Origin of the sequence: Paraburkholderia fungorum (assembly GCF_046026025.1) — a bacterium.
GTDB classification, from domain to species: Bacteria; Pseudomonadota; Gammaproteobacteria; order Burkholderiales; family Burkholderiaceae; genus Paraburkholderia; species Paraburkholderia fungorum_E.
Genome location: NZ_JAQQFL010000019.1, coordinates 57,672 through 115,342, shown reverse-complemented (window position 1 = coordinate 115,342; position 57,671 = coordinate 57,672). Strand labels below are relative to the sequence as shown.

The window sequence follows — 57,671 nt, the reverse complement described above, 5'->3', positions numbered from 1 at the left end:
CGATCACGCGCGCGCCTTCGCGTGCGAACAGTTCCGCGGTGGCGAGACCAATGCCTTGTCCTGCCGCGGTGATCAGGGCCGTCTTGCCGGCCAGTCTTTGTGTCATCTACGACTCCAGTTGAATGGGCTTCTCTTGTCTTCGTCACGCATCTTAATCACATCAAAGTCGATAAAACGCAGCGGCGTTACCGCCGAAAACCGCCTCACGCTCGGCGTCGCTCAAGGACGCGAGCAGCGTATTCGCCACCGAGTGCCAGATCAGATAATCGCCGTTCAGATCGAGTACCGGCCAGTCACTACCCCACATCAAACGCGCGGGGCCAAATGACTTCAGGAGATGATCGACGTACGGGTGCAGCGTTTCTTCGGTCCAGCCAGGTGACGCTTCCGTGACGAGACCCGAGAGCTTGCAATGCACATGCGGCAGTTGAGCAAGCCGCGTAATCGCGTCGGCCCAGGTTGGCCAACCCGCGCGACCGTAGCGGATCGGCGGCTTCGCGCCGTGATCCACGACGATGCGCAACGCGGGAAACCGTGCGGCGAACGTCTCGAAAGATTCGACATGCCGCGCGTAAATCAAGGCGTCGAACGCGAGGTCGTGCGCGATCAGCGCCTCGATTGCGGGTGCGAGATCCGGGTTGGCAATCCACGTGTCGTCGGGCAGGTCCTGCAGCATCGGACGCACGCCCTTGAACTTCGGCTCATGCGCCAGCGCTTCGATCACAGCCGGCGCGTTGGGCAACAGCAACGGCACCCAACCCACCACGCCCGCGATCGAGGGTTCGTTGCGCGCGACGTCCAGCAAGTAACGGGTTTCATCGATTGTCGGCGCCGCCTGCACCACCACCGTCCGCTCAATGCCCGCTGTTTCGCGCAACGGCTTGAGATCGGCGGGACCGAACGGCCGGTACAGGATTTTCAGCTCCGGCGTGAGCCACTCGTAATCGCCGCGAGCGGGATCCCAGTAGTGCTGGTGCGCGTCGATAGGCATCGTCAAATCAATCCTCTGGCGCGGGCGCGCGGCTGTCGAGCAAGCCCTTGTCACGTAGCGCGGACCACAACTCCGCGGGGATCGGCAGCTCGAACGACGCCACGTTCTCACGCAATTCGTCGGCACTGCGCGCGCCGGTCAACACAGTCGCGACCGCCGGGTGCGCATACGGAAACTGCAAGGCCGCGGCAGCAAGCGGCACGCCATGCACGCGGCACACCGCTTCGAGCCGCGCGACGCGTTCGATGATTTCGCTCGGCGCGTCGCCGTAATTGAATTTCAGATCGCCGCCGACACCACGCGCCAGAATGCCCGAATTGAACGCGCCGCCTAACAGGATGCTGACGCCGCGTTGTTCACATGCTGGGAGCAGATCGCCGAGCGTGGTCTGTTCAAGCAGCGTATAACGGCCAGCGAGCAATGCGCAATCGATATCGAATTCAGCCATCGCGTCGAGTATGACCGCGCCTTCGTTGACGCCGAGCCCGACCGCCTTCACCGCGCCCGAGGAGCGCAAATCGTCGAGCGCGCGAAAGCCGCCGCCTTCGGTCAGTTGCCGCCAGTAATGGGGGTTCTTGTCGCCATGCGTGACAACGCCGATATCGTGCACCAGCAAAATGTCGATATCGATGATGCCGAGGCGCTGCTGGCTGTCTTCGAACGAACGCAGAATGCCGTCATGCGTGTAGTCGTAGATCGCCTGGAACGGCAACGGATCTTGCCAGCCTTCGCTGCCGTCGTAGGGTGTGGTGCGCGGTACGAAGCGGCGTCCTACTTTGGTGGACAACACGTATTCGCTGCGCGGACGGTCACGCAACGCGTCGCCCAGACGGTGCTCGGCTTTCGTGTGACCGTAATGCGGCGCGGTGTCGAAAAAGCGCACACCCGCGTCCCACGCGGCGGCAATGGTCGCGTGCGCCTCTTCCTCGGACAGATCGCGATAGAGCCCGCCCAACGGTGCCGTGCCGAGCCCCAATCCGCTCACTCGTAATGCACGGCGGCCGATGCCGCGCCGCTGTTCGATCTTCGAACCGGTCGTTGCCGTCATGGACCGCGTCTCCTCTTTTGTGATGTTTTAACACGTGCTGACGATGTTTGCCCACCGCACTGACGACCGCTGAATCAATCAGGCTTCACGATTGATAGACCGGACCGATAGTCGGGGTTCGCTCAATGCTGCGCGATCGCAACAACCTGATGCGCCGGCGCCGCGTTCGACGGCAAGCAGGCCGGCCCCACCGGTTCAAAAGTCTTGTACGTCAGGATGAACTCCTGATGACCGAGCGTTTCAGATTTCGACGCCGCACCGAGCGACACCGCGACCGTCTGCTCGAACACTTCCTGTCCGACTTCGTCGAGCGTGCCGCGGCCTTCGAGAATACGGCCTGCATCGACATCCATATCGCCGGCGAGATTGCGGTACGTGGCGGGATTCGCGCATACCTTGATGACCGGCGAAATCGCCGAGCCAACCACCGACCCCCGTCCGGTCGTGAACAGAATCACATGCGCGCCGCATGCGATCAGTTCGCCGATTTCCGCGTTGTCGCTAATGTTCGGAAAGCCGAAGCGCGGCTCGCCGTCGGGTACGACGTCGAGAAGATAAAGGCCGCCGGTCGGCGGAACGTCGCCGGGTTTGATGATGCCGACAATCGGCGACGCACCGCTTTTCGCATACGCGCCTAAAGATTTTTCCTCCTGCGTGGTGAGGCCGCCGTCCGCATTGCCGACCGCAAAACTGCCATGCCCGAGGATCGAGTAGTAGCGCGCCGCCTTTGCCACACACGCAACGATTTCATCCCCGAGGTCCGGTCTTGCGGCGCGCGTTTTCATATGGAATTCGCAGCCCACCAGTTCGCCGGTTTCCTCGAAAATGCAAGTCGCGCCCGCGTCGATCAGATGATCGAACGCGCGGCCCACGGCCGGATTCGCGGTAATGCCGCTGGTGCCGTCCGAGCCGCCGCAGATCGTGCCGATCACCAGTTCGCTCAGCGCCATTGGTACTTTCTGCTGCGCGGCAAGCTGCTTGCGTGCGCCGCGAATCCAGTCGACGCCGTATTGAATCGTGCTGCGCGTGCCGCCTTTTTCCTGAATCGTCAGGACTTCGACAGGACGGCCGCTCGCGCGCACAACGTCGACGAGGTAGTGCTTGTTCATGCTCTCGCACCCGAGCGACACGAACAGCACCGCGCCTACGTTGGGATGCGTGGTGAGACGCTCGAGCATCTTTTCGGCGTAGCCATTCGGATAGCAACCGGGAAAGCCAATCAGATGCACCGGCGGCTCGCGCTCGGCTGAAGGGTCGTCGAATGCATCGAGCGGCTCGCGAAATTGCGTGACGATCTCGCGCGCGACGTGGTGCGCGCACTCGACCAGATACGCCACCGCGACCACATTGCGGATGCCTTTGCGGCCGTCGCCGCGCAGATAGCCTTGCAGTGCGGGCCGTTGCAAGGCGGCGGATGCTACGGAAGTGTCAGTCATGATCATTCCAGCGCGGCGCGAGGCCACTTCATTGTGCTCAAATCAGTGATGGACGAACTCATGGCCCGCGTCGTGTGTATAAGTGGGCAGGTAATCGCTTTCGAGGTTGTGCGTATGCAAGTGCGCACCGCGCGCCACCGCCTCGGTCACGTGCCCGATCACAGCGCCGTAACGCAGCACCTTGTCGTCTTTGGCAAGTTCACAACGCGCAACCTTGTGGCCGAGGTCGATGGTCTTAGTAAGCGTTACGCGCTCGCCTTCGATCTCGACTTGCGTGCCCGCGTCGAGACGCGCTGCCGCGATCAGGCAGTTATCCGCGGGACTGAGCAGGATCAGGCGTGGGTCGGTTTGCGGTGTTTGCGGCGTATGCAGCGGGCGGCTGGTCAAGTGCGTTCTCCGTGATGCGGGTGCATTAGTTCTGGCCTTCGCCGCTGGCGAGCCGTGCCACCATCAGCGAGCCGAGGATGATCGCGCCGTAGATCGCCTGAATCCAGAACGACGGCACCTGGGCGAGCGTCAACAGGTTCTGCACGACGCCCAGCAGCAACACGCCGGTGAGTGCACCGAGCATTGAGCCCTTGCCGCCGTCGAGCGAAATGCCGCCGATCACCGCCGCCGCGAACACCGTAAAAATCATGCCGTTACCCTGGTTCGCGTTGATCGCGCCGACGTACCCGGTCACGATCAGACCGCCCACCGAGGCCAGCATGCTGCCGAGCACGAATACGCCCCACGTAATGCGCTCGACGCGAATCCCCGCCGCGCGCGCCGCCTCCGGATTGCCACCGATCGCGTATAGCGCGCGGCCCAGGCGGTGATAGCGCAGCACGAAGGCAGCGATGGCAAATGCTGCCGCCGCGAGCCACACCGACACCGGCAAACCAAGCACGATGGTGGTGGCGAGCGAGAAGAACGACGGTGGCATATCGAACAGCGTGCCGCCTTTGGTCGCGCCGACCAGCATGCCCCGCAACACGATCAGCATCGCCAGCGTGACGATGAATGCGTTCAGCCGCAGACGCACCACCAGGAAACCGTTGACGAAGCCGATCACCGCGCCGACCACGAGAATGCTCAGCAGGCCCACAGCAGCCGGCCACTGCAACCCGAAGCCCGCGGACGCCGCCGGCATCACCAGCATCGCACCGATAGCCGGCGCGATGCCCACTGTAGATTCCAAAGACAAATCGAACTTGCCGGTCAACACGATCAGCGATTCTGCGAGCACGACCAACGCCAGGGCCGCGGACGCACCCAGCACGCTGATCAGATTCGCCTTCGTCAGAAAGCTCGGGCTGACAAACGCGCCGATTACGAGCAACAGGGCAAGCGCAGGCAGCAACGCCAGATCGCGCAGCCGCGCGAGTTCGATGCGAGCGCGTTTGCCGCGCGTCGCCTGGGCAACGGGCTGCGGCTGCGCTTGACCCTGTGGGGTGGCGAATGCAGGGCTGGGCACACTATTCTTCATGGAGACTGACTCCTTCAACGGATGCGATCAGGTCGTGGTCCTGCCAACCCGCGGGAAATTCGGCCGCGACACGGCCACGGAACATGACCAGCACGCGGTCACAGGTACGCAGATCGTCGAGTTCGCCTGACACGACCAGCACGGCTTTACCGTCTTCGCGCACGCGATCCACGACCGACAGCAAGGCTTCTTTCGATTTCACATCGACGCCTGCGGTAGGGTCGATGAGCACAAGTACATTGGGATCGGTGGCGAGCGCGCGCGCCATCACCACCTTCTGCTGATTGCCGCCCGACAGCCCCGATACGACGTGCTCGGGACCTTGCGCGACGATGCCGAGCGCATCGATCATCTTCTGACCGAAGGCGTTCTTCTTCGCCGGTGGCGCGATGCCGAATTTACCGAGCAGACGCGCGATCGTCATCGAGGCGTTTTCGGCAACCGATTGCGTCAACACCAGCCCTTCGTGATGGCGATCCTTCGGCACGCAGCCGATGCCGTGCGCCAATGCTGCGGGGACATCGCCTGGCGGCAGCGTTGCGCCGTCCACGCTGATGGAACCGCGTTTGGCCGCGCGCAAACCGGCAATCGCTTCGGCCACGCTCGTGCGGCCGCTGCTCGTTGCGCCGGTCAGTCCTACGACTTCGCCACGCTTCACCGTGAACGACACGCCTTCGTAATCGGAACCCGCCAGATCGCTGACTTCCAGCGCGATGGCGGTGTCCGCCGGCAACGCATCGCGCGCTGCCGCATCGGCAACAGCCAAACCGCCGCGCTCGCCGGTCATTGCTTCGATCAACTGCTCGCGCGGTAACGCGGAAACCGGCGCGCTGACGATATGCCGCGCGTCGCGCAGCACCGTCACGGCCTGGCAGATTTCATAGACCTCCTGCAGATGATGCGAGATAAACAGGAACGTCACGCCTTCGCGCTGCAACTCGCTGATACGGCGGAACAGGCGCTTGATCTCATCGCCATCGAGCTGCGCGGTCGGTTCGTCGAGAATGATGAAGCGCGCACCGTACGACAGCGCCCGCGCAATCTCCACGAGTTGCCGTGCTTCCACACTCAGATCGCCGGCGCGCGCATCTTCGCGCACGTCGATCTTCCAGTGATCGAGCAACGCACGCGCGTCGCGGCGCATGGCACGCCAATCGATCACGCCGGCGCGCGACGGCTGCCGGTTGATGAACAGATTCTCCGCGACGCTCAAATCGCGGATGATCGTGGAATGCTGATAAACGCAGGCGACGCGCTCGCGCCACGCGTCGCGATCCGCGATCGACGGCGCGGCCGCGCCGCTGAAGCGCACCTCGCCGGTGTCGGGTTTGCGCAAGCCCGTGAGGATCGACACCAGCGTCGATTTTCCGGCGCCGTTGCGCCCGACCAGCGCATGCGACTCGCCGGGCGTCACGCGGATGCTCACGTCTTGCAGCGCGGCCGTGGAGCCGAAGCGTTTGGTGATCTCAAACGCTTCGACCACCGGCACCGAGGGCGTCAGCTCGCTCATTTAACGGTATTGCCCCACAAGGCTTTGTCGTCGACATTCGACTTCGTGACGAGCGGCGCGGGCAATTGATCTTCGAGAATGCCCGGCGCCAACTGAACGATGGTGCTGCCGTGATCCGTCGGGCCCGGCTTGAAGGTCTGTCCGGCCAACGCCGCCTTGATGTAGAAGAGACCGTATTTCGCGTACGAATCGGCAGGCTGCGAAATGGTCGCGTCGATATCGCCGCGGCGGATTGCGTCGAACTCCTGAGGAATGCCGTCGTTACTGACGATCACGACGTGCTTGGGGTCGCCAGCGGGAAACAGCATCTGCTTGCGGCGCAGGGTTTGCAGTGTCGGCGCCAGATAAACGCCACCCGCCTGCATGTAGATCGCCTTCACGTCAGGATTCGCGGTGAGCAGACTGTCGAGCGCGGTCGCCGCCACATCGCCCTTCCAGGCTGCCGGAATTTCCAGCAGTGACAAACCCGGAAAGCCCTTCAAACACGAGCGGAACGCTTCGGACCGGTCACGCCCGTTCACCGAGGCGAGGTCGCCCATGATCTGCACGACCTTGCCCGACTTCACATGTTCGCCGATGTACTTGCACGCCTTCTCGCCGTACGCGTGGTTGTCGGCGCGCACCACCATCGCCACCTTGCCTTGCGTCGGCGCGACGTCGACGGCGACCACCGGCACGTTCTTCGCCGCCGCTGCATCGAGCGCGCGACTGATCGCCGCCGAATCCAGCGGGCCGACCACGATGCCCTTGGCACCGAGGTTCAGCAGGTTGTTCATGTCGGTGATTTGCTGGGCCGGATCGCCGTTCGAATTGACCGGCGCAAGGATATCGATGCCCATGTCCTTCGCGTATTTGGGCAGATAGGTGTTGTACGACTGCCAGAACGGCGACGTGAGAAGCGGCAAACCAAGGCCGACCTTGCCGGTTTCGGCGGCCTGTGCGGCGCTACTGACGGCAAGTCCGGCGACGCAAGCTGCCGCCGCAACGGCGAATAGAGAACTCTGGAACAAACGGCGAGCCGGGTGCGGCCCTTTCGCGAACGACATGGTTGTCTCCTATGTCGGTCCGGACTTAGCGCCTTAACGCTTATTCCGGCCCCATGCAAGGTAGTGCGTTGTGGGAACTGCGTGAACCCGCCATGCGAATGGTGGGCACTTCGTCCTGCGCTTTCTTATAAAGTATTGGCGTGCGCTCATTCACCAATGAACGTATTATTCATATACGAACGCTTTGAAGTCAAGCAACGTGCACTGCACCATGCGTCAGTGTTTCCCCTGGCGCAGTGCCACCTCGCACGAGATTCCCCACGCACTTACACTCACGCGCCAGATAATGAGAACAACACACGGAACCTTGCCCACCATGGACGCAGAAGACAAAGACGACGCCGAACGTTACCGCGCGCCCGCGCTGGACAAGGGTCTCGACATTCTCGAACTGCTCGCCGAGCAGAAAGAGGGACTGACGCGCGCCGAGATCACCAAACTGCTGGGACGCAACGCGAGCGAGATGTACCGCATGCTCGAGCGCCTGGTCGCGCGGCAATACGTGGTGCGCTCAGCGGGAGGCGACCGTTATTCGTTGAGCCTGAAGCTGTATGCGCTTGCACATCGTCATCCGCCGATGAACCGGCTGATCTCCGAAGCGCTGCCGCTGATGCAGCGCTTTGCCGATGCCGCCGAACAATCGTGTCATCTGGCGGTGTACGACCGCGGCAATCTGCTGGTGATCGCGCAAGTGGACGGACCGGGCACGTGGGGGATGTCGGTACGGCTCGGATCGCGGGTCGGCCTGATCGATACGGGTTCGGGTCGCGTGATGCTGGCGTTTCAAAGCAGTGAACAGCGCGAACAGATGCTCGCCGAACACACCAAGGTGAAGGGCGAAGTCACGATCGATCGCGACGCCCTGGAGCAGTCCTGCGAGCGGATCCGCGCGGCGGGGTTTTCGCAGAAGGACAGTCAGCAGACGTTCGGCGTGACTGACGTCACCTTTCCGATCCAGGGGCCGGCCGGCCAGGCGATCGCGGCACTTACGTGTCCGTACTTGCGGCGCATCGACGAGTACGTTGCGCCGACATTGGAGACGGCGACGGGGTTGCTGCGCGAGACGGTGCAGGCGCTGTCGATGTTCCGGGAAGAGGCGGTCTAGCGCGCCGCTGCAAAATCGTCCGCCTCCGCACATGGTTTAGAATGGCGACCCTTCCAAAAATCACGCCGCATGGGTCCCCTCATGCGCGCTCAACGATCAAGCAATGGCGAAACTTCTGACCGATTCCGAATTCCTGCGTTTTTCCGAACTCCAGCAGAAGCAGTCGAGCTTCACGATCACGCCTGAAGAAGCCGACGAGCTGCGCGACATCGTCGCTCACGCACAGAAGCGCCGCGACGATCGCGCCGCGGCAATGCAAAGCATCGAGACCTTCATTCAGCAATTCGACATCAGCCCGGACGAGCTGTTTTCGGCCGAGCAGATCGGCGACGCCGCGCGCACCTTCGGCCTGATTCCGGCGGCGAAGAAAGAGCGCGTGCTGCCGCCGCAGTTCACGTTCAACGGCAAGCCGTATCAATGGACGGCACGTCCGCTGCCGGATGACATCCGCGTGCCGTTGTTCGACGCCTTCAACGCAGGTGAATCGGTGAAGTCGTTCATCGCAACGCTGAAGGATGCGAACCGTTGCGCGGCGACGATTGCGCGTCTGGAACGCGAGACGGGCACTGTCTACGCTGAAGCGTGGCTGGAAGAGTTGTCGGTGTCCCGTACGCAAGTCGACGAAGCCGCGGCCAAGCTGCCGGCTTAAGCGCGGCGGCGCCTGCCGCCTGCCGCTTTCCGACCACCGCCTCCGCCGTCTGATCGGCGCGGGGCGGCGGTTGTCCCTGTCAGATCAATGTGCGCCACGCGCCACGTCTGCGCTAGACCGCACCGGCTCATCCAGCGCCATCCTGAACCCGACCACGCCCGGATCTTCCGTCGGCGTGATGGTGAAACCGCAGGACCTGGCCAAAGCGATCATTGGCGTATTTTCCCGCAGCGCCTCGCCGATCAGCCAATGGATGCCACGTGCCCGCGCGTACTTGATGATGCGGTCCATCAGCAATTGTCCAAGGCGCCGGCCTTTCTGGTCCGAGCGCACCGCGGCGGCAAACTCCGCTGTCTCGTTGTCCGGATCGGCCACCGCGCGCACCACACCGAGGGTGCGCGTAAAACCTTCCTCGCTCGTCACCGTCGCGATCAGCGCCATTTCGCGGTCGTAGTCGATCTGCGTCATCCGCGCGAGTTGCGAGTGGTCGAAACTGCCGACCGCACCGAAAAACCGCAGGCGTAAATCTTCAGGCGTCATCGCCTCGACGAAATCATGGTGCGCGGCTTCGTCTTCCGGACGGATCGGCCGGACCGTCACACGCAGGCCCTGCCAGTCGAGCGTCTCTTCGAAGCGGCGCGGATAAGGCACGATGGCGAGACGGCTGCGCGTCGACGCGATGCTCAGGGCCGGCTCGACGATCACGACATGGTCGCTGAACACCCGCAGTGTCAGATTGAGACCGACGATCTCCTTGACGTCGCAGACCGCCTGCGAGAGCGCCGTCAATGCGGCCAATGCCGGTTCCGGGTCGATCAGCCGTGCGTAACGCGAGCGCGTGACGATGTCGCGCGCGAGCATCGGGTTGAGCGGTGGCAAGCCGTAGACGCGCAGCGGCTCTGACACGCCATCCCCCGACGGCGCGGTGAAGCGGAAGACGGGGCCGAAGTTGTCGTCGTCGTGAAGTTCGACGGCGATGTCGACAACCGGCTTGCGCGACTGCGCGGCGACCCGTTCCGTGCAATCTGCTTGCGCCGACGCCGCGGCCAATTGCTGCGCGGCTTGTTGGGTCAGCACTTGGGCCGCCCCTTCCGTAGCGCCTTGCACCGATGATCCTTTCTTCAGGTCGCCCCCTTGCGTTTCAACGCCCAGCCCAAAACGCTCAAGAAACTGTGCCGCCGCCGCCCCAGTTAGTTGGTGCTCACCTGCTGCAAGCGCGGCGCGGGCCTGCGCCTGAGCAGCGTCAATTTCTTCGGGAACCTGCGCCGGCAGGCCCTCGGGCGTTTGCATCAGCAACTCGCGGCCCATCCGGTAGTCAACCAGACGTGCGAAGGCACGTGCAAGCCGCTGCGGCGTCGTATGAACCGGGATGCCTTGCGCATGCAGCGCGTCGCGCGTCGCCGCGTCCACGCCGCCGAAAAAGCACGCGAGCAGCCCGCGATACGCGAAGCGCTGATTCGCGATCAATGCCTGCGCGACCTCGCCGACCGGCGCGCCATGCGTCGACGCGTGCACCACGAACGCCGTACCCGTGCTGCGATGCTCGGCGAGCAGCTTGAGCGCGGTGCCGAAATGCTCGGGGCGGGCGTCATCGCCGAGTCTTAGCGGGTTGCCGGCCACCGCGTGCGGCAGCGCCTCGCCTAGCGCCGCATCCGCCTCGGCGGGCCACGGCGCGAGCGTGTCGCCGGCGGCGGCGAAGGCGTCGCAGGCGAGCGTGGCGAGGCCATTGTCACTGGTGATCAGCGTCGCTGTCGCGCCCGCCGCCACTCTGCCCACACCGAGCGTTTCGATTTCATCGAGCAGATCGTCGAGCGAATCGACGCGCACCATGCCCGCGCGGCGGAAAGCAGCGGTGTACAGCGCGTCGGCCGGATCGGCGCGGCCTGAGCGCAACGCCAGCACCGGCTTGTTGCGCGCCGCCGCGCGAGCCGCGGACATAAATTTACGCGCCGCGCGCACCGTATCCAGCTCCAGGAGGATCGCGCGCGTGCCGGGATCGCTCGCCAGATAGTCGAGCACATCGCCGGCATCCACATCGGCTTCACCACCCAGCGCCACCGCGTGCGAAAAGCCAAGGCCTCGCGCATGCGCCCAGCCGAGCACCGCGTTGGTCAGCGCATTCGACTGTGAGACCCACGCGACACCACCCGCCTTCACCGTGCAGGACGGCGCGCCGAAATGCGCGTGCAGCGCCGGCGACACCACACCGAGACTGCCCGGCCCGACAATGCGCAGCAGATGCGGCCGCGCCGCCGAGAGTGCATGCCGGAGCTGCAGGCGGTCCTCATCACTACGCACCTCGCCGACGATGATCGCCGCGCGCGTGCCCAAACCCCCAAGCTTATGGATGATGCCAGGCCAGGTATCAGGCGGGGTGCAGATTAGTGCGACGGTTGGCGCTTCGGAAAGATCGCCGGCATCGCCGATAACCGCGCGGCCGTCGAGCGTGTCGTATTTCGGATTGACCGGCCAGATAGGGCCATTGAAGCCGCCTTCGAGCACACGCGACCACACCATCGCTCCGGTGCTACCCGGCCGCTCGGAAGCGCCGATCACGGCGACGGATTTGGGTCGGAACAAGGCGTCGAGATTGCGAACGGTCACGGGCGCTCCGCAGAGTGGGGAAAGCGCGCCGGCTGCGAGGCGCGCGTCTTCGTCAGGATAGGCGAAGTCGCGGTCTTGCGCGGTGCTTCCGGATGGGCCGCCGGACGCGCCCGAAGTATCACTTGATCCGGCCCAACGCGCATTGGAATTTTTTTAGCGCGCACAGGCAAAATATCGAGCCGAAATGCGACAATCCAGGAAGATGCCAAACGGCACTTTGCTTGAAAAATCGCTGGCTGATTGTGGCCTGCATGGCGCGTCGGAGACAACGCGCGGCCGGCGACGCAACACGACATAAATTCCCGCAGCGCTGCCTGATAGCAGTCGGCCTGCACCGGATGACGAAAGAGACAGAAGGTGATTTATGCGGCGCTTGCCATCGCTGATTGCGTTGCGCTTCTTCGAAGAGACGGCTCGTCATATGAGCTTCAATCGGGCCGCCACCGCGCTGTGCGTGACCCAGGGCGCGGTGAGCCGGCAGATCAAGCTGCTTGAGGACTCGCTAGGCGAGAAACTGTTCGAGCGCGATCACAAGGGTATTCGTTTGACACCCGTCGGCTTGCAACTCCTGCCCTGTCTCTCCGACGCCTTCGACACGATCGAGCGCGGCTTCCGCCAGATCACCGCGGCCAAAGGCCGACGACGTCTCGTGCTCGCTGTGCCGCCCACGTTCGCGACGCAATGGTTCTCGCCGCGGCTCGGTTCGCTGGCTGACGAGATGCCCGACGTCGAATTGTCTGTCCGCACTTCGCCTACCGAAGATTGTCACTGCAACATCCGCTTCGGCCGTGACGCGCTCGCCGGTGCACATTCGGAATTGCTGATGGTCGAGCGCCACGTGCTCGTCGGCGCGCCGCGTTTGCTCGGTGAACCACTCGATCGGTTGCTTGAACATATGCCCGCGCTGCACGTGCTGCATAACGACGCGAGATTGGACCTATGGCCGAACTGGCTCGCGAAGGCGGGCATGCCGGCACGCTACGCGGAGAACGGCATCGAGTTTTCGACGCTGGAGCAGGCGATCCGCGCGGCGCGTAAGGGAGCGGGGCTAGCGGTGGTGGACCGGAACATGATCGTCGAGGAACTGGCGGACGGCAGTCTGGCGCAGTTTTCCGATGTCGAAGTGGCGGGTCCGTTCGGCTATTGGCTCGACGTGGCGCAACGCCACGCGACGCTTGAGCATGTGCAGGCGTTTGCTGGATGGATGCGGGAAGCGGTTTTGAAGATGGAGTGAGGTTGGCGCAGCGAAGGCCTGTTCGCTGCGCACGGGTTAAACCTTGCGTCGACCGGTATAACAGCCCACGTATGGGCTGCTATACCGGCTAGTAGCCCCTATGAGGGTCGTTAAGCGATTTTTCTAACACCGAAACACTCGCCAGACCGCACTGGCTCAGCATCTGAGCGCTTACATCGCTTTCTTGAACGGCGCGCCCGAGTGCTCGCGCAATTCGTTGAACACAATCTTCGGCCACGCCTTCTGCGCGACTTCGATTTCCGACACATGCGACGCCAGATACGTCGGCGCATCCGATGCATCGAGCGCAATCCGCGCCGCGTACGAATCGGTGAAACGGCGCAATTCGGCCGCATCGTCACACGTCACCCAGCGCGACATACGATAGCGAGCCGGCGCCATCCGCACATCGACCTTGTATTCCGTCGACAACCGATGCGACACCACTTCAAACTGCAGTTGCCCGACCGCGCCAAGAATTATCAAGCCGCCCACGTCTGGACGGAACACCTGAATCGCGCCTTCTTCGCCGAGTTGCTTCAGCGCTTCGCCTAGCTGCTTCGCGCGCATCGGGTCCACCACTTCCACCGTCTGGAAAATTTCCGGCGCGAAAAACGGCAAACCGACGAACTGCAACTGTTCGCCTTCGGTCAGCGTATCGCCGAGACTCAAGGTACCGTGGTTCGGGATACCGATGATGTCGCCCGGATACGCCTCGCTGACCGTCTCGCGGCGCTGCGACAGGAACGTCACCACGTTATTCGCGCGGAACGTCTTGTTCGTGCGCGTCACCTTCACGGCCATGCCGCGTTCGAAATGCCCCGAACACACACGAATGAACGCCACGCGGTCGCGGTGCGCCAGGTCCATGTTCGCCTGCACCTTGAAGACGACGCCGGTGAACTTCGGCTCGTCCGGCATCACCGGACGTTGCACGGTCATCCGCATCGAGGGCGGCGGTGCCAGATCGACCAGCGCGTCAAGAATTTCCTTCACGCCGAAGTTATTGATCGCCGAGCCGAACAGCACCGGCGATTGCTCACCCGCGAGGAACAGTTCGCGATCGAAATCGGGCGACGCGCCGGTGATCAGGTCGATCTCTTCCTTCGCCTTGACCCAGCTATGGCCGAAGCGGCGTTCGCCTTCTTCGTCGCTGAGCGCTTGCAGCGTTTCGACCGCACCGCCCGCCTTATCCTGCCCGGCACGGAACAGGCGCACCTGATCGTGCTGGATGTCGTAGACGCCCTGGAATTCCTTGCCCATGCCGATCGGCCACGTGAACGGCACAGCGGCGACGCCCAGATGCTGTTCGATTTCATCGAGCAGTTCGAGCGGCTCGCGCACTTCGCGGTCGAGCTTGTTGATGAAAGTGACGATCGGCGTCTTGCGGCTGCGGCAGACTTCGAGCAGCTTCAGCGTTTGTGCTTCGACACCGTTCGCGCCGTCGATCACCATCACGGCGGCATCGACCGCGGTCAGCACCCGGTAGGTATCTTCAGAGAAGTCTTCGTGGCCCGGGGTGTCGAGCAGGTTGATCACGGCGTCGCCGTACTCGAACTGCATCACCGAGCTCGCCACCGAAATGCCGCGCTGCTTTTCGATCTCCATCCAGTCGGATGTCGCGTAGCGGTTGCTCTTGCGGCCCTTCACGGTGCCGGCGATCTGGATCGCGCCCGAGAACAGCAACAGCTTTTCAGTAAGCGTGGTCTTGCCCGCGTCCGGGTGGGAGATGACCGCGAACGTGCGGCGGCGGTTTAGTTCGGAGACTGACATCGGGTCTGGCGGTCACTGATAGGGGGTTCGGGCGGTCTTCAAAGGCTTGTGGCCTCTGCTCTGCCACGTCTGGCGCGGCGGCGTCGAGCTGCGGGAGTTGGGCCGGGAACCCGCATCACAATGGCAACTCGACCGCGTCGGAACCAGGTCACGAACGAGCGTTCGACAATACGGGAATCGCCAGCGCAGAACAGCGCAGGGAACGAATGATACACGTCATGGGGACGGGAAGCGGGAAATGGGGGCTGGGGGGTCACACCAAGGCGACCGCGAGGAACGCCGCTCACACACCGGAACGCGGCAGACTACCCCCTGGAATTACTGATATGACATAGTAAAAGTCGTGAGCGCCTTGATCGTCCCAGCAGCGACCGTGCCGGTACTTATATAGCGCGCCGTCAGCGGTACTTGCAAAGGACCATTCGGCGACGCGCCTATCAACCACTGATTTGTATTGCCTACAGTGGCAGAATCCGGGCCGAACGATACCGGTACACCGCCGTTCAGAACCTGCACCCCAACACCACGCGCCGTCGAGTCTGCCGTGAGCTGAAGCGTGTTTCCCCGATTCGCTGGATTGACGTTGTCAGTGAGAGTGATAAGTACCTTTGCGCCCGCCGCACAACTGAACGAAAGCGCGAATGCCTGCGAACCTGCGATATCGCCGACGCTGGAAGAAAGTGCGCCGGTACCGACACTAGGAAGCTGAACTGCAACATTCGCTTGGGTGACTGAACAGGTGGCGTGGGTGATATCACCCATCACGCTCCCGGAGGTGAGATTGGTCTGAGGCCAAGACCTGGAAGCGTCCGATGTCACATAGCTAACCTGTACTACGGGTCCCGCCGAGGCTGAAGACACGCCACCTTTGACTGCACCGGTGACAATCGCCGTAACGGTTACGGTGCCAGGGGCGTATGCGTAAGTGGCCATGTTCGGAGCGCTGATAGGGCAAGTAAGGCGCGTACTCGAGCCGGTCAATACGACATTCGCCGCCCCGCATGCCGAGGAATTAAAGGTATAACGAACCCCTAGACCCGGCACATTCGTTTGATAAACATCAGAAAATCCGCTGGCAAGGGCGTAGCCCGACGGCGTGAAGTCAATAAACAACGTGGCGGACAGTTCATCGCTAGTCGTAAACCAACACTGCGGCTTGTACGGCAAAGTCACAGGGGTTCCCACAGAAGTTCCGACAGCCGCGCCATTCGGTATCGAGATGGTCCCCAGATCAATTGAATTGTTGAAGCCGTTAGCAACGGGAGCGTTACACGACAACGCTGCGTGTGCAGATACAGAGACCAATCCGGCCAGTAGAAACAACAGAAGATGCATAAATTGCCGTGTTAGCGACAGATACCTGTGGTGCTTGTGAATCTGTCTAGCCGGCCGTTGAAGACGGAGTCTTTCCAAGCAAGACCCGCTAAATACCAATTTGGATTCAAACATCATATTCACCTTTCCGATTGACCGCGCGCTGCATCGCCGGAAGCGATATCCGCGAGATTCGTTTGATCAACACTCACGCAATGCCCTTCAACGGACAGATACGCAGCATTTGTCTTCCCACCCTGCTTCGGCAACACATAATCGATCCGGCACTGCTCAGACGCCGCCGAGCCCCACTTCACAAACAGCGAGCCCTTGTCATCCAGGCCGCGCGCAAAAATCCGGCTGTCCTGCGCGACCACGCCAACTGTCTTGCCATTTCCATCCACCACATCTACGCCGAACGGCAACGCCTTATCACCCAGTTGCGGCGCACGAATCAGCGCTGCACGCCCGGTCACCGTCTTGTACTTGATCATCACCACCGAGCCGAACCTCGGCACTGCCTGCTCCGAAGTCGATTCGAATTCGACGTCAGTCGACGTGCCCTTCGGGTCGATGTCGACGGTGTTCATGCCGTAAGGCGTCAGGTAAGGCACCACCGCGTAACCGCGGCTATTGAGCTTGACGCCCGGGGAGCTGGTCACACTCGCACCCGCTGCGCCCGGGGCGTCCACGATGCCGAAGGTATCGCCCACCGTCTGTGAAAGCGTCACGCCGCCCGGATGAGCGACGATCGACCCGCTAATACCGGCCGACACCTGGCTCACACCCGAGCCCGTGCTCGCCGACGTCGTCATCTGCGCATAAGGCGCGCGCCATGCACCGCTCACGCCCGCGTTGGACGAACTGCTGCCACTGCCGCTGCCATACGAGCCGTATGCGTTGTACGAGTACTGGTTGCTGTCGCCCAGCGAGCCGCTCACGTTGGCCTGCAAGTTGGTACTGCCGCCCGAGCTGGACAGGTTGGTCGACATCAACGGCGCATGCTGGCTGTGGCCCAGCGGAAGCGTCGTGCTGAGCATGAACTGGTTCGACATCGAACCGTCCGAGTTGCGCGTGCGTCCGGCCGTAATGCTGTAGGTGCCGTACTTGAAACTGTTTGTGTAGCCGGCCTGATAAAACGTGTCGCTGCCGCCGTGGTTCCAGTACTGCTGCGACGATGCGCTCAGGAACACCGTGCCGTGATCCTTGAAATTCTGGTTCACAGTAAGCTGCATGCGGTTGCGTTGGCGGTAGACCGAATTCGTATCGCCACCGTGCATCGCCAGATCACGCACCGATGCCGCGTCTGACAAACTCATATAACCCGCGGTCGAATAACGGTAGGCCGCAACCGCAATGTTCGTATCGGTCGAATCGATGAACTTGCTGTAGCCAATGCGCAAGCTAGTGCCGTGCATCGTGCCTTGATTCGGCACCTGGGTTTGCGCGGCGGTGACGTCGGCGGAAAACGCGCCGAACTTCGTGTTCAGCGCGGCACCGAGGTCGGCCGCGACATAACCGGTTGCAGCCACAGCGCCACCGTAAGCGGTCACGGTGTTCGTGAGACCGCGCTGCAAGGTGAACTGTGCGAAATTCGGCTTGGTTTCCAGGTTGGCGTTACGCAACTCGCCGGCCGTGACAGAAAACCGTGTCGTGCCAGGCCGCAGAGACTGCGCGACCGAGGCGTAAGGCACGGTGAACGTTTTCGTGCGGCCGTCGGCTTCCGTGACGGTCACATCGAGATTGCCGCCGTAGCCGGTCGCATACAGGTCGTTGATTTCGAACGGACCCGGCGACACGCTGGTTTCATAGATCACCTGACCGTTCTGACGAACCGTCACGCGCGCATTCGATTCCGCCGTGCCGCGCACCACCGGTGCATAGCCGCGCAGCGATTCGGGCAGCATGCGGTCGTCGGTGGCGATCTGCGCGCCGCGGAACTGCACGCTGTCGAACACGTCGCCCGTGGTGTTGCCGTCGCCCAACGTCACTTGCGATTTCAGAGCGGCAACGTCGTGTTGCACATAGGTCGCGATGTTGTCGAACTGCGTGCCTTGCCCCGTCGCCTGCGACACCGAAGATTGATGGCGGAAATGCCACGCGCCAATGTTGACGCCGGCATTGAGGCCCAAATAGCTTTGCGTCGACTGCGTGCCCGAGCCGGCGGTGTGGTACGTATTCGCGTTGTAGCTCACGAATCCCGCGTTCACCCCGGTTTGCCACATATCAGGCGGCACATAGCCGCGTGCCGAGTTGCGCATATATTTCTGCGGCACGCTGAGCGTGAGCTTCTGCTCGGAGAAATCGAAGTCGACTGTGGCGTCGGGCACCGTGGCGGCCAGGTCGACGCACTCCTGCGCGCCGTCGCCAGACGTTTTCGCCGACGAGGCAGCCGCAAGCGGCTCTGCCTTCACGCCGGTTTGCGCAGCCACCTTCGCAAAATCGACGCCAAGCGCTTCCAGCTCCTTCCGGCTAAAGCACGGGCGCGCGCTTTCCCCTTCGTGCGTCGCGACGAAGCGAACATCCTGGCGGGCCACGCGAGTGTCGTTGACAAACAGGTCGACTGAATAAACACCCGGCGACACCATGTTGCCGCGCGCGAAACGGCCGACGTCCACCGTTTGGTTCGGATCAGTACGCAGAAACGTGCTATCGAACTCAACGGCTGCGCTAGCGTTGCCAGACTCGGATGCATTCACGCTCGCCGACTGGACGCCGCCCAGCACCGCGAAAACCGACAAAACAACCGCGGCTACGGGGCTCAGGCCGAACGGACCAGGGAATTCACTGGTGCGAGCATGCGACTGATGACGAGGCGAGAGTTTCATGATCTGACTGACTTCCAATGTCTTGCAACAGGCGTGCGTCGTCCCTGTGCGTTGCCTGTGCAACGCACGCCTTGTACGAGAAAGGGTTGAGTTAAGGGCGGGAGGCTATCGCCCGACCGGCAGACTGCTGCGGTCTATTGGCCAAGTGTCGCGTCGCCGCTCAGGGCGCCGCCGTAATCGTTAATCGCGGTGTAATGAATCTTTGCACCTGCCGGTACGGCACTCATCTTGGCAACCGGCAAAACCATCGACTCGCGCGGCGCAACCATGCCGCCTTGTTCGTTCTTGAACGTATGTCCACCGCTTTCGACATCGACTTCGCTAAAGGACACGTAATACGGCGTCGGATTCGACACGCTCAGCGCCTGACCCTTGCCATCCGGCGACACGACCACCTTCCAGCTCAACTGGGCTGGCGCATCGTCGGCTTTGCCCGGCAGTTTGGCCGGACGCACGAAAACCTTCACGCGTGTGCGATACGCCAGTTGCAGCGTGTTGACATCCGGCGCGGCATCCGCCTTCGGTGGAATATCGAGCACGTTCAGCCAATAAACCGATTCGCGATCTTGCGGCAGCGCGTCACCCGTATAGATCACACGCAATGTCTGCGCTTTGTTCGCATCCATGCGGAAGATCGGCGGCGTGATCACAAACGGCACATGGATTTCGCCGGGTTTTGCATCAGGATGACCGTCGTCCATCCATACTTGTACGAGCGACGGGGTGTGGCTGTCGTTATCGAGCTTGACCGTGACTTCGCGCTGCTCGAGCGGATACACCACTCGCGTACCGCCGATCGTCACGCTTGCCTGTGCGCTACCTGCAAGAAGCGCACATGCAAAACCGATTCCCATCGTCATTTTTCCGAGCAACTTCATCACATCACCTCTAGAAATAATCTTGAAATAAGTCCGTAAAAAAAGCGTTCGCCTGAGCGAACGCCTCGGCCTTCGCTTACTGGTACTGCATCGTGTATTGAACCGACGTGCTAACAGCGCCCGCCGTTGCCTTGCCGGTTGCGAAGTACTCGCCGTAGTACTTCAACGTCGCTGCGTTGGCGGTGATCGTCGCGCCGTTCGCGGCGATATCGTTGTTCAAGCCGGTAATAATGTTGATCGGCAGATACGATGCGTTCAGCAAACGCACGTCGACATTCGTGGCAGGGCTCGCGGTTGCCTGGTTCGCCAGATAGCCATTGGTCTGGTCGACGGTCGAGCCGTTTTCGAAGAAGGCAACTGCCTTGGTCGCCGAGCCCGTGCAACCCGTCAGGGCCAGCGTGATCGGAGCCGAGCGGCCGGCAGTTGAGCCGACCGTTCCAAGCGAGGCGGCCGAAACCTCAGGCAAGGTCGCCGTCGAGGTGGCGAGCGTGCCCGCTGCGATGCCGTTGATCGAACACGTGGTGTTCGACAGGCTGCCGGTGAAAGTAATCGTGCCGTCCGCCGCTTGAGCACCGAACGATGCGAGACCCAACAAACCGCTGGTCGCGATCACAACTGCCGGGAGAATTGATTTCATGTTTGCTGCTCCAGTGAGTTAAGAAAATTATTGAATCAACAGCGAATCGAGATTGATTGAGACCCGCCATCTGCCCCTGGGCGCTCCAACGTTCCACGCCAGGATTTGGCGGTATTTGCTTCGAACTATTGGCCTATCGTTCAGGCGCAAATCAATATTAGGGTTTCGGCTTTCGTAAGTACCTAGGACGATTCTTATTTGGATAAGACTTTCCCTACACCGCATCGGGCGTCTTTCAGATGAAGCCGGCCTGCGCACCGACAGACGCATCAGATTTTTCTTCCGCGACAACTTGTCGCACACGTCGGAATGGAAAAACTGGCTCCGGGAGCTGGGAAGCCTGAATGGCTGGGCGCCATTCAAATGCGCGCAATGTGCATCCGGCGGAATGCCGAGGTTCCACATCACAATGGAGCGCCACAAATAGAAAACCCGCCGCATCGTTGCCGATGCGGCGGGTTTTTTGCAGCGCTCGACCGAGTTAAGCGCCGCTGGCTTCGTTCAACGTCAGATGCTTCGTCTCAGGCGCCCACGCAATCGATACCAGCATACCGATCAACAACACGGCCGCCAGCACCATCATCGTCGCGTGGAAACCCAGGTGAACGATACCGAGCGGCAACAAAAACGTGCCGACCGCCGAGCCGAGACGGCTACACGCAATCGCAAGTCCGACACCGCATGCCCGCACCTCGGTCGGAAAACACTCCGGCGGAAACACGCCAACAAGGTTCGAGAAAGCCGACATCGTCAGCGTGAAGATCTCGAACGCGACGATCGTCGCCAGCATCGCCGACTCCGGCAGCACACTCAACGCAATCAGCGACAGGCACGTCACCGCGAATGAACCGATCAGAAACACGCGCCGCGGCAGTTTGATCGTGAGCCAGATGCCGATCAGCGCGCCCAGCACAAGAAAGCCGTTCAACAGGAAATCCGCGCCCGAACCATCGTTCAAATGGATCGCCTTCAGGATGGTCGGCAAAAACGTATAAATCGCGAAGTACGGAATCACGAGACACACGAAGAACGCACAGTTGAAGATGGTCCGGCGAATCAGGTCCTTCCTGAAGAGTCGTGCGAAGCCGGCATTTCCATGCGTTGCGTGTTCATCGCTGCCGCCGTCGAGCGTCACGTTGGGACCGAAGTGCTTGAGCACGATTGCTTTGGCTTCGGCGACGCGGCCCTTGCCATAGAGCCAGCGCGGTGATTCGGGTGTGCCCATGCGTAGAATCAGCACAATCAATGCAGGCACGCCCGCCGACGCAAGCAGCCAGCGCCAGGCATCCGGCGACGCATCGGCGTACTGCATGCCGAGCACGTTCGCCACCACATAGCCGATCGTCCACACGACGCTGAACGATCCGAGCAAGGTTCCGCGATGTTTGCGTGGCGAAAACTCGGCGAGGATCGCATGTCCGACCGCGAAATCGCCGCCCATCCCGAAGCCGATCAACACCCGCAGCAGACACAATTCGACCGGCGAACGCACGTAGAACTGCGCAAATGCAGCCGCGGTGATGATCAGAAAGCTCAGCAAGAAAATCTTCTGTCGTCCCAGGCGATCCGAGAGCCATCCGAACACAAGGCTGCCCAGAAAAATACCCATCAATGCTGAACTGCCGATCATGCCCATCCAGAACGCGTCCAGCGGCATCTGGCGATTCAACGATGCAAGCGCATAGCCGATCGTGCCGAGTGCAAAACCTTCGGTAAAGTGCGCGCCGAATGTCAACCCGGCGATCTTGACGTGAAACCGGTTCAGCGGAACATCGTCGAGAGAAATGGGGCCACGCTTGGCCGCCGCGGCTGCGGACGGCAAAGTGCGGGCGAGGCCGAGAGTGGCGGCCTGGATATCCTGATTGCTCACGCTGTCTCCTTCGTTGTGTGGGCAGCCCTTGCGCGGCCGGCGTGGTGCCGGCTTAAGCTTCGCAGGGCTGCTTCGTCCGTCTCACCGTTGCCGCGTGAGACAGACGCATAAACAGACGCATAGGCGCTCGATACGAGGACTAGCGTCCGAGGCCGCCCATCATCATGTACTTCAGTTCCGTGTATTCATCGAGCCCATACTTCGAGCCTTCACGACCGAGGCCGGATTGCTTGACGCCGCCGAAGGGCGCGACTTCGGTCGACAGAATCCCTTCGTTGATGCCGACCATGCCGCTTTCCAGCGCCTCGGCGACACGCCATGCCCGGGCGAGATCGCGCGTGTAGAAATAGGCCGAGAGACCGAACGGCGTGTCGTTGGCCGCGGCGACCGCTTCGTCTTCGGATTTGAAGCGAAAGCACGCCGCCACCGGGCCGAAGGTTTCTTCCGCTGCAATCAGCATCGACTTCGACGCGTCGACCAGCACCGTCGGCTCGTAGAACGTGCCGCCGAGCGCGTGTGGTTTGCCACCGGTCAGCACCTTCGCGCCTTTCTGCAGAGCGTCGGCGACATGCGCTTCCACTTTCTTCAGCGCCGCCTGGTTGATCAGCGGACCTTGTTCGACCTCGCCCTGCAGCGCGTTGCCTACGCGCATCGTGCGCACAGCTTTTGTCAGCGCCAGCGTGAACGCGTCGTAGACACCGTCCTGCACGTAGAAGCGATTCACGCACACACAAGTCTGCCCGGTGTTGCGGAATTTCGAAGCCATTGCGCCTTGCACGGCGGCGTCGATATCCGCATCGTCGAACACGATGAAGGGTGCGTTACCGCCAAGCTCCAAAGAGAGCTTCTTCAGCGTATCCGCGGATTGCTTCGCGAGCAGCTTGCCGACGCGCGTCGAACCGGTGAACGAGAGCTTGCGCACCACTTCCGATTCGGTGAGCACTGCGCCGATCGCGACCGCATCGCCCGACACGATGTTGAACACGCCCGCGGGAATGCCCGCTTTTTCCGCGAGCACACCCAATGCAAACGCTGACAATGGCGTCTCTTCGGACGGCTTGAGCACCATCGTGCAGCCGGCAGCAAGCGCCGGCCCCGCTTTGCGCGTGATCATCGCGAGCGGGAAATTCCACGGCGTGATGGCCGCGACCACGCCGACCGGTTCGCGCGTCACGATGATCTTCGCGTTCGGATTCGGGCTTGGGATCACATCACCATAGCTGCGCTTCGCTTCCTCGGCAAACCACTCGAAGAAGCTCGCCGCGTAGCCCACTTCGCCGCGCGCTTCGGCAAGCGGCTTGCCTTGCTCGAGTGTCAGCAGTTCGGCCAGCACGTCGCGGTTTTCGAGCATCAACTCGCCCCAGCGTTTGACCCGCACGCCGCGTTCCTTTGCCGTTAGCGCGCGCCACGCCGGAAAGGCACGGGCGGCCGCAGAGACGGCCTGGGTGGTTTCCGCCGCACCCCCTCGCGCGACCTGGGCGATCACCTCACCCGTCGCGGGATTCAAAACCGGGTACGTGCTTGCGCTTTCGTACCACTCGCCGCCAATGTAATGTCCCGTTCGCAGAAATTCGTTCATGCTGCCTTCTCCAGTTGCTCGACAAACGCGCCTTGCGCGAGCCGCGCTTCGCGGGCGACCCGTTTACCCGCGGTGTAGTCGTTGATCAGATCGCACGGCGTGTAGTTGCGTTCGAGTTCGAAGAGCTCGTCGGCGCTGAGTTTCGTGCCGAGCGCGGCGAGCGCGCTATCGAACTGCGCGGGCGTATCCGCGCCAACCAGCATGCTCGCCACACCGCCGTGATTCAGCACCCACGCCTGCGCGATCTGTGCAGCCGACACACCGCGCCGCGCCGCCACGCGCGCCACCGAAGCAGCAATCTCACGCGACGCCGTGTCGCCATACATTTGCGCGGTGAAGAAATCGGTCTGGTTGCGCGTGGAGGATGCATCGCAGGTCAGCAGGCCGCGAGCCAGCGGGCTGAACACGGAAACACCGACGCCCTGATCCTGGCAGTACGGAATCATCTCGCGCTCTTCCTCGCGATAAGCAAGGTTCAACTGCAATTGCATGTTGATCGGCTTGTGCCAGCCATTGCGTTCGCAGACCTGCATGATCTTCGCGAACTGCCACGTGTACATCGTCGACACGCCGATATAGCGAGCCTTGCCGGCGCACACGATATCGTTCAACGCGCCCATGGTTTCTTCGACCGGTGTATTCACGTCGAAGAAATGCAGCATGTAGATGTCGACGTAGTCCATCCCGAGGCGCGTCAGCGACGCGTCGATGCCATCCATGATGTGCTTGCGAGAATGGCCACCGGCGTTCTGATACGTGCCCATGTCGTAGCCGACCTTGGTCGTCACGACAATTTCCTCGCGGCGCGCGATGCGCTTCAAAATGCGCCCCACCACTTCTTCACCCACGCCGGTCGAATAGAAATCGGCGAGGTCGATGAAATTGACTCCGGCTTCCAGCGCGTGACGCACGATCGGCTCGCTTTGCGCTTCGTCGAAGATCCACGGCTTCCATTGCGGGGTGCCCATGTTCATCGTGCCGAGACACAGACGCGAAACCTTCAGGCCCGAGTGGCCGAGGCGAATGTATTCCATAGTGCTTGTCTCCTTCCTGATCGCATCCAGTAGCGCAGACAGTTGCGCGGCCTTCACGGCGCGCGAACCGCGTTACGCGTGATTAACGTTGTTTCGGCGTGTAGAACGGGTTCGACACATCGCGCGCGGCGGCGAACACTTCATCGCGATGCGGCAAACCCTTCATCGCTGCGAGGATCGCGTTCTTGCACGCGCGGTAGTTGTTCTCGAAGACGGCGTCGAGATCGTCGGTGGCCGGATTGACCCAGTTCGCCGACACCACCACCCAATCGTTTTCCGCCTCGGGCGGCAGCGTGCCGTTCTCCAGCGACTCGGCCACGGCCTTCGCGATGCCGGCTTGCGAAGCGCCCCACGTCGCGTTGCCGTGGAAGTCGCTGCCGATCTGCGCCTTGTTCACGTACAGCGTGAGCGGCTTGGTCGGCACGCCCGGCCGTGCGATCACGACGAACGGCGCGTGGCCCGCGGAAGGCGTCGCCAACGCCGTGGCGAAAGCCTGCCCGGCGGGCCCATTGCGCGGGCCAACCAGTACGTTGATATGCGCGAGATTGACGCCGGGGCCTTCGAATCCTTCGCCGATAAAGAGTTGTTTGTCCGTCGATACGCTCATGGTCTTTCCGTCGAGGTTGAGTGGATGACCGATTGTGCTGTTCGGCATCCGCGACCCTGTATCGATGAGTTTTGATCCAGGGTATGAGGCGAACTCATCTCCGGGTTTGCCCCGGGCAGATCAAGTGACGTATGAGGTGACGCATCGCGTCGCACACGCGGACGAGCGCAAAGGTGAGAGTTTTCGGGACCCGCGAATGCGGAGCTCGAATCGCGGCAAAAGGTGAACAGACCGACGGCCGCTCACGCACCAGCGGCGCGAAGTCCAGCAACCAGGCAAAGTCCGCGAACAAGACAGCGTGAGAACTGAATGACGGATTACGCGATTCTTCGCATAGCCTGGGAACGCCCGCCAGCAAAGGCCGGCGCGGGTTTCGAGGAAGCGTGTACAAGCACGGTGGCAGTCGGGGCGATTGCAGCGCAAGGTGCGTCATCCGACAAAACCAGGCTCACCGAAACAACGAACCCTGGTTCACGGCGCCTGGAAAAAAACATGACGCGCGTTGCAAGCCCACACGAAAGGTGAGTGTTTTCGGGACCCTCTCAGCGGTGCGAGGAAAACCCGGCGCAACTTCACTTCAGAAAAAATCCGGCGCGTAGCGAGCGCAAGCGCCATGGACGAAAGGGCTTCAGACCTCGATCAGAAAGCGCTCGCGATTCTTGCCCGCAAGCCAGCCAGGTGAACGGCCACGGCCACTCCACGTCTCGCCCGTTTTCGGGTTGCGGTACTTGGCTACGGAAACCGGTTTGCGTCCCACGGCACGCTTGCTTGTAAAACCCAACTCTTCCGCTGTCAGATCGTATTCGGCGACCTTCTGCTTGATCTCGGCGATCGCCTGGGCAATTTCTTTTTCGCGCGCCACCGCGACTTCCTTGTGGAGCTTTTCAAGCTGGGCAGTCAACTGTTTGTACGAAGGCATGACGGGTACTCCGATCGATTTGACGAACTGCAGTACGGACGCCCCGAAGGAAGTCGTCCTTGGGGACACTATCAGACGAATAAAGTGCCGGATAGGGCGGCCCGCAGAGGGCGGCCCGCGCAGGAAGGTCCGCACCGAACTCCGCGACTAACCACCGTTCAAGGCTGCCCGCTCACCTGCCGTGGCCGACGCACTCAGTCGTCAATTGCATCGTACACGCGGCGTTCGAAATCGACCGACATTGGGAAGGGTTCGACAGCACGCCGCTGGATCAGCATGATACCGATCAGGTCTTCCACCGGATCGGCGAACCAGCTTGTGCCATACGCACCCGGCCAGCCGAACGACCCCATGGAGCGATAACCGAGCGGCAACTGCTGCGCCGGATCGTCGACGATGGACAAACCGAGGCCAAAACCCTGGCCCGCCCACGTCACATGACCGAACGCCGGCACGCGGCGCTGGTCGCGGGTCAGAAAATTCGAGCGCATCAAATCGACCGAGCGATGCGACAGCACACGTGTCGAACCGACGCGTCCGCGCCCGAGCAGCAGTTGCGCGAATTGCAGATAATCCTGCGCCGTCGAGACAAGACCGCCGCCGCCGCTCTGGAACCGGCCAGGATTCGCCCAGCGGCTCGCCGACGGATGATCTTCGACCACACGCCGCTGCGTGTCCGGCGCGACGCCATAAGCCGTTGCCAAACGCGAGAGCTGTGCGTCCGGCACCCAGAACGCCGTGTCGCGCATACCGAGCGGTTCGAAGATTCGCGTCCGGAAAAAGTCGCCGAGACGCATGCCGCTGATGCGCTCGATCAGTACGCCCAGAATGTCGGTTGCGATGCCGTAGTGCCAGCGCGAACCCGGCTGAAACATCAACGGTAGGGCGGCTATGCGTTTCAGCCACGCGTCGGCATCTCCCCGCGCTTCAATGCCGTTGAAGGCCGCCGCGTAAGCCTCGGCCAATGGACCGGTGGCGGTGAAATGATAGGCATAGCCCGCGCGATGCGTGAGCAGATCGAGCACGGTAATCGGCGCTCTGGCTGGGACGGCTTCGTCGAGCGGACCGGTGGGGTCGCGCAGCACGGACGGCGTGGCCAGCTCCGGCAGCCACAACGAGATCGGCGTATCGAGCGCAAGCCGATCCTCTTCGATCAGCATCAGGATCGCCACGCTCGTAACCGGCTTGGTCATCGAGGCAATGCGAAACAGCGTGTCGCGCTCCATGGGCAACCGCGCCGCTTCATCGCGCAAACCGAGCGGCTCGAAATAGCCGATTTCACCGCGCCGCCAGACCAGCGAAACAACGCCCGGCACCTCGCCGCGCCCCACATAAGCTTGCATGGCGTTCGTCAGCGCCGTCAGCCGGACAGCTGAAAGTCCTGCAGTGTGCATGCTCCTCCTGATTCCAGGGCGTTACGTTCCCTTATTTTTCAGGAAACGTTACCCGAGCAGACGGTACACGTCACCCTCCCTCCTGTGGGAGGTCACGCCTTTTTCCGCTCCTCCAATGCCGACAGGGCTGCATCGAGCCGTTTGACGCGGCTGGCCTGCGCCGGCACCAATACCGCCCCGGACACCAAAGCGATGCGGTTGCGCCAATAGGACAGTGGGATGCGGTCTTCAGCGGAGATATGTGAGATTACGTGCTCAAGATGTTCGATGTCTTTTTCGAGTTGATGGTGATTCATTGTTTTCCCCGGAATTACTCATTGGACTCGTTTGAAAAAGCATAAAGCGTGCCGCAATTACCTGGTCAGCCAATCAACAGGAAAATCTTTCTTAAGCCGTTAATCCAACCGGCCTCAATCCGGCAAAAACTGCATATATGTTTTAACTTTAAGCCGGTCGGATGAGGATACGGCGAAGAAACTTCGCCTTCCGTTAGGTGCCGCACCGACTCGAACTAGTGGAGAACCCGGAGCGCTTTGTTATCGGTGTGACCAATATAAGTAATGGCACCCGGGTAATTTAATAAATATTCAACGCGCATCATAACCGTTTTCAGAAACAGGAATTTGAGCCAGGCATTTATAACGGTCATATGCGTATTGCGCGACATCAGCTCGCCGCATGGCGGGGTTTAGCCCGTTCAAACGGAATTTTCACTGAGAAGGTGAGGCCCGCCGTCATGCCTGGCGACAGGCTAAAGAAAGGAAATTGTCATTCACGTTATGCCAGTGGTCGACTGGCATAACGTCATTTTGCACGGCAGGCGTATATCAGACTGAGGGTGCCGTTCTCGGTGGACTGGCGCACGACGTCGAAAGCGCCGCCGCAAGCCGCGTTTGCCTGTTGCGAACAGGAGTCGGAGCCGGCCGGACATTGAACCAGCGTAGTCGGGCGACCGTCCGATAGAAACAGCGGTGCGCTGCTGCTGCAACCACTCAGCAAGGCGATTGCGGGAAGCGCCAGCGCAGCACAGGCCCGGCGCGCGAAAGAGGAAAGACTCTGTTTCATTTGAACCCCGATCACGTCTTGTTTTTCGATCACGCGATTGTGCCACGCGACCATTGCGGTGCGTCATTCGATGTCGCCGTACTTTGTCACACCTCGATACCGTATGCCGCGATCTTCTTATAAAGCGTCGCGCGGCCCATGCCGATCTGCGTGGCCGTCTCAATCACGCGACCGCCATTGGCGCGCAAGGCGTCAGCCAGGTAGCGCTTTTCGAACGCGGCCATGGCATCGCTCCATGACGTCGCTTCGAGCGCCCCCGATGCCGCGTCCAAAGTGCGCGCCCCAGAGACCATGGATACCTGCGGACGATGGCCGCCATGTGACGGACCGATAAACGGCGCCAGCGCACGCGCATCGATTCGCTCGCTCTCCGAGAGCATCACCGCCCGCTCCAGCGTATTGCGCAGTTCGCGCACATTGCCGGGCCATCCGTACGAACACAGCAGTTGCAAAGCATCGTCCTGCAATTCGAAGTGACTGCCGCCGCGTGCTTGCGTCGACAGGTCCTCGAGCATGGCGTAGGCAAGCGCCTCGATATCGGACAGACGCTCGCGAAGCGCCGGCGCGTGGATCGTCAGCACGTTCAGCCGATAAAACAGGTCCGCGCGGAAACGCCCCGCCGCGACCAGCGTCGGCAAATCGGCCGAGGTCGCGGCGATGATCCGCACATCCGCGCGCACGATCCGGTTCGAGCCAAGCGGCTCGAACTCCTTGTCCTGCAGCACGCGCAGCAGCTTGCCCTGCAAAGGCAGCGGCATGTCGCCGATTTCGTCGAGAAACAGCGTGCCGCCGTTCGCGAGCTCGAACTTGCCGACCCGTCCCTTCCGGTCGGCGCCGGTATAGGCGCCGGCCGCGGCGCCGAAGAATTCGACTTCGAGCAAAGTGTCCGGAATCGCCGCCACGTTAACGGTCACGAGCGGCTGATTCGCCCGCGCCGATCCACCGTGAATGGCATGTGCCAGCAGTTCCTTGCCCGTGCCGGTTTCGCCAAGCAACAGCACCGGCGACTCGAGTTGCGCGGCGCGGCGCGCCTGGCGTTTCACCTCGAGACTCGCCGCGCTCGTACCGACAAAACTGCCGAACGTGTACTTCGCCCGCCGTGCCTGTGCGAGCGATTGGCGCGTCGCGATCAACTCCTCCTGCACGCGCGAATAGTGGGAAAAAAGCGGCGTGAGCGCCTTCAGTTCGTCGAACAACGCGAAGCCCACCGCACCGACCGTTTCGCCCGCGTCGTCTTTCAGCGGCAGCCGCGTCACCACGAGCGGCTCGCGGTCTGTTTCGAGGATGTCGAGCAGAATCGGTTTGCCGGTGTTGACGACCTCGCGCATCAGGCTGTTGGGAATCACCTCCTCGCAATCGCGGCCAATCGCCTGCGCCGGGTCCGAAAAACCGAAGCGCGCCGCGTAGCGCTTGTTGATCCAGACGACGCGCGCCTGGGCGTCGACGATGAACGTCCCTTCGCTGAAATTTTCGAACGTACGGAACAGCGATTCCATCGCCCGGCGGAGTACGTCGCCGTAGGTGGCAGGAAGGCCCGCCCAGTCGTTCATCATGGTGTCGCTGTCTCCGGCTATCGTTCTATTTATGCATGTCTCATTCCGTGGACAGCTTATCTCATCAATGAGATCGCCAGTAAGCCTGTTGCATAAGGGTTTAACCGCAGTTCAGCTTATATTCAGATGATTTGTGTCCCGTTTTAGAGACGTTTGGGTACAATCGGCCGCATCACGTTTCGAACTTCGCCTGTGAAATCAACGGGCATGCCACCGCAGCGCACGTGGCATGGAATCTGCATTTGCGGGCGCCGGGCCGTCGCACTCATCGGGACGGCGTACACGTAGAACAATCAAGCTTCGGAGACTCAATGTCCTTTGTTATCGTCCTCGCCGCGCTGGCGTTTCTGATGTTTGCCGCGTATCGCGGCTACAGCGTCATTCTGTTCGCGCCGATCGCCGCTCTCGGCGCGGTGCTGCTCACCGATCCAGGCGCTGTCGCGCCGGTGTTCTCCGGCATCTTCATGGAGAAGATGGTCGGCTTCGTGAAGCTTTACTTCCCCGTATTTCTGCTGGGCGCGGTATTCGGCAAGGTCATCGAACTGTCCGGCTTCTCGGAGTCGATCGTGGCTGCGGCCATCCGCTATATTGGCCGCTCGCGCGCCAATGCAGTGATCGTCGCGGTGTGCGCGTTGCTCACGTATGGCGGCGTATCGCTGTTCGTGGTGGTGTTCGCCGTATATCCGTTCGCCGCCGAACTGTACCGCCAGAGCAATATTCCGAAACGGCTGATGCCGGGCGCGATCGCGCTCGGCGCGTTCTCGTTCACGATGGACTCGCTGCCGGGCACGCCGCAGATCCAGAACATCATCCCGACGACCTTCTTCAAGACAACGTCCTGGGCCGCGCCCACGCTTGGCGTGATCGGCTCGCTGTTCATCATCGTGGTTGGCCTCACGTATCTGGAATGGCGCCGCCGCGCGGCGATGGCGACCGGCGAAGGCTACGGCACGAATCTCGTCAACGAACCGGAACGCGTCGAATCGAAGCAACTGCCGCATCCGCTGCTCGCGGTCGCGCCGCTGGTGCTGGTCGGCGTGGCGAACTTCCTGCTGACCCGCTGGATTCCGAACTGGTACGGCGCGTCGTACACCGTCGCACCGGACATCCTGCCGGGCATCCATGCGCCGGTTACGACCACGATCAAAAGCGTCGTCGCGATCTGGGCCGTTGAAGGCGCGCTGCTGCTCGGCATCGTGATGGTCGTGGTGACGGCGTTCGGCCGCGTGCGCGAGCGCTTTGCAGTCGGCACCAAGGCCGCGGTGGCGGGTGCGTTGCTGGCTTCATTGAATACCGCTTCGGAGTATGGCTTCGGTGGCGTGATCGCGGCGCTGCCGGGCTTCCTGGTGGTGAGCGACGCGTTGAAGAGCATTCCGAATCCGCTCGTCAATGCCGCGGTTTCGGTGAGCTCGCTGGCGGGCATCACGGGTTCGGCATCGGGCGGCATGAGCATTGCGCTCGCGGCCATGTCCGATACGTTCATCAAGGGCGCGGAAGCGGCGCATATCCCGATGGAAGTGTTGCACCGGGTGGTCGCCATGGCGAGCGGCGGCATGGACACCCTGCCGCATAACGGCGCGGTGATTACGCTGCTGGCGGTGACAGGGCTGACGCACCGCCAGTCGTACCGCGATATCTTCGCGGTGACGGTAATCAAGACGCTGGCGGTTTTCTTTGTCATCGCGGTGTATTACATGACGGGGCTGGTTTAACTTTATCGCTCTGAGAGACTGCTGAATTAAAGCGGGGCGCACCGGTACATCGGTGCGCCCCGTTTTTTCTAATGGAATGCTTGCGCATCACTTACCATTCAATTTCATTTTCACACTCAATTGCAGTGTGCTTGACCCCGTCGCATTCCGGTGTTTTGATTTGGGCGCGCGACTGTAGACGCGTGAAATAAAACGCATGAAACAGCGATCAAAAAAACGGGGCATATAAATGATCAAGAAGGTCACCGCGCACGGGCTTTTCGCCCTCGTCGCCCTCGTCGCACTCGTGGGTTCCGCGGCGCCGGCGGGCGCGGATGAACGCGATCCGATTGCCGCCGATCTGCACGAGACCATCGTTCAGATTCCGATGACCGAGCACGGCTTGTTCGGTGAGCACACGCGCGATATCGTCGGCACCACCTATATGCCCGACGGTGCGGGTCCGTTTCCGCTGATCGTCCTGAGCCATGGCAATCCTCCAAACGCCCATGATCGCTTCAAGGTCGGCCGCTACCGTCAGCTCGCGCAGATTCGCGAGTTTGTTCAGTTGGGCTTTGCGGTCATCGTTCCGATTCGGCGCGGCTATGGCGCAACCGGTGGCTCGTATGCGGAAAACACCGGTTCATGTCAGAACCCAGACTTCGAAAGCGCCGGACGGGAAGCCGCTCAGGACCTGCTCGCCGCCATCACGTTTGCGGACACGCTGCCGCAAGTCGATCGTGACAAGGTGATACTGGTCGGCCAGTCCGCCGGTGGGTTCGCTTCGCTGGCAGCGGCGAGCTATGCCCCTAAGGGACTCGTTGCGGTAATCAACTTCTCCGGCGGACGCGGCGGGGATCCGCGCGAGCATCCCGGCCGGCCCTGCTCACCGGAGCAGATGGCCACGACCATGGCGCACTTTGCCTCGACCACGACAGTGCCCGTGCTGTGGCACTACGTCGAAAACGATCAGTATTTCGCGCCGGATGTCGTCAAGACCTGGTTCAGCGCGTTCCAGGCGGCGGGAGGACGTGGCGAACTCGTTGTCGAGCCGCCTTTTGGCCGGGACGGCCACGGCATGTTCGCGGTGGACCGCTCGATTCCGATCTGGCTGCCGCATTTCGAGCAATTCGTCGCGCCGATTGTTCCGCTGAAGCAAAGCGCGCCTGTGTCTTCCGCGAACGCGGGTGGTGCGGCCTCATCGCCATAGGCGCGACACACACTGCGGCTGCCGCAGTAAACGTCAATGCATTGACGCTTCATCCAGACCGAAGTGATCGCATATCGCCTCGTGCAACGAGATTGCGCATTCGTCCATTTCGGTCGTCCAGCTTTCCCTGCTCTCGCACAGCCGCTGCAGCTCACGGCATTGCTGCGCGAACTGCCTCTCCTGCACGACGAGAAATCCGCCGGCGGCGCTATGCGCCCAGCCGCCCAAGGCCTCCCGGTCTTCCCGCTCGACAATCGCCAACAGCCTCGGCAGATCGTTTTGCAAGTGCTCCTTGAGCATCGCCGTATAACGCGCCTTGTCGTCCGCGCTGAGCGTAGCGGCCGGATCGGCGGCCGTTGCCGGGGTTGCCGGAACCACCGGCGCTGTCGCCGTTGATGTCGGCGCCAGCTCCCTCGCCGACGTCGATGTCGGTGCTGATGTCACGGCCAGCTCCCGCGCCGACGTCGCCGCGAGCAACGCCGTCTCCAGCTCACCAAGCGACGCCGGTTTGGCGACATAGCCGGTAAAGCCGCGCTCACGCCAGCCTTCTTGCTGCTGATTGTCGGTGACCGCGCTAAAGGCCAGCACCGGCAAGTCCGCATGCGCTTTGCGCAACGCCGCCAGCAACGCGTACCCGTCCATGACCGGCATGTGGATATCGGTCAGCACGACCTCGAAGTGCCCCTGTTCGAATGCCGCCAGCGCTTGCCGCCCGTCGCCGGCGATTGTCGGAAGGCAGCCGAGTGCACCGAGCTGCTCCACGATCAACGTCTGGATCAGTGGATTGTCTTCGGCGACCAGAACCGCCAGGCCGTGCAGCGCGGGATTTGCAGCGGGCGGGAGCGCCGCGGCGGGGTCGCCCGCGAGCGGCTGCGCACTGTCCGCACTGTCGGTAGCGACCCCGCCCTCGACCGCCAGTTCGACGGCAGACAGAATCGCCGTCCGGCTGAATTCAGTGGCTTCGAGCACGCCATCGCCACGCGCTGCGGGACGATGCGGCCCGGTTCGTGTAATCCACGCGACGCCGACTGGCCGGACCTCTCGCAACCTGGCAATGGCGTCGAGACTGTACTCACCGGTAACCAGCATCGCCTTCGGCTGGTTCACGCGTAACCAGGCCTGCGCGCTGCGCGTCGACATCACCGTGTGCGCCGACCAGCCCTCGCGCCGCAGCCAGCCGTCGAGCAGTTGTCCCGACTCACGCTCCTGACATAGCACCAGCACGCTTCCGCGACGCGCCGGCTCGACGGCCGGAACACGCAATTCATCCGGCGGCAACGCAAGCGGTATCGACGCGCTGAATGCGCTACCCACCCCGAGCACGCTCTCGACGCCAATATGCCCGCCCATCAATTCGCACAGCCGCGCGCAGATCGACAGACCCAAACCGGTGCCGCCATAGCGGCTCGAGGTGCTGGCCTCGCCTTGCTCGAACGGATTGAAAATGCGCGCCACCAGCGCCTGATCCATGCCGATGCCCGAATCGCAGACCCGGCAGATCAAAATTGGGCGCCCCTGCAGATCGTCCTTCACTTCGGCACTCAACGTGATCTTGCCGCACGACGTGAACTTGAACGCGTTGCTCAACAGGTTGTTGACGATCTGCGCGATGCGCGTGCGATCGCCGCGCAGCGGCTGATCGAGCGTCGGCGAGAGATGCGAGTAAAAGCGGATCGCCCGATCCGCCGTCATCGGCGCGTAGGACAGCGCGATATTTTCAAAGTCGTCGATGGGCCGGAACGATTCGGTCACGAGCCTCATCTCGCCCGCGTCGATTTTTGAAAAGTCGAGAATGTCGTTGACGATGCCGCGTAGCGCGCCGGCGGCCACCTCCAGCGTGGCGAGCCGTTGTGTGTGCGCTTCGAGGCCGGGGGTCCGCGCGAACAGTTCGAGATTGCCGAGTAACGCGTTCAACGGCGTGCGGATCTCATGGCTCATCGAGGCGAAGAAATTCGAACGCGCCCGCATCATGCTCTCGGAACTCTGCTGCGCGAGCCGCAGTTGCTGTTCGAGCGCATGCTGCGTGGTCACGTCGAGAATCGCGCAGAACAGCACGTCTTCATTCGCGTAACGCGCGGGAGCGTAAGTGAACTGCAGGAACTGTGCGGGCGCAGCGTCACTTGCTTCCGGCTGCGGCCGTGGCGGCCCCTCCGGTTGCGATTGCCGCACCTGTACCGGTAATGGCGAATGCGCTTGAAGTGCCTGCGCAGGCGCGACAAACGCAGCGACCTTCGCGAACGCCGCGACCGACGGTTTGTCAGGCGCCTGTGCCGAAAACTCGCCGACGATGTGCGGCGGCAAGCGGTTACGGCCCGCTTCGATGTGCAGCAACTCACCCGCCAGCGCGTTGGCATTGATGATCGAATAATCGCTTCGCCGAACGATGCACAAGCCGATCGGCGTCGCGCTGACGAGAATATGGTTGATGGTTTCGCTTTCCAGCGCGCGCGAGGTTTCCGCGAAGCTGTTGCGCAACAGGCGCAAGCCCCAGAAGCGGGCTGTCAGCGCGATCGCCGCCAACACCAGAAGCGTGAGGCCGACGAGCGCGGCCAGTTGCCAGCCAAGCGCGGCAAGCAACGAGCGCCAGGACAAATAGCCGACCAGCGTGCCGAAGTCACGCATGAGCGGCTCGCTCAGAAACGCGCCGTCGCGGGTGTAGCGATAGGTGCCAGGCGGGGCAGTTGCGACAACGCCCTGCAGTACCCTCAAGGCTTTCTCGTCGATAGGCGGTGACGACACAATCAGGCGACGGTCCGCCGTCAGCAGCAGCAGTGCGCCCTCACCGGTCGGCCCGCCAAGATGCGCCTCAAGCGCGTCGAGCGGAATACTCACGATGACGAGGGTGGTCGGCGTATTGCCGACATAGTGCGCCGCCACTTCCGAGATCACCTGAATACCTTGCAGCGGATCGCGATACGGACCGAGCCACACGTGCTCGCCTTTGCCCGGCACGCGCTTACCGGTCTGCGCCAACAATTCGAGTTCGGTCGTCTCACGCAGCGTGCCGACGATCGCGGATTGCAACGCCGGTGTTTCGACGGGTTTGGGATCGGCCGCAGCACCCGTCACGGGTTGAGCGAGAGACGGCAGGATCGCGGCGTAATCCTCGTCCAGTCCGAGCAGCATGGCGCGTTGTTGCAGTTCGAAGGCCTGCTGCGTCACCAGCATGGACTGCGCCGACTCGTACAGCCGCCACAGTTTCGCGTGAAAATCCGGCCCCCACGCCGTGCGCGTCGCCTCACCGACCAGCACGTCGAATTGCGCATCGATCCGGCTCACCGTGCCCCGCGCGGTGCCTGTCCGCAGGATCGATTTCTCCACGTCATCGGGCACGCGCAGTACGTTCCCGGTCTCCTGATAGTAGTCGAGGGTCAATTCGGCGCGGCGCAGGAACGACTCTTCGCGATGCAGGAGCAGCGAGATGTCGGTGGCATTCTGGGAGGCGAACGTTCGCCGGTAGTCAAGCTGCTTGCTGGCGGCGAGCACGGCCAGCAACAGCGCGAAGATGACCACGATCAGCATCAGCGAGGCAATGGTCGCCAGATACACACGCTGTTGACGCTTTGCGCTTTTGGCGAGCGAAGCGAATGCGTGGGCCAGTGACTCCTGAGTCCGGTCGAGGATCTTCTGCATCGTCGCTCAAGTAGCGGATTCGCGCAGGCAGACCGCTGCGGGTGTCGGGGCGACGAATCGCGTCTGCAGGCCTTGTCCGGCGCAGTGTAACGCTTTTGAAGGTAGCGGGAAACGCATCCGGCACCCATTCTGCAGACAACGCAAAACGCATGAAGACAACCCTGCAATAACGGCTCGGCGGGTCATAAACCTGAGTGGTTTACTGGGAAACCCTCAAGCCTGCGGGGTTAATGCCGTTATTCCTTGCATAGATGTAAGGACCGCGCGGACGCGCGTCCGCACCTGCAAGGAAAGCCATGCGCAACAACCAGCCTGTCACCGGGCACGAATACGAATTCCCTTCGTCACAGATGCTTGTTTCCGCGACCGACCTGACCGGCCGCATCCAGTATTGCAACCCGGCCTTCATCGCCGTGTCGGGGTACACGCGCGAAGAGCTGATCGGCCAGCCGCACAATCTGATCCGTCATCCCGACATGCCGCGCGAAGCCTTCGCCGACATGTGGACGACAATTCGCGACGGCCGCCCGTGGACCGCGCTCGTCAAGAACCGCCGCAAGAACGGCGACCACTACTGGGTGTATGCGAACGTCACACCGGTGGTCGAAAAAGGCACCGTGGTCGGCTACCTGAGCGTACGCGTGAAACCGGAACGCGACGCGGTGCGCGCAGCCGTTGCACTGTATGCGCGAATCCGCGCCGGCGAGTCGCGGGCGTTCAGGCTGCATCGCGGCGTGGTCGTGCGCACGGGTCTGCGCGGCCGTCTGCAAGCGCTGATGCGTCTGCCCGTGGCGACACGCGCGGCGGCCGGCTATGCGATCACGCCGCTGGCCTTGTTGCTGACCGGCTTCGCTGCATGGGGCGGCACACCGCCCGTGCCGTTCTGGATTGCGTCCGGCGTCACCGCCGCCTTCAGCGTCCTGTCCTGGCGGATGCTGACACGGCAGCTCGCCGAACCGATTCGCGACATGTCCGGCTTCGCAACCCGCCTTGCCGCGGGTGATCTGACCGCCGATCTGGTGATCGCGCGTCACGACGATCTCGGCGATGTGCTGCAAGCGCTGAATCAGTTGAAGGCGAATCTTGCGGCGATCGTCTACGACGTGCGCGCGCAGATCACCGGGATGCTCGACAACGCGCGTGAAATCTCCAGCGGCAATGTCGACCTCGCGCGCCGCACCGAATTGCAGGCGGCGTCGCTCGAAGAAACGGCGGCCACCATGGAACAATTGACCACCACCGTGCAAGCCAACGCCGATGCCAGCGTGCGTGCGCTCGATCTGGCGAAAGACGCGCAAGCGGCGGCGTCCGTCGGCGGCAAGATCGCGGGGCAGGTCGAGCAGACCATGGCCGGCATCACGGCGGCATCGAAACGCATCGCGGACATTACCGGCGTGATCGACGGCATTGCGTTCCAGACCAACATTCTTGCCCTGAATGCCGCCGTCGAGGCGGCCCGCGCGGGCGAAGCGGGCCGCTCGTTCGCGGTCGTCGCGAGCGAAGTGCGGATGCTGGCGCAACGGTGCGCGGCGTCGTCGAAGGAAATCAAGTCGGTGGTCGAGGCGAGTGCAACCGAAGTGGCGCTCGGCACGGAACTGGTTGGCCGCACCACCTCGCAGATGCGCGTGATCGATGAGGCTGTGAGTCGCGTGTCGTCGATCATCGTCGAAGTGGCGAACGCGAGCAGCGAGCAGGCTGAAGGGATTCGCCAGGTCAATCAGGCGGTCTCGCATCTGGACGGCGCCACGCAGCAGAACGCGGCGCTGGTCGAACAGGCGGCGGCCACCGCACAGCGTCTCGCGGAACAGGCCGATGTGCTGGACGAAGCCGTGCGCCTGTTCACGGTCGCGGCTGCAACGCCCGCGCCGCGAGCCGCGCGGCCGCGGCAGCCGGCACCTGTGGGTCATGCGGCGCTGCATGCGACGCACCACCAGGCGCACCGGCCAACACCCGAAGTCGAGCAGGAAGAACCCACATTAATCTGATGGATCGGCGTTACTCCCACCTCGACAGTCCCGAATTGACGCAGCACGATGACACCGTCAGCGCTCAGTTGGTTGCAAGGACACGCTGACCCGAGTAACAACGGCGTTTAGCAGCCCGCCCCTCCAGGGACGGGCTTTTTTTTGCCCATTGTTTCTGGCGCGATGCCCGGCCCTAACCGAGGCGCGCGTCAGCACCATGACAGCCGGGGAGAAGGGTTGCACCGCCACGGGGCATGAAAAATGAGGCCGTCGTGGCGGGGAGTCGCGTTAAACTGGCTGTCACAGTCGGGCGGGCGCCGCGGTTCGCATTGCCCAGTGGGCCGCGCCAGCAAGTGGCCAGTACAGCGCGGCGCCCGGCAAGCAGATAGGTGGATGGGCAGATTCCCAGATGTGAGCGCGGCGCGACAGACGGCGCGCGGGCCTGCCCGTACAATGGTTCGATCAACAACGGAACAAGGACAACCTCGATGCGCACTACCGGGTCCTCCGGGTCAATGGCCCTGCTCACCGAATACGACGACGCAACGGCGCGCGAACTCCGCTCGCTGCGCCTCGAATCGACAGAAGACGGCAAAGGCATTCTTCTGATCGAGGTCGATGAGCGCAAGCCAGGCATTCACCGCGAAGTGCGCTACGAAATCACGCCTGCCGAACTGATCGCGGCAATTCGCGCGCATGGCGCGGAGTTGCCGGGCGAACAACACAATCATCGCCAGTAAAGCTGGCGCATACGGCATTGCGCTCATCACGCGCATTAAATGCCTTACGCGGCCTCTGCACCACCAAGCCGGTTTGTGTACTGCGAGACGCCCTACGGGCGTCCGTAGCCCGTTATTCGCCGCCAGCTTGTGGCGTATGCTTCAATTAATTTCGCCTGGTTCGATTCGCGCTTCTATTCCGTGCGTCTATTCCGCGCCTTTAATCCGCGAGGCATGCCGCGGGCATGTTGCGGTCAAGCTTTCAACCTCCCGATAGCGGGCCTGTTTGCCGGGCGGTTGCACGTCTTGAAAATGCGTCCATAATCTTTACATTCTCCCTTGCCTTTCCTACCAGCGCCGCGCTCGAAAGGGCTGCGGATGTAAGCCGATGCTACATGATCTCGTCGAGCAATATGGACCGGCGCTCGTTTTCGCGAACGTGCTGGCCGCCTCGCTCGGGCTGCCGGTGCCCGCGATGCCTTCGCTCGTGCTGTTCGGGGCAATGGCAGCCATGCATCCCGGGTCCGTGGGCACGCAACTGATGCCGGTGCTGGTGCTGTCGATATTCGCCACGCTGATCGGCGACAGCGCCTGGTATCTCGCCGGCCGGCTGTACGGCGGCAATACGCTGAAAACGATCTGCCGTCTTTCCCTGTCGCGCGATACCTGTGTAAAAAAGACCGAACGTTTCTTCGGCCGCTGGGGCGTGCGCGTGCTGGCCGTGGCGAAGTTCGTGCCGGGCCTGTCGATCGTGTCGATCCCGATGGCCGGCGCCATGGGCGCCCGCTACCGCACGTTTCTCACTTACGACGGCATTGGCGCCGCCTTGTGGTCGGGCACCGGCTTGATCATCGGCGCGTTGTTCGCCCGGCAGATCGACATGCTGTTCGCCATGGCCGGACGCCTCGGCCGCACGGCCGCACTGGTGGCCGTCGCCTTGCTGTTGCTGTATGCCGCCTATCGCTGGATCCGCCGGCGCCAGTTGATTTCCAAGCTGGCGACCCAGCGAATCGAAGTCGACGAGCTGGCGAAGCTGGTCGCGGCCGGCAAAACGCCGGTACTGTTCGACATCCGCTCGCAGGAAAAGCGCGCGCTCGATCCGTTCGTGATTCCGGGCTCGCAGTTTGCCGACGAGCGGCAGCTCGACGAAATCGTGGCGACGTACCCGCACGATCAGAAGGTGGTGATTTACTGTTCATGCCCGAATGAAATATCCGCGGCATGGATGGCCAAACAGATGAACGAAGCCGGCTTCGCCGACGTGCTGCCGTTGCGCGGCGGCATGGAAGCCTGGCGCGATTCGGGCAGAGCGGTAGAGGCGCTGCCCGGCATGCCACTGCCCGACCTGGCGGTCGACGACGACATCGCGCCAAAGGCCGTGTAGCGCAGCAGCGCATTCACATCGGCGCCCTCGCGCGCCCGCGCCGCTTCGCCCCCCGTGCCGATCAATCCGGAAGAACACAGAAGGAGCGGTTCAATGCTGTCGACTCAAGAAGCAGAAGGGCAACAAGCCGTTGTCGCCGACGCGCCGTTTTCGTCGCTCTCGACGCGCATGCATCAGATGTTCCCCGAACTCACGTGCGCGGAAATCGATCGTCTGCGCCGGTTCGGCGAGGTGGGCCACTGGGAAGCCGGTGAGCTGCTGTTCGAGACCGGCCACACGGGCCCGGGCATGTTCGTGATGTTGAATGGACGGGTGAAGGTTTATCAGCGCGATGGTATCGGGCGCGAGGTGGTGATCGCGGAACATGGCACCGGGCATTTTCTCGCCGAAGTCGGTCAACTGTCGGGGCGGCCCGCGCTCGTCAACGGCATGGCGGTCAATGCCGTGGACGCGTTGCTGATCCCGCCGGACAAGCTGCGCGCGCTGATCGTCGCCGAGGCCGAACTGGGCGAGCGCATCATGCGCGCGCTGATCCTGCGGCGCGTGTCGCTGATTGAAAAAGGCGCGGGCGGCCCGATCCTGATCGGCAACAGCAGGGACTCCAGGCTCGTGATGTTGCAAGGCTTCCTGTCGCGCAACGGCCATCCTCACTCGGTGATCGACGAACGCGACGAAGACGCGCTGCGTCTGATCGAACAATTCGCCGCGCAGCAGGAAGACATGCCGCTGGTGATCTGCCCGGACGGCTCGGTGCTGCGCCATCCGAGCATGCCGGAACTCGCCACCTGCCTCGGCTTGCTGCCCGATCTCGACGATTCGCATGTGTACGACGTCGCGATTGTCGGCGCGGGACCGGCCGGCCTCGCTACGGCCGTGTACGCGGCGTCCGAAGGTCTCTCGGTCATCGTGCTCGATAGCCGCGCGCCGGGCGGCCAGGCGGGCGCCAGTTCGCGGATCGAAAACTATCTCGGCTTTCCGACCGGCATTTCGGGCCAGGCGCTGGCGGGCCGCGCCTTCGTGCAGGCGCAGAAATTCGGCGCGCATGTCGCGATTCCGGTCCACGTGAAAGCGTTGCATTGCGGGGAGTCGCCGTATCGGCTGGAGCTCAAGTGTGGCGGGCAGATCACCTCCCGTGCAATTGTGATCGCGAGCGGCGCGGTCTATCGGCGCCCCGCACTCGAAGGGCTCGACCGCTTCGATGGGCGCGGCGTCTACTACTGGGCGTCGCCAGTCGAGGCCAAGCTGTGCAAGCGTCAGGAAATTGTGCTCGTGGGTGGCGGAAATTCGGCGGGCCAGGCGATCGTCTATCTGGCGACGCACGCAGCCAAGGTTCACGTGTTGATCCGTCGCAGCGGCTTTGAAGCCACCATGTCGCGCTATCTGATCGACCGGATCCGCTCGCTGCCGAATGTGTTCGTGCATCCGAATTCGGAAATCGGCCGGCTCGAGGCAGACGAAATCGGCCTCGCATCGGTCGTGTTGAAGAAACCGTTGCCGGACGGCACCGAAAGCTTCGACACGCGGCATCTGTTCCTTTTCACCGGCGCGGATCCGAACACCGACTGGCTGCGCACCTGCGGCGTGGCGCTCGACGAAAAGGGCTTCGTGCTAACCGGCACCAGCGTGGACGGCGCATCCGTCTGCGATCTGGCGACAACGGTCGACGGCGTGTATGCGATCGGCGACGCGCGCGCCGGCTCGACGAAACGCGTCGCCGCGGCGGTCGGAGAAGGCGCGGCGGTGGTCGCGCAGATCCATCAACTGCTGGCGGTATCGGCGGGAGAAGCGATCGCTTTAGGGGCTTGAGCGGTCTCGCTGGAATACGGCAGGACCTGCCGTTCCGCCCTGAGCGGCCCGCCGGGTAATCTGCTGTTACACACGCCTTCAACTGGTTGCACCTGCCTTGCTTTCTGTTCCGTAAGATTGTCGTCAGCCATTCGACAGCGAATGGCTGACTCTTTCGGAATAGGAGACAAGCATGATCCAACGCGCGATCGTTTTCGCCGCCCTCAGCCTTGCCGCCGCCTGCGCGTCAACCTCGGCCCTGGCACGAGTGGACGTCGGTGTGTTCGTCAACACACCCGGCCCCATGTACGCTCCCCCGCCCGTGATTTATGCGCCCGCGCCGGTTTATGCGCCGCCGCCGATGGTTTATGCGCCTGTGCGACCCGCCTATGGCTATGGGTACCGCGGCGATTACTACCGTGGACATCGCGGCGGTCATGATCATGGTCGCCACCGTGGCTGGGATAAGCACCACCGGTGAGGCCGGCAATGTCTGTTCGGCCGGCTCGCCTTTCACGGCGCCATGCTCCGGCAGGGCGGCACGCCGATTCGTCTTTCGTAATCGCGCTACAGTAGCGGCTGCTGATCCAGGTCGGACCTCGTGTCCGCTTCCATTGCAGTCACGGGTTGACCCGAGCTCGTGACTCATGTCCGTGACTCATGTCCGTGACCCCAGCCCGTGACCCAGGCCCGCGTGAAGACACTACCTCTATCCGCCGCGCGCACCCTGCATCTGGCCGCGCAAGGTTTGCTGACACCGCCGCGCCGCAAAGCCGTCAAGGACGACGTGCTCGGCGCCATCCGCCGCATGGCGCAATTGCAGATCGACACGATTCACGTCGTCGCGCGTAGTCCGTATCTCGTGCTGTTCAGCCGGCTTGGCGCGTATCCGCAGCAATGGCTCGATGAACATCTTGCCGAAGGCAAACTGTTTGAATACTGGTCGCATGAAGCCTGTTTCGTTCCGACCGAAGACTACGGTCTGCTGCGCCATCGCATGCTCGACCCGAGCGAGATGGGCTGGAAATACGCGGCCGAGTGGCACAAGAAGCATCGCAAGGACATCGACAGATTGCTCGCGCATATCCGCGCAACGGGCCCGGTGCGTTCAGCGGACTTCGCCCGCGAGGCGGGCAAGAGCAACGGCTGGTGGGACTGGAAGCCAGAGAAGCGCCACCTGGAAGTGCTGTTTGCGATCGGGCAACTGATGGTGGCCGAGCGGCGCAATTTTCATCGCGTCTACGATCTGACCGAACGCGTGCTACCCGGCTGGGACGACGCGCGCGATCTGCCGCCGCGGGAAACGGTCACGGCAGAAGCGTTGCGCCGGACCTGTCGCGCGCTCGGCGTCGTCCGCGCCGATTGGGTCGCCGATTACTACCGGTTGCCGCGCCGCCCCTATCGCGACGAACTGCGCGCGCTCGCCGACGAGGGTGAGTTGATCCCGGTGCAAGTGGAAGGCTGGAAGCAGGATACTTTCGTCCATCATGACTTCGCGCCGATGATCGACGACGCAAAGAGCGGCAGGCTCGCTTCAACCGTCACCACGGTGTTGTCGCCGTTCGATCCGGTGGTGTGGGACCGCAAACGCGCCGCCGCGCTCTTCGACTTCGACTACGCGATCGAATGCTACACGCCGGCTGCCAAGCGCAAGTACGGTTACTTCGTGTTGCCGCTTTTGAGCCGGGGGCGCCTCGTTGGCCGGGTGGATGCGAAAGCGCATCGGACCAGCGGCGTGTTCGAACTGAAATCGCTGCACATCGAACCCGGCGTGCGCTTCAGCGCGCGGCTGTCAGGCGATCTGCGCCGCGCTCTGCAGCGCTGTGCGGACTGGCACGGCACACCGCAACTGGAAATCGCCTCCGCACCGCCGGAATGGCTCGAGGCGTTGAACGCGGACAGCACGACGCACGCGTAAGCGCACAGCACTCGCGATCCACCATTCGCGGTCTTAATGCAACGCCGCCCACGCGAGCGACAAGGAAAATACACCCAGCACAATCGACGCGCCGCGCTGCATCTTCACCGGATTCAGCCAGGTGAGTTTGCCACTGCCAAGCGCCGCGCCGAACGCGATCCACGCAAGCGCGATCGGCACCAGCAGGCAGGCGAACATCAGCATCGCCACGGCATACGCGGAAACATGGGCGAACGCGACGGCGGGAAAGATCGTGCCGGCGAACAGCAGGCCTTTCGGGTTGAGCAGCGTCGCCACGAATAGCGTGCGCATACCGCTCGCCCGCTGCGTCGAATCGGGCAAGGCCACCGCCGCGCGCCACATATCGACGGCGAGATAAGCGATGTACACGCCGGCCGCCACGCGCAGCAGCGACGGTAACCACGGCAACGCGTGCTCGGCTTGCGCGAGAAAATGTCCCCACACTGAAATCGACACGAAATACCCGGCCAGTTCGGCGGCGATCAACGACACCGAACGCCGCAGGCCCTGGCGCAACCCGGCTGCCGCGAGTAGCGTATTGGTCGGACCCGGCGTAATCAGTACGACGATAATGCCGACCGCCAGCAAGGCGATATCAGACGAGGAAAGCATAAAAAAAGGCGCAATGTTATAAACAATGCGCCTTTTTATCACAGAGTGAAGCGCCGCCGAAATGAAGCGGCGCTTGCGATCCGAATCACGCCGCCCTCAGTGCTCCAGCTTGGCGCGCAATTCGCGAGCGGCCTCCAGAAGCCCCTCGTAACCCGAACGTGCGTGCTCCGGCAGGTCGGGATCGCCGACAAATGCGCCGAGCGTTTCGATCAGGCTGTACAGAATGCCCTTTGCGGCACCCGAAGCAATGCTGCCGGACGATACCTGCTGATTCACGTGACTGAGCGCGGCATCGAGGTGTTGCAGATCGGGCCGGTCGTCCTGGGGCGGCTGAGGCGTTACGTCTTGCGTCATGATGAAACATCTCTCCGTTTGATGCGTCGGTGAACAAAGCCATCCTTTCACGTTGTTATATACCGATCGTGTGCCGCCGTCCATTCGTGATCGGACCGAGCACGGTCCACGTCAGCGATTCTTAGTCGCATGGAGTTATCTGCTTTTAACCCTCACGCGATAGGCACAACGCCGCGCGCCCAGAAGCACATGTTCCTCGCGTTCAATCGACGCTTCCTCGCCGACGATCTCCCCGAACAGTTGCAACTCCGTGCGGCAAAAACCCTGGCAAGTTCGCGCCGCCGCGCAGATCGGACAGTGGTTCTCGAGCAGCAGCCAGTCGCGTCCGTCTTTATGCAACTCGGCCATATAGCCCTCGGCGCTGCGCAGCTCCGCGAGCCGGGTGAGTCGCGCCTTGAGACCCTTGATCGGCTTGAGTACCGAGAGATAGTTCGCGCGTGTTTCCATGGCGCGCTGATCGATCAATTTGTCGAGCCCTTGTTCGCCGAATAACTGGCGAATCGAACCGAGCAATTGCACGGTCAATTGCGAATGCGCGTCCGGAAAGCGCGCGTTGCCCGCATCCGTCAAACCCCAGCTTTGACTCGGCCGCCCCGGCCCCGCCTGCGACGCCTGGCGCCCTTCGATCAAGCCACCTGTCAGCAGCTTCTGGATCTGCTGCCGCGCGGCTTCGACCGTGATGCCGAGTTCGCCCGCGATCGATGCCGTCGACAAAAACCCCTGCGTCTTCAACAGATTCAGGATGCGATCCACCGGCGCAGACGTTGGCACGGCTTGCGCGCTGGCCGGCGAATTTTCCAAGCTTTCATTTGCATATCTCATCGGAGCACATTATTATCCAAGCCAATACTTGCATAATAAGCCAGCCCCGCACGGCTGTCCATGATATGAAAAATCTGCAATCGGATGGTCCGGTCTGGAGCGATCTGCTCAGCGGCAGCAATGGCTGGAGGGCGTTGGGCCTCGCAGGCGGCGTCGCGCTGCATGCCACCAACGTGTACGTGGCGACGACGATCCTGCCCTCGGTCGTGCATGACATCGGCGGGCTCGAACTGTATGCGTGGAACACCACGCTGTTCGTGGTCGCGTCGATTCTCGGTTCAGTGTTGTCGGTGCGCCTGCTCGCGGTGCTCGGCGCGCGCTCCGCGTACTTCTCCGCGCTGGCGGTGTTCGCGTTGGGCACCGTGGTGTGCGCGTGCGCACCGTCAATGCCATGGATGCTCGCCGGCCGCACGCTGCAAGGTTTAGGCGGCGGTATTCTGCTCGCCCTCAGTTATGCGCTGATCCGCGTGGTGTTCGAAGAGCGTCTGTGGCCGCGCGCGATGGGACTGGTGTCGGGCATGTGGGGCGTCGCGACCTTATGCGGGCCCGCGGTCGGCGGCATCTTCGCGCAACTGGGCGATTGGCGGCTGGCGTTCTGGGTGTTGCTGCCGGTGGTGCTGCTGCTGGCTGTGATCGTGCATCGCGAGGTCGACGACAAACGTGCCCACGGTGACACGGCTCAGCCGATCCCCTTGCTCAAGGTCGGCCTGCTCGGCGCCTCGGTGCTGGTGATTTCGCTTGCCGCATTAACCGAGGACATGCGCTGGAACGCACTCGGCGTAGTCGCCGGCCTCGGCTTCGTATGGCTGCTCGCGAGACTCGAACGCGGCGGCGCCCAACCGCGCCTGTTCCCAAGTGGCTCGTTCTCGATTCGCACGCGGATCGGCAGCATCTATGCCTGCATGAGTCTGCTCGGCATCGGCGTGACCAGTGAAATCTTCGTGCCGTATTTCTTGCAGACGATCCACGGACGTTCGCCGCTGGCCGCCGGTTATCTGACCGCCTTGATGGCGGCCGGCTGGTCGGTCGGTTCGATGTTCAGCGCCGGCCGCTCCACCACCGTCGCGCAGCGTTTGAGCCGCGCCGGTCCCGTGGTGGCGGCACTCGGACTCGCCGCCCTCGCGTGGCTGATGCCGATAGCCGGTTTGTTCGACGGCTTGCCTGGCACGCTCGCGTTGGGCGCGGCGCTCGCGAGCGTCGGGCTGGGTGTCGGGATCGGCTGGCCGCATCTGCTCACTCAGGTGTTTACCGCCGCACAGCCGGGCGAAGAGAACCTCGCGTCACTCTCGATCACCACCATTCAACTGTTCGCGATGGCGTTCGGTTCGGCGCTCGCGGGTCTCGTCGCGAACGGCGCCGGTCTGACGACCCTCGCCCCACTGCCAGGGGCGCAACACACCGCGCTCTGGCTGTTCGCGACATTCGCGCTGGCGCCGCTGCTCGCTGCCGGACTGACCCGCCAACGGCCGCACCCGTGCCTTACCGGAGAAGCATCGTGATAGATCGAGTCCAGGCCATGCGGATCTTCGTGCGCATCGTCGATGCCAGCAGCTTCACGCGCGCCGCCGAATCGCTCGAGATTCCGCGCGCCACCGCGACAACCACCGTGCAGGCGCTCGAGTCCCTGCTCGGCGTGCAGTTGCTGGTGCGCACCACGCGCAAGGTCACGTTGACCGCGGAAGGCGCCGCGTACTACGAACGCTGCGCGCAGATTCTCGCCGCCATCGAAGAAGTCGAATCGGGCCTGTTCAACCGTCCGGAGAATTTGCGCGGCCGCTTGCGCGTGGCGATGCCGGGGATGATCGCCGCGTCGATCGTGGTGCCCGCTCTGGCCTCTTTCCGCGCGCTGCATCCGCATGTCGAGCTTGCGCTCGGCGTGAGTCAGCGCGCGCTCGATCCGGTCGGCGAAAGCGTGGATTGCAGTATCGAGCTGGGCGAGTTGCCCGATTCCCGCTTGCTCGCGCGCCGCCTCGGGATGCTCGAACGGGTTACCTGCGCGAGCCCGGCGTATCTCGCGCGCTTCGGCGCGCCACGGCATCTCGACGAGCTCTCGGGTCACGTCGCGGTGAACTGGCTGTCGACGCAAAGTGGCCGCCGCGTGGACTTCGAGTTCAGCGTGGCCACGCGAGCGAGCAAGGTGAAAGTGGACAGCTTCGTTCAGGTGAACGACGAACACACGTATCTCGCCTGCGGTCTTGAAGGCCTCGGGCTGATTCAGCCCGGGCGCGCTACCGCCGCGCCGTATCTCGCCTCCGGGCAGTTGATCGAGGTACTGCCGAAGTGCAAGCCGACGCCGGTCGCCATCTCGGTGACCTATGTGAAAAGCCGGCAGATTTCGCCGCGCGTGCGCGCCTTTGTCGACTGGCTGGCCGAAGTGTTCGACAACGCACCGGGCATGGTCAAGGCGGAGCCGCCGCCGGCCGAACCGCCGTTCTGGCCCGTGCTCGACGCACAGTCGCGGCTATACGATGCCGATATGGCATCGTGCGAACGCGTCGGCGGCCAATAAGCGTTAGAGCAGACTCGCTGACGCGCCTCAACGCTCCTCAACGCGCCTGCGCGAATTCCTCCGCCACGGCCGCAATCAACACCTGTATCCGCGCGGTCTTGTACAGATCCGCGTGCGCGACGACCCAGACATCGAACGGCTCCGCGCGATGCGGCAACACGCGCACCAGTTCCGGTTCGTAATCGGCGCGAAAACACGGCAGCTCGGCAATACCGAAACCGGCAAGCGCCGCCTCGAACAGCATCGCGGTGGATTGCGTCTGGAACACCAGACGCCCGCGACAAGTCGGCTCGCCGCACAAAGCCGCCCACTTCGAGGGCAAAGCCGGTTGCTGATACATCACCAGATCGTGACCGTCGAACGCCTCGCCTTCGCGCGGCTCGCCGCGTGCGGCCAGGTATTCGCGCGACGCGTAAATGCCGACCTCCAGTTGCGCGAGCTTGCGCGCGATCAGGTCCGGCGCATCGGGCCGCAGCGTGCGGATCGCGACATCCGCTTCACGCCGTGTCAGATTGCTGATCTGCGCGGACGTCACGCAGACAATCTCGATGCCAGGATGCGCGCGCCGTACTTTGGCGATGGCCGGCACCACGAAGCGTTTGCCGAGCGAATCGGTAGTGGCGACGCGGATCGTGCCCGCCAGCCGATCGTCGAGTCCGGCAATCCGCCGCTCGATCGACAAGGCCGCCTGCTCCATCGTCTCGGCCGCGCCAAGCAACGCTTCGCCGGCCGGCGTCAGCACGAACAGGGCGGGAGTGCGCAAAAACAGCGTCGTCGAAAGCGTTTCTTCGAGCGCGGCGATTCGCCGGCCGACCGTTGCCTGGTCGACATCGAGTTGTGCCGCCGCGCCGCGCAGCGTCCCCGTGCGCGCCACGGCAAGAAAAAATCGTGCGTTGTCCCAGTTGATCATTGGCTGCTCTATCGGTGATGCACATTTGCATCATACACATGCGAAATCACTGCTTTATTGCATTCGCGTATGTGACTAGACTTTGTCGATCGATTTAATTGCAGATCTATCCCGAGGAAACGCGCGATGACCGACTGCGCTGCTGAACAACCGCTGCCCGCCGGGCTTGCCGACACGGAGCACGCCGCGAAGCGGCGGCGCCTGACGCTCGCGCTGGTGGCAAGCGGGATGTTCATGGCCGTGCTCGACACCACCATCGTCAACGTCGCCCTGCCCGCGATGCACGTTAGCCTGGGCGCGTCGGTGGGCGGCCTGGCGTGGATCGTCGATGCTTACACACTGAGTTTTGCCGCGCTGATCCTTGCAGGCGGCGTCGCGTCCGACCGGTTCGGCGCGAAGGCGGTGTACCTCTGGGGCCTCGCGCTGTTCGTCGTCGCCTCCGCGGCTTGCGGACTGGCGCCGAACGTCGGCGCTCTGGTCGCCGCGCGCTTCGTGCAGGGCAGCGGTGCGGCGTTATTCCTGCCGGCGTCGCTCGCCATCGTACGCAGCACCTTCGACGACCCGGCCGAACGCGGCCGTGCCATCGCCGCGTGGGCGGGACTAGCCTCGATAGCAGCGGCAATCGGGCCGGTGCTAGGTGGCCTGCTCGTGCAAGGGTTCGGCTGGCGCAGCGCATTTCTGATCAACGTACCGACCGGTCTCGTAGCGTTCGCGGGTGCGTGGACCGTCGTTCGTCATTCGACGCGCAGCGTCGGGCGCCGTTTCGACTGGGGTGGGCAACTGGCTAGCATCGTCGCGCTCGGCGCACTCTGCTACGCGGCGATCGAATTGCCGTCGCGCGGGATCGCTGCCGGCGAGGTATGGGGCGCGGCGCTGCTCGCCGTACTGGCCGCGTTGACGCTCGTTGTTGTCGAGCGACGCGCGCATCATCCGATGGTGCCCATCGAGTGGTTCAGCAACCGCATGTTCGTAACCATGAATGCGATGGGGACGCTGGTCTACGTCGGGTACTTCGGGTTGTTGTTTGAGTTGAGCCTGTATTTGCACGGCGAATTTGGGTTCAACGCCCGGCAGATCGGTCTTACGTTGTTGCCACTTGCCGGTAGTCTGTCACTTGGCAATGTGCTGGTGGGCAGGTTCCATGGGCGTTTCACCGCGACGCAGTTCATGACAACGGGACTCGTACTGGCCGCCGTGGCGGTGCCGACGATGGCGATGAGTCTGGAATGGCGCGCGCCGTGGGTCATCACGTATGCCGCGATGGTGATGTTCGGCGGCGGTACGGCATTGTCGGTGCCGCCCATGATTTCGACGGTGCTGGAACAGGTGCCCGGCGAGTTGGCCGGTGTGGCTTCGGGCTTGCTGAACGCGTTGCGGCAGGCAGGAGGCCTTGTTGGCGTCGCGATAGCGGGTGCGGCGACAACTCTGGCACCGCATGTGTCGACGGCGTTGTGGTGCGTTGCCGCCATGGGCCTGGTTACGTATGCGAGCGCGGCAAGCTTGGCGGCGTTCGCGGCCCTCTCGCCGGGATGGAGCGAAGGCCGGCGCGCGGCTTAAGTTTTTTGTTCGACTGGCGCGGCCGGATCCGGCCGCCCATGACTGGATCATCTTTTTACAGGCGGACTAGACGGGAGGTCGTCACCGCCCCTCCCGAAAACGCTCACCTTTGTGCGCCACCGGTGCATGCAAGATGGTTCGTATCATCACCATTGACTGAATGGCTAAAGCCGATTGCCCGTTCGCAGCCCCGTCTTCCGATCATTTACTTCCCACCAAACACCGCCGGCCGTCGCTCCGAAAACGCCGCTAACCCTTCGCTAAAGTCCGCGCTTTCACATGCCTGCCGACGCAGTTCGGCAATCTGCTCCATCGCTTGAACCGGCACGGGCTGGAAATCCTCAAGAATCCGCAGTTGCTCCTTCACCGCCTGGATCGCCAACGGCGCTTTGGTGGCGATTCCGCGCGCCAGTTCAAGCGTCGTTGCTTCCAGTTTGTCGCTGTCGACCAGACGGTTGATCACGCCGAAACGCTCGGCACGGGCGGCGTCGAGCGGCTGCGCGCTGAAGAACATCTCCTTCAATATGTGAATCGGCACGTTGTTGAAGAAGCGCAGCAGGCCGCTCGTCGTATAGGGCAAGCCAATGTTCGCCGGCGTCATCGCGAAACGCGCGCTACTGTCTGCAACAACGAGGTCGCAACTCATCGCCAGATCGACGGCGCCGCCCCACGCGGAGCCCGACACCATCGCGATCACCACGCCCGGGTAAGCGCGTACGCGGCGCAACACCTGTTCCAACGGCTTGCCGTACGCAATCGGGTCACGGTCATGCACCAACTCGCCAAGGTCGTGACCCGCGCTCCAAACGTCCTGCCCAACGCCGCTCCCGAGTATCACCACCGGGATACGCCGCGCGGCAAGGTCGACAAGCTGCGAATCAAGCGCGTGCAACAGCTCCGCGCTGAGCGCATTCCGACGCGTAGGATGACTGAATGTCAACCGTGCAATCCGTTCGTCCACAATATCGACCGTTACCATAAACGGCGATGCATTCGGTGTACTCATCGTGTGGCCTCTATAGCATGTTCCAAGGTTCCCGGCCTGCTCACAGCGTAACGCCGTCCGCACGTTCCCGAGCCTTTTCCGGCGACCGGTGCTCGCCCTGTTGATGTACCGCTTTCGCGGCCAGCAGCGCTTCAATCGAACCCTCGTCGAAACCCGCTTCGCGCAATACATCGACAGTATGTTCGCCCAGACCCGGCGGCGCGTGCCGGCTGACGTGATGCGAGGAATCGCCCTTTACGGTCGAACTCGAGACCGGCGTCACGACCTGGCGCAGTGCGCCGAGCGTCGGATGCTCGAGCGTTTCCACCAACCGGCAATGCTGCACTTGAGGGTCGGCGAATACTTCGTCTAACGTATTGATCGGCCCCGCCGGCAATCCCACGCCGATAAACAGTTCGGTCCACTCCCGTTTGCTGCGAGTCTTCAGGCGGGTTTCCAGCGCAGTCTTCAATTCATCGCGATGCGCTACGCGGGCTTCGTTGGTCGCGAAACGCGGATCGTCCGGCAATGCGGGCAATTCGAGCAATTGGCACAAACGCAGCCACATGTCCGACGTGATCGGTGCGATGTTGAGCGGGCCGTCGGCCGTTTCGAATACGCCATACGGTGCAATCACCGAATGCGCGTTGCCCGTGCGGCGCGGAATGTCGCCAAGGCTCAGGTAGCGCTGGCCATGCACGCTCAGCAACCCCACCAGACTCGCAAGCAACGACGTGCTCACGTGCTGGCCGCGCCCGGTGCGCTCACGCTCCAGTAACGCCGACAGGATCGCCATCGCGAGCCACATGCCCGAACTCAGATCGCCGATCGCGGTGCCGGTGCGCGTGGGGTCGCCATCGGCGAAACCGGTCAGGCTCATCAGCCCGGAATAACCCTGCGCGATCTGGTCGAAACCTGGCCAGCCGCTCATCGGACCATCCGCGCCAAATGCGTTGATGCTCCCCATCACCAGCCGCGGATTGCGCGCGCTGAGCACGTCGTAACCGAGCCCCATGCTGTCGATCGTGCCAGGCTTGAAGTTCTCGATCACCACGTCGGCATCGTCGATCAGCCGGTGGATCGCGGCCAGTCCTTCCGGGTTGCGAAAGTCGATGCACACGCCGCGCTTATTGCGGTTGCAGGAGAGATAGTAGGTACTCACGCCCCGGTCGAACGGTCCCCAGGTCCGGCTCATGTCGCCGCCCGGCCCCGGTTCGACCTTGATGACGTCCGCGCCGAGATCGGCCAGCACCATCGAGCAGAACGGCCCGGACAGCGCGCGGCTCAGTTCGACGACCTTGATTCCTTGTAACGCTTGCATTCAGTTCTCCAGCGAATTGACGACAGCTGCGGATAGCCCGAGCGATGCGCGCGCCATGCCCGCAGCGTCTGATGACCGGTGAGGACAGCGCGAGCAATGCGCTCGACGAGGCGCTATTCCGGCAGCGTCTGATGACGGGTCTCGACCGCGAACGGCAAGATCAGCAGGCCGATCCCAAAGGCCACCGCAGTCCACGCAATCGGCAACCCGAGCGAACCTTGCCAATGAATCGCGGCCGCCAGCAGAAAGTTGACGCCCGCGCCAAGCAGACGCCCCACCGACGCATTAAAGGCAAACGCAGTAGCGCGTATCCGGGTCGGATATTGCTCCGGTAGCCACAACGAAAAGATCGCGAAGTTGCCGCCGAAGAAACCGAGGAACAGCAGCGACACCATGAACAGGTTGAGTCCGTTCGGCAGATAGAAGACCCAGCCGAAGGCAAACACGATCGACACCGCCATACCGGCAAAGTACGTCCCAAGTGCGACGCGGCGCCCGAGCCGTTCCGCCAGCCACGGCGCCACCAGACACCCGAGGATCGTCCCCACCGACAACACCGCCGCCCCGATCGACGCGAGCCGCACGGCGCCGACACGGTCGATGCCGGCGCGCGTCGCCAGCGTCACGACCGCGCTCGCTTCGTAGACCGACCCGGCCCACAAGCCGATGATCGCGACACCCACCAGGCTCGCACTCGTCAACGTGCGACGCCGATACGCCGGCGCGAATATCTCCATCAGCGGCCGGCGCTTGGGCACGGCGTCGGCGTTCGTCTGACCGACGCCATGCGCGGCCTTGCGCCACTGACCCGGCTCTTTCACCTTGAGCACCGTGAAAATCGCGAGCAACGCCGGTGCGAGGCCGCACAGGAACATCGCGCGCCAGCCGTAAGTCGCACCGACCGTATAGTTCAGCAAGGCGGCAAGGAAAAACCCGACGTAGTAGCCGGTCTGCAGATAGCCGGCGCCCATCTTGCGGCGATCTTCCGGCCAGCTTTCGGCGACATAGGTCCCCGCCAGCGCCCATTCGCCACCCACGCCGATACCGGCGATCAGCCGGAACGCGGCCAGCTCCCAGACGTTGTGCGCGAACGCTGCAGCACCGGTGAACACCGAATAGATCAGAATGCTGGCGGCCAGCGTCTTGACCCGGCCAAAACGGTCGGCAAGCGGCCCCCAGATGAACGACAGCCCCCAGCCGATCAGAAACAGCGCGAACAGAATCGAGCCATACATGCCGAGATTGCCGGGCGTCGCGGCGATACCGGAGTTGGGCAGCAACTCAGTGAGCGCCGGAATCAGCACCAGCGCGTAGATCACGGAATCCACGCCATCCAGCACCCATCCCGAGTAAACCGCCCAGAAACCGCCGATCTGCTCGCGGGTGAGAGGCGTGCGCCGGGCTTTGAGCCCGGGCGTCGATACAGCGATCGCTTTGGACATTCTTGTCTCCTGTGTCGATCCGAGTTGGCGCTTTAGCGCTTACTCGGGTCCCATGCAAAGCACGTCGACCCGAGTTGGTGCTTTAGCTGTCGACCGGAGTTCGCGCTTCAGCGCGCTACTCAGGTCCCATGCAAAGCGCTTACTCGGGTCCCATGCGAAGCACGTCGATTCGAGTTGGCTTCGGTTTTTTTGTGGATTGAGTATAAGAACGCGCTCGATAATATAAAAATATGATATTTCTCTAGCTCAATCGGATTTCGTTATGGGATGAAGGAGCAAGCGACAACCATGGATCTGCGGCAACTGCGGTATTTCGTCAAAGTGGTGGAGTGCGGCAACGTCACGCGCGCGAGCGAAGCACTGCATATCGCCCAGCCCGCGATCAGCCAGCAGATGCGTAATCTGGAACGCGATCTGGGGATGCAGTTGCTCGAACGCAGCGTGCAGGGCGTGGCGCCCACCGCAGCCGGGCAAACGCTGTACCGGCACGCGATCGAGTTGCTGCGACAAGCCGACAGCACGCGCGAGCTGCTGCGGCAGGACGCCGAGCTGCCGCAGGGCAAAGTCTCGGTCGCGATGCCGTCGAGCACCGCGCGGATGGTGGCGATCCCGCTTGCGCGCACGATTCGCGACCGCTACCCCGGCATCGCGCTGGAATTGCTCGAAGCACCGAGCGCGGAGCTCGGCAGTCTGATCGGTAGCGGCAGGGTGGAATTGGCGGTGGTGGTGGACGCGGTCGAAACACGCGGGGTCGCCGCGCAAAGGCTGCTCAGCGAGGCGCTCTATCTGATTGCGTGGCCGGAGTTTCAGATGCCGCGCGAGCCGGTGTCGGTCACCGAACTCGGGCGTATGCCGCTGATCCTGCCGAGTGCGCCGAATACGATTCGCAGCCGCGTCGAGTGGGCGCTGCGCGAAGCCGGTCTGCCCTGCGAGATTCTGTTCGAGGCCAGTTCCACCGCGCTGTTATTCGCCGCGGTGATGGCGAAGTTAGGCGTGACGATCTTGCCGTGGACGGCTGCGCACGTTGAACTCGATGAGCACAAACTCAAGCTTGCCAAAGTCGATCACCCGCTTTTCTCGCGCGAGCTGTCACTCTGCTGGCACGACACGGCGTTGCTGAGCAATGCCGTGCAAAAGGTCAAGGCGACGATACTCGAATTGTTCGACAGCCTTGGCAAGCGACCGGAGTGGACGGCGGCGGATTGAGATGCGCCGCCCTCAGAACACCCTCAAAAAGCCATCAGGACACCCTCACGCGCCGGGCGAAGAGCCGCCGTGTGAGATCGAACGCCACCAGATTCCCCGCCACCACCAGCACAAGCCCGAGCACGGCTAACGCGGACCATCGGTAGCCCTCGAATATCGTCGAGGCCGCGAGCGCCACAATCGGAAACAGCACGGTGCAGTAGGCGGCCCGCTCCGGCCCGATGCGTCCGACCAGCATCAGATACGCGGTAAAGCCGATCACCGAGCCGAAGATCGCCAGATAGGCGAGTGCGCCTAGATAACGCGCGTCGGGCTCGATGGAGAAGGAAAAGCCGGCCAGCGCGCTTCCCACCGTCAAAATGCCGGCGCCGATCAGCATGGCCCAGCTATTGGTGGCGAACGGGTGCAGGCCCATCGATTGCATCCGGCTCGACAGCAGATTGCCGGCCGAAAAGCACAAGGTGCCAAGGAACGCGATGGCGAGCCCCAACCACACCGCGTGGTCACCCAGGTGTCCCGCCATCTGCTGCACGAACAGGCAAACAATGCCCACGAGCCCCAGCGCCGCCCCGGCAATCGCCGACGGCTGCAAGGGACGGCCCATGAACAGCCGGCCGTTGATCGAATTCAGCAGCGGCGCGGTGGAAAACACCACCGCCACGAGGCCGCTCGGCACCACCTGTTCGGCGTAGTAGAAGCACAAAAAGTTCAGACAGAAGAGCGCCAGGCCTTGCGCGGCCAGGAAGCGCCACGCGGCGCGCGGCGGCCAGATCGGCCGGCGCATGATGCGCAGCAGCGCGAACAGCACCAGCGCCGCGATCCAGAAACGCCACGCAATCGACACCGGGGGCGGCACCGCACCCAGTTGCCATTTGATCGCGATCCACGTAGTGCCCCAGATCAGCACGGTGACGGCATAGAGTGAAAGATTCATAACGAAGCCTGTAGCAGCAAAAAGCGAGAATCCCACTATGCTGCAGCGACGGCGGTCGCACTTGTCCAGGATTGCGCACTTTTTCGGGGATGCGCCCGGCCGGCAACCGCGCGCCGTATACTGACGCTTACCCTGTCATCGAATGCATCTCG

Annotated in this window: 47 protein-coding genes (1 of these 47 only partly in view); 15 read left to right on the top strand and 32 right to left on the bottom strand. The window is 62.7% G+C overall.

The window, feature by feature from the left end:
* The 8 genes from PQR67_RS21320 to PQR67_RS21285 form a co-directional block, all read right to left on the bottom strand.
* A protein-coding gene (locus PQR67_RS21320; RefSeq protein WP_408463547.1) for an SDR family oxidoreductase crosses the window boundary here: on the bottom strand, window positions 1-106 show its beginning. It extends 638 nt beyond the left edge of the window; the window shows 106 of its 744 coding nt (coding positions 1-106); its start codon is at window positions 104-106; its stop codon lies off the left edge, out of view.
* Window positions 107-160: 54 nt separating this feature from the next.
* The gene (locus PQR67_RS21315; RefSeq protein WP_408463544.1) at window positions 161-991 is read right to left on the bottom strand and encodes an amidohydrolase family protein; all 831 of its coding nucleotides are present in this window, start codon (window positions 989-991) and stop codon (window positions 161-163) included.
* Between the two features lie 7 nt (window positions 992-998).
* Window positions 999-2,039: an aldo/keto reductase gene (locus PQR67_RS21310; RefSeq protein WP_408463541.1), complete on the bottom strand. Its 1,041-nt coding sequence runs from the start codon at window positions 2,037-2,039 to the stop codon at window positions 999-1,001.
* A gap of 122 nt (window positions 2,040-2,161) precedes the next feature.
* Window positions 2,162-3,475, bottom strand: coding sequence for a UxaA family hydrolase (locus PQR67_RS21305; RefSeq protein WP_408463538.1), 1,314 nt, complete (start codon window positions 3,473-3,475; stop codon window positions 2,162-2,164).
* 42 nt (window positions 3,476-3,517) lie between these two features.
* The gene (locus tag PQR67_RS21300; RefSeq protein WP_408463535.1) at window positions 3,518-3,862 is read right to left on the bottom strand and encodes a UxaA family hydrolase; all 345 of its coding nucleotides are present in this window, start codon (window positions 3,860-3,862) and stop codon (window positions 3,518-3,520) included.
* Between the two features lie 25 nt (window positions 3,863-3,887).
* Entirely contained in the window at window positions 3,888-4,943 is a 1,056-nt protein-coding gene (locus PQR67_RS21295) for an ABC transporter permease (RefSeq protein WP_408463532.1), read from the bottom strand.
* Window positions 4,933-6,453 (bottom strand): sugar ABC transporter ATP-binding protein, encoded by a 1,521-nt coding sequence (locus tag PQR67_RS21290; protein WP_408463529.1) that lies wholly within the window; start codon window positions 6,451-6,453, stop codon window positions 4,933-4,935. Before PQR67_RS21290 ends, PQR67_RS21295 begins: the two co-directional genes overlap by 11 nt.
* A complete protein-coding gene (locus PQR67_RS21285; protein ID WP_408463526.1) occupies window positions 6,450-7,499 on the bottom strand; it encodes a sugar ABC transporter substrate-binding protein in 1,050 nt (349 codons plus the stop codon). The genes PQR67_RS21290 and PQR67_RS21285 overlap by 4 nt, the downstream gene beginning before the upstream one ends.
* Window positions 7,500-7,815: 316 nt before the next feature.
* On the opposite strand from PQR67_RS21285, the gene PQR67_RS21280 reads away from it, so the two are divergent.
* Complete coding sequence (locus tag PQR67_RS21280) at window positions 7,816-8,604, top strand: IclR family transcriptional regulator (protein ID WP_408463523.1); 789 nt, start codon at window positions 7,816-7,818, stop codon at window positions 8,602-8,604.
* Window positions 8,605-8,707: 103 nt separating this feature from the next.
* Window positions 8,708-9,253: a hypothetical protein gene (locus PQR67_RS21275; RefSeq protein WP_408463520.1), complete on the top strand. Its 546-nt coding sequence runs from the start codon at window positions 8,708-8,710 to the stop codon at window positions 9,251-9,253.
* Window positions 9,254-9,337: 84 nt separating this feature from the next.
* Here PQR67_RS21275 and PQR67_RS21270 read toward each other — a convergent pair whose 3' ends face one another.
* A complete protein-coding gene (locus tag PQR67_RS21270) occupies window positions 9,338-11,857 on the bottom strand; it encodes a bifunctional acetate--CoA ligase family protein/GNAT family N-acetyltransferase (protein ID WP_408463517.1) in 2,520 nt (839 codons plus the stop codon).
* A gap of 364 nt (window positions 11,858-12,221) precedes the next feature.
* Between PQR67_RS21270 and PQR67_RS21265 the strand changes: the two genes are divergently transcribed.
* The gene (locus tag PQR67_RS21265; RefSeq protein WP_408463514.1) at window positions 12,222-13,091 is read left to right on the top strand and encodes a LysR substrate-binding domain-containing protein; all 870 of its coding nucleotides are present in this window, start codon (window positions 12,222-12,224) and stop codon (window positions 13,089-13,091) included.
* Window positions 13,092-13,262: 171 nt separating this feature from the next.
* Here PQR67_RS21265 and PQR67_RS21260 read toward each other — a convergent pair whose 3' ends face one another.
* The 14 genes from PQR67_RS21260 to PQR67_RS21195 all read right to left on the bottom strand — a co-directional run bounded on the left by PQR67_RS21260 (window position 13,263) and on the right by PQR67_RS21195 (window position 30,542).
* Window positions 13,263-14,864 (bottom strand): peptide chain release factor 3, encoded by a 1,602-nt coding sequence (locus PQR67_RS21260; RefSeq protein ID WP_408463512.1) that lies wholly within the window; start codon window positions 14,862-14,864, stop codon window positions 13,263-13,265.
* Window positions 14,865-15,182: 318 nt separating this feature from the next.
* Entirely contained in the window at window positions 15,183-16,037 is an 855-nt protein-coding gene (locus PQR67_RS21255; protein WP_408463510.1) for a fimbrial protein, read from the bottom strand.
* Window positions 16,038-16,318: 281 nt separating this feature from the next.
* On the bottom strand, window positions 16,319-19,006 hold the full coding sequence (locus tag PQR67_RS21250) for a fimbria/pilus outer membrane usher protein (RefSeq protein WP_408463508.1): 2,688 nt from the start codon (window positions 19,004-19,006) through the stop codon (window positions 16,319-16,321).
* Between the two features lie 134 nt (window positions 19,007-19,140).
* Window positions 19,141-19,884 carry a fimbrial biogenesis chaperone gene (locus PQR67_RS21245; protein WP_408463505.1) on the bottom strand — a complete coding sequence of 248 codons (744 nt, stop codon included), beginning with the start codon at window positions 19,882-19,884 and terminating at the stop codon, window positions 19,141-19,143.
* Window positions 19,885-19,960: 76 nt separating this feature from the next.
* Window positions 19,961-20,521, bottom strand: coding sequence for a fimbrial protein (locus tag PQR67_RS21240; RefSeq protein WP_408463503.1), 561 nt, complete (start codon window positions 20,519-20,521; stop codon window positions 19,961-19,963).
* A 481-nt stretch (window positions 20,522-21,002) separates the two neighbouring features.
* Window positions 21,003-22,391, bottom strand: coding sequence for an MFS transporter (locus PQR67_RS21235; RefSeq protein ID WP_408463500.1), 1,389 nt, complete (start codon window positions 22,389-22,391; stop codon window positions 21,003-21,005).
* Window positions 22,392-22,530: 139 nt separating this feature from the next.
* Window positions 22,531-23,970, bottom strand: coding sequence for an NAD-dependent succinate-semialdehyde dehydrogenase (locus PQR67_RS21230; RefSeq protein WP_408463497.1), 1,440 nt, complete (start codon window positions 23,968-23,970; stop codon window positions 22,531-22,533).
* Complete coding sequence (locus tag PQR67_RS21225; protein ID WP_408463494.1) at window positions 23,967-25,004, bottom strand: aldo/keto reductase; 1,038 nt, start codon at window positions 25,002-25,004, stop codon at window positions 23,967-23,969. The genes PQR67_RS21230 and PQR67_RS21225 overlap by 4 nt, the downstream gene beginning before the upstream one ends.
* A gap of 82 nt (window positions 25,005-25,086) precedes the next feature.
* Window positions 25,087-25,611 (bottom strand): formaldehyde-activating enzyme, encoded by a 525-nt coding sequence (gene fae, locus PQR67_RS21220; RefSeq protein WP_093634452.1) that lies wholly within the window; start codon window positions 25,609-25,611, stop codon window positions 25,087-25,089.
* 628 nt (window positions 25,612-26,239) lie between these two features.
* Window positions 26,240-26,530, bottom strand: coding sequence for an H-NS histone family protein (locus PQR67_RS21215; RefSeq protein WP_408463491.1), 291 nt, complete (start codon window positions 26,528-26,530; stop codon window positions 26,240-26,242).
* Window positions 26,531-26,724: 194 nt separating this feature from the next.
* Entirely contained in the window at window positions 26,725-27,924 is a 1,200-nt protein-coding gene (locus PQR67_RS21210) for a serine hydrolase domain-containing protein (RefSeq protein ID WP_408463488.1), read from the bottom strand.
* A gap of 92 nt (window positions 27,925-28,016) precedes the next feature.
* Window positions 28,017-28,220: a hypothetical protein gene (locus PQR67_RS21205; protein ID WP_408463485.1), complete on the bottom strand. Its 204-nt coding sequence runs from the start codon at window positions 28,218-28,220 to the stop codon at window positions 28,017-28,019.
* Between the two features lie 508 nt (window positions 28,221-28,728).
* Window positions 28,729-28,989 (bottom strand): hypothetical protein, encoded by a 261-nt coding sequence (locus PQR67_RS21200; protein WP_408463482.1) that lies wholly within the window; start codon window positions 28,987-28,989, stop codon window positions 28,729-28,731.
* An 86-nt stretch (window positions 28,990-29,075) separates the two neighbouring features.
* The gene (locus PQR67_RS21195; RefSeq protein ID WP_408463479.1) at window positions 29,076-30,542 is read right to left on the bottom strand and encodes a sigma-54 interaction domain-containing protein; all 1,467 of its coding nucleotides are present in this window, start codon (window positions 30,540-30,542) and stop codon (window positions 29,076-29,078) included.
* Window positions 30,543-30,853: 311 nt separating this feature from the next.
* Here PQR67_RS21195 and PQR67_RS21190 point away from each other — a divergent pair, with 311 nt between their 5' ends.
* Window positions 30,854-32,254 carry a GntP family permease gene (locus PQR67_RS21190; protein ID WP_408463476.1) on the top strand — a complete coding sequence of 467 codons (1,401 nt, stop codon included), beginning with the start codon at window positions 30,854-30,856 and terminating at the stop codon, window positions 32,252-32,254.
* A 229-nt stretch (window positions 32,255-32,483) separates the two neighbouring features.
* The gene (locus PQR67_RS21185; protein WP_408463473.1) at window positions 32,484-33,443 is read left to right on the top strand and encodes an alpha/beta hydrolase family protein; all 960 of its coding nucleotides are present in this window, start codon (window positions 32,484-32,486) and stop codon (window positions 33,441-33,443) included.
* A 33-nt stretch (window positions 33,444-33,476) separates the two neighbouring features.
* Here the strand turns inward: PQR67_RS21185 and PQR67_RS21180 are convergent, their stop codons facing one another.
* Window positions 33,477-37,076 (bottom strand): ATP-binding protein, encoded by a 3,600-nt coding sequence (locus PQR67_RS21180; protein ID WP_408463470.1) that lies wholly within the window; start codon window positions 37,074-37,076, stop codon window positions 33,477-33,479.
* Window positions 37,077-37,372: 296 nt separating this feature from the next.
* Between PQR67_RS21180 and PQR67_RS21175 the strand changes: the two genes are divergently transcribed.
* The 6 genes from PQR67_RS21175 to PQR67_RS21150 all read left to right on the top strand — a co-directional run bounded on the left by PQR67_RS21175 (window position 37,373) and on the right by PQR67_RS21150 (window position 44,846).
* A complete protein-coding gene (locus PQR67_RS21175) occupies window positions 37,373-39,061 on the top strand; it encodes a methyl-accepting chemotaxis protein (RefSeq protein WP_408463467.1) in 1,689 nt (562 codons plus the stop codon).
* 467 nt (window positions 39,062-39,528) lie between these two features.
* Window positions 39,529-39,780 carry a hypothetical protein gene (locus tag PQR67_RS21170; RefSeq protein WP_007178686.1) on the top strand — a complete coding sequence of 84 codons (252 nt, stop codon included), beginning with the start codon at window positions 39,529-39,531 and terminating at the stop codon, window positions 39,778-39,780.
* A 367-nt stretch (window positions 39,781-40,147) separates the two neighbouring features.
* Complete coding sequence (locus PQR67_RS21165) at window positions 40,148-41,143, top strand: DedA family protein/thiosulfate sulfurtransferase GlpE (protein WP_408463464.1); 996 nt, start codon at window positions 40,148-40,150, stop codon at window positions 41,141-41,143.
* Between the two features lie 93 nt (window positions 41,144-41,236).
* Window positions 41,237-42,949, top strand: coding sequence for an FAD-dependent oxidoreductase (locus tag PQR67_RS21160; protein WP_408463461.1), 1,713 nt, complete (start codon window positions 41,237-41,239; stop codon window positions 42,947-42,949).
* Between the two features lie 172 nt (window positions 42,950-43,121).
* Window positions 43,122-43,409, top strand: a complete 288-nt coding sequence (locus PQR67_RS21155) for a hypothetical protein (protein ID WP_408463457.1) — start codon at window positions 43,122-43,124, stop codon at window positions 43,407-43,409.
* Window positions 43,410-43,622: 213 nt separating this feature from the next.
* The gene (locus tag PQR67_RS21150; protein WP_408463454.1) at window positions 43,623-44,846 is read left to right on the top strand and encodes a winged helix-turn-helix domain-containing protein; all 1,224 of its coding nucleotides are present in this window, start codon (window positions 43,623-43,625) and stop codon (window positions 44,844-44,846) included.
* A gap of 33 nt (window positions 44,847-44,879) precedes the next feature.
* Here PQR67_RS21150 and PQR67_RS21145 read toward each other — a convergent pair whose 3' ends face one another.
* From PQR67_RS21145 to PQR67_RS21135, 3 genes are all read right to left on the bottom strand, one after another.
* Complete coding sequence (locus PQR67_RS21145) at window positions 44,880-45,479, bottom strand: LysE family translocator (protein ID WP_408463451.1); 600 nt, start codon at window positions 45,477-45,479, stop codon at window positions 44,880-44,882.
* Between the two features lie 96 nt (window positions 45,480-45,575).
* On the bottom strand, window positions 45,576-45,833 hold the full coding sequence (locus PQR67_RS21140; protein ID WP_408463448.1) for a hypothetical protein: 258 nt from the start codon (window positions 45,831-45,833) through the stop codon (window positions 45,576-45,578).
* A gap of 135 nt (window positions 45,834-45,968) precedes the next feature.
* Window positions 45,969-46,634, bottom strand: a complete 666-nt coding sequence (locus tag PQR67_RS21135; RefSeq protein WP_408463445.1) for a helix-turn-helix transcriptional regulator — start codon at window positions 46,632-46,634, stop codon at window positions 45,969-45,971.
* Window positions 46,635-46,720: 86 nt separating this feature from the next.
* Here PQR67_RS21135 and PQR67_RS21130 point away from each other — a divergent pair, with 86 nt between their 5' ends.
* Window positions 46,721-48,154 carry an MFS transporter gene (locus tag PQR67_RS21130; protein ID WP_408463442.1) on the top strand — a complete coding sequence of 478 codons (1,434 nt, stop codon included), beginning with the start codon at window positions 46,721-46,723 and terminating at the stop codon, window positions 48,152-48,154.
* Window positions 48,151-49,164, top strand: coding sequence for a LysR family transcriptional regulator (locus PQR67_RS21125; RefSeq protein ID WP_408463439.1), 1,014 nt, complete (start codon window positions 48,151-48,153; stop codon window positions 49,162-49,164). The genes PQR67_RS21130 and PQR67_RS21125 overlap by 4 nt, the downstream gene beginning before the upstream one ends.
* 37 nt (window positions 49,165-49,201) lie before the next feature.
* On the opposite strand, the gene PQR67_RS21120 is transcribed toward PQR67_RS21125, so the two are convergent.
* On the bottom strand, window positions 49,202-50,071 hold the full coding sequence (locus PQR67_RS21120) for a LysR family transcriptional regulator (RefSeq protein ID WP_408463658.1): 870 nt from the start codon (window positions 50,069-50,071) through the stop codon (window positions 49,202-49,204).
* Between the two features lie 129 nt (window positions 50,072-50,200).
* On the opposite strand from PQR67_RS21120, the gene PQR67_RS21115 reads away from it, so the two are divergent.
* The gene (locus PQR67_RS21115; RefSeq protein WP_408463436.1) at window positions 50,201-51,631 is read left to right on the top strand and encodes an MFS transporter; all 1,431 of its coding nucleotides are present in this window, start codon (window positions 50,201-50,203) and stop codon (window positions 51,629-51,631) included.
* 205 nt (window positions 51,632-51,836) lie between these two features.
* Here PQR67_RS21115 and scpB read toward each other — a convergent pair whose 3' ends face one another.
* From scpB to PQR67_RS21100, 3 genes are all read right to left on the bottom strand, one after another.
* Complete coding sequence (gene scpB, locus PQR67_RS21110) at window positions 51,837-52,637, bottom strand: methylmalonyl-CoA decarboxylase (RefSeq protein ID WP_408463433.1); 801 nt, start codon at window positions 52,635-52,637, stop codon at window positions 51,837-51,839.
* 40 nt (window positions 52,638-52,677) lie between these two features.
* The gene (locus PQR67_RS21105) at window positions 52,678-53,937 is read right to left on the bottom strand and encodes a CaiB/BaiF CoA transferase family protein (protein ID WP_408463430.1); all 1,260 of its coding nucleotides are present in this window, start codon (window positions 53,935-53,937) and stop codon (window positions 52,678-52,680) included.
* 113 nt (window positions 53,938-54,050) lie between these two features.
* A complete protein-coding gene (locus tag PQR67_RS21100; RefSeq protein ID WP_408463427.1) occupies window positions 54,051-55,379 on the bottom strand; it encodes an MFS transporter in 1,329 nt (442 codons plus the stop codon).
* 288 nt (window positions 55,380-55,667) lie between these two features.
* Here PQR67_RS21100 and PQR67_RS21095 point away from each other — a divergent pair, with 288 nt between their 5' ends.
* A complete protein-coding gene (locus PQR67_RS21095; RefSeq protein WP_408463424.1) occupies window positions 55,668-56,585 on the top strand; it encodes a LysR substrate-binding domain-containing protein in 918 nt (305 codons plus the stop codon).
* 34 nt (window positions 56,586-56,619) lie between these two features.
* Here PQR67_RS21095 and PQR67_RS21090 read toward each other — a convergent pair whose 3' ends face one another.
* Window positions 56,620-57,519: a DMT family transporter gene (locus tag PQR67_RS21090; protein ID WP_408463421.1), complete on the bottom strand. Its 900-nt coding sequence runs from the start codon at window positions 57,517-57,519 to the stop codon at window positions 56,620-56,622.
* Window positions 57,520-57,671: the final 152 nt, after the last annotated feature.

Excerpts from the sequence above, each read along its gene's own strand:
- PQR67_RS21315 (WP_408463544.1), bottom strand. The coding sequence starts at position 991 with ATGCCTATCGACGCGCACCAGCACTACTGGGATCCCGCTCGCGGCGAT.
- PQR67_RS21310 (WP_408463541.1), bottom strand. The coding sequence starts at position 2,039 with ATGACGGCAACGACCGGTTCGAAGATCGAACAGCGGCGCGGCATCGGC.
- PQR67_RS21305 (WP_408463538.1), bottom strand. The coding sequence starts at position 3,475 with ATGACTGACACTTCCGTAGCATCCGCCGCCTTGCAACGGCCCGCACTG.
- PQR67_RS21295 (WP_408463532.1), bottom strand. The coding sequence starts at position 4,943 with ATGAAGAATAGTGTGCCCAGCCCTGCATTCGCCACCCCACAGGGTCAA.
- PQR67_RS21290 (WP_408463529.1), bottom strand. The coding sequence starts at position 6,453 with ATGAGCGAGCTGACGCCCTCGGTGCCGGTGGTCGAAGCGTTTGAGATC.
- PQR67_RS21285 (WP_408463526.1), bottom strand. The coding sequence starts at position 7,499 with ATGTCGTTCGCGAAAGGGCCGCACCCGGCTCGCCGTTTGTTCCAGAGT.
- PQR67_RS21280 (WP_408463523.1), top strand. The coding sequence starts at position 7,816 with ATGGACGCAGAAGACAAAGACGACGCCGAACGTTACCGCGCGCCCGCG.
- PQR67_RS21275 (WP_408463520.1), top strand. The coding sequence starts at position 8,708 with ATGGCGAAACTTCTGACCGATTCCGAATTCCTGCGTTTTTCCGAACTC.
- PQR67_RS21265 (WP_408463514.1), top strand. The coding sequence starts at position 12,222 with ATGCGGCGCTTGCCATCGCTGATTGCGTTGCGCTTCTTCGAAGAGACG.
- PQR67_RS21260 (WP_408463512.1), bottom strand. The coding sequence starts at position 14,864 with ATGTCAGTCTCCGAACTAAACCGCCGCCGCACGTTCGCGGTCATCTCC.
- PQR67_RS21250 (WP_408463508.1), bottom strand. The coding sequence starts at position 19,006 with ATGAAACTCTCGCCTCGTCATCAGTCGCATGCTCGCACCAGTGAATTC.
- PQR67_RS21245 (WP_408463505.1), bottom strand. The coding sequence starts at position 19,884 with ATGAAGTTGCTCGGAAAAATGACGATGGGAATCGGTTTTGCATGTGCG.
- PQR67_RS21240 (WP_408463503.1), bottom strand. The coding sequence starts at position 20,521 with ATGAAATCAATTCTCCCGGCAGTTGTGATCGCGACCAGCGGTTTGTTG.
- PQR67_RS21230 (WP_408463497.1), bottom strand. The coding sequence starts at position 23,970 with ATGAACGAATTTCTGCGAACGGGACATTACATTGGCGGCGAGTGGTAC.
- PQR67_RS21225 (WP_408463494.1), bottom strand. The coding sequence starts at position 25,004 with ATGGAATACATTCGCCTCGGCCACTCGGGCCTGAAGGTTTCGCGTCTG.
- fae (WP_093634452.1), bottom strand. The coding sequence starts at position 25,611 with ATGAGCGTATCGACGGACAAACAACTCTTTATCGGCGAAGGATTCGAA.
- PQR67_RS21215 (WP_408463491.1), bottom strand. The coding sequence starts at position 26,530 with ATGCCTTCGTACAAACAGTTGACTGCCCAGCTTGAAAAGCTCCACAAG.
- PQR67_RS21210 (WP_408463488.1), bottom strand. The coding sequence starts at position 27,924 with ATGCACACTGCAGGACTTTCAGCTGTCCGGCTGACGGCGCTGACGAAC.
- PQR67_RS21205 (WP_408463485.1), bottom strand. The coding sequence starts at position 28,220 with ATGAATCACCATCAACTCGAAAAAGACATCGAACATCTTGAGCACGTA.
- PQR67_RS21200 (WP_408463482.1), bottom strand. The coding sequence starts at position 28,989 with ATGAAACAGAGTCTTTCCTCTTTCGCGCGCCGGGCCTGTGCTGCGCTG.
- PQR67_RS21195 (WP_408463479.1), bottom strand. The coding sequence starts at position 30,542 with ATGATGAACGACTGGGCGGGCCTTCCTGCCACCTACGGCGACGTACTC.
- PQR67_RS21190 (WP_408463476.1), top strand. The coding sequence starts at position 30,854 with ATGTCCTTTGTTATCGTCCTCGCCGCGCTGGCGTTTCTGATGTTTGCC.
- PQR67_RS21185 (WP_408463473.1), top strand. The coding sequence starts at position 32,484 with ATGATCAAGAAGGTCACCGCGCACGGGCTTTTCGCCCTCGTCGCCCTC.
- PQR67_RS21180 (WP_408463470.1), bottom strand. The coding sequence starts at position 37,076 with ATGCAGAAGATCCTCGACCGGACTCAGGAGTCACTGGCCCACGCATTC.
- PQR67_RS21175 (WP_408463467.1), top strand. The coding sequence starts at position 37,373 with ATGCGCAACAACCAGCCTGTCACCGGGCACGAATACGAATTCCCTTCG.
- PQR67_RS21170 (WP_007178686.1), top strand. The coding sequence starts at position 39,529 with ATGCGCACTACCGGGTCCTCCGGGTCAATGGCCCTGCTCACCGAATAC.
- PQR67_RS21165 (WP_408463464.1), top strand. The coding sequence starts at position 40,148 with ATGCTACATGATCTCGTCGAGCAATATGGACCGGCGCTCGTTTTCGCG.
- PQR67_RS21160 (WP_408463461.1), top strand. The coding sequence starts at position 41,237 with ATGCTGTCGACTCAAGAAGCAGAAGGGCAACAAGCCGTTGTCGCCGAC.
- PQR67_RS21155 (WP_408463457.1), top strand. The coding sequence starts at position 43,122 with ATGATCCAACGCGCGATCGTTTTCGCCGCCCTCAGCCTTGCCGCCGCC.
- PQR67_RS21145 (WP_408463451.1), bottom strand. The coding sequence starts at position 45,479 with ATGCTTTCCTCGTCTGATATCGCCTTGCTGGCGGTCGGCATTATCGTC.
- PQR67_RS21140 (WP_408463448.1), bottom strand. The coding sequence starts at position 45,833 with ATGACGCAAGACGTAACGCCTCAGCCGCCCCAGGACGACCGGCCCGAT.
- PQR67_RS21130 (WP_408463442.1), top strand. The coding sequence starts at position 46,721 with ATGAAAAATCTGCAATCGGATGGTCCGGTCTGGAGCGATCTGCTCAGC.
- PQR67_RS21115 (WP_408463436.1), top strand. The coding sequence starts at position 50,201 with ATGACCGACTGCGCTGCTGAACAACCGCTGCCCGCCGGGCTTGCCGAC.
- scpB (WP_408463433.1), bottom strand. The coding sequence starts at position 52,637 with ATGAGTACACCGAATGCATCGCCGTTTATGGTAACGGTCGATATTGTG.
- PQR67_RS21105 (WP_408463430.1), bottom strand. The coding sequence starts at position 53,937 with ATGCAAGCGTTACAAGGAATCAAGGTCGTCGAACTGAGCCGCGCGCTG.
- PQR67_RS21100 (WP_408463427.1), bottom strand. The coding sequence starts at position 55,379 with ATGTCCAAAGCGATCGCTGTATCGACGCCCGGGCTCAAAGCCCGGCGC.
- PQR67_RS21095 (WP_408463424.1), top strand. The coding sequence starts at position 55,668 with ATGGATCTGCGGCAACTGCGGTATTTCGTCAAAGTGGTGGAGTGCGGC.
- PQR67_RS21090 (WP_408463421.1), bottom strand. The coding sequence starts at position 57,519 with ATGAATCTTTCACTCTATGCCGTCACCGTGCTGATCTGGGGCACTACG.